The following is a 57,671-nucleotide window of genomic DNA, read 5'->3' as shown; positions in this document are numbered from 1 at the left end:
CAATTGAAAACATTGAAGAATTCATTCCTGTTCCAAGCTCCTCAGCCGGGCCGGAGGATAATCTGTTTATACTTGTAATTGATGGAGAAAGTATGATTGAGGCAGGTATTTTAGACAATGATATGGTTATTGTCAAACAGCAAAGTTCCGCAGATAATGGCGATATCGTTGTAGCAATGACCGAGGATAACGAAGCTACTGTTAAACGTTTTTTTAAAGAAAAGAATCGTTTTCGCCTGCAGCCGGAAAATGCAACAATGGAACCACTTTATTATGAAAATGTTTCTATCTTGGGTAAGGTTATCGGATTATACCGTAATATTCACTAAAAAAAGTGTATTCATACAAGCTGAGAACATTTTGTCTCGAAGTCGTATAATTCCTAAAAAAGGTTAACGGACACATTTTAAAATGTGCCCGTTAACCTTTTTTTCTAACATAAAATTAGTCTGATCCTAATATGCTTTAAATAAAGTACAAGTTCAAGGAGTGTATAAAATTGACTGAAACGATGAAAAAGAAACGTTGGCTTTATTTTCCGATTATTATAATCAGCTTTGTTCTGGGAATTATCTATTTAACGAAGGTTGCTGACTACTTAACACTGCCATTTTTATCAACTCTTTTACTTATTGTGACTTTTTTAGAAGTCTATCCAGGCAAGAACTATTTTTCCAAAACTAATCTAATAAAAATTATTTCTGCTCTTTTGCTTGTAGCACTTGCTTTATGGTATCAGATTACTGTTTTTATTCTCGGCTAAATCAAATCAACAAAACGTTTAATACGGTCTTTTTTTACATTTCAAAAATCTGATGCTTACCATTCCTTATGTTAATCAAAAATAAGTAATATACCAACTTTTTCGAATATAAAAAATAGAGCTGTTTTAAATATTTACATTTAGTATATAAAACAGTACGACTCTTTACATCGGGTAAAAAAATGATGCCGACTGTTTAACACCTGCCACCGTATTGTTATGACACCTTATGTTCCAAACGTAATCTGTCAGCCACCATTGCAATGAATTCACTATTTGTCGGCTTAGCTTTTGAAATATTGATGGTGTAGCCAAATAGAGCCGAAATGGAATCTATATTTCCTCTGCTCCAGGCAACTTCTATCGCATGGCGTATAGCTCTTTCCACCCGTGAAGCAGTTGTATTGAACTTTTTCGCAATATCAGGGTAAAGTACTTTTGTAATAGACCCTAAAAGCTCAATGTCATTATAAACCATCGTAATTGCCTCTCTTAAGTACATATATCCTTTAATATGTGCAGGTACACCAATTTCATGAATAATATTTGTTATATTCGCTTCCAAATCTTGTTTTTTCCTGTTTTCTGTATTCGTTTTATTTACATTTGACACTCTTGGAATGCTGCTGCCCTGAACCTGCAAGATTTGGTCAGCCAGATTCTGTATGTCAAATGGCTTCAGAATAAAATAAGAAGCTCCTAAATCTACAGCTTTCTTCATTACTTCTTCTTGGCCAAAAGCAGTCAGCATAATAATATGGGGTTTTTTATTTAAATCCATTTTTTTAATTTCATTTAATACGGCAATACCGTCCATATGGGGCATGATTATATCTAATACCAATACATCTGGATTCTTCTCTTCAATTAGCGGGATGCAATCCCTACCGTTTAAGGCTGTTCCAACTATTTCAATTTCTTCCTGTTCCCCAAAAAAATCCTCCATTAATTGAATTAACTCACGATTATCATCAACAAAACATACAGATATTTTACTCACTAAAAAATCCTCCTTTTGCTTTTTATGCACCTATTACATATTCTACAAAAAATATAAATATCCTCTTTAAAATCAAAAAACTTTTGATTTATTTCGATTTTCTTAAGTATTCTCTGTTTTTCTTTGTTTTTCACCAACTTTCGACACGATTTTTAATCTTTTTTGTATACGTTTTCATTATATCAGATAGTAATTGGATATAAAACACCTGTATCCATACACTGTACGCAACTTTAATCTTTATAATACTAACTCAACTTTCGCACCTGAGAATAAGCATTTATACCTTCCTATTCTATGATGAGCAGTTTATTTTTTAAGCCGCAAAAATTGAGATACTAATCAAAAAATACTTGTAATGGCAATCACCATTACAAGTATTTTTTAAGCTGCATTCTGATTAGACTCAGGTTTGATAATGCCGGCGTCCTCAAGCATCCATTCGATATGAACACCATAACCCGAGGTCGGGTCATTAACAAACACATGTGTTACTGCGCCAATAATTTTGCCATTTTGAATAATTGGACTGCCGCTCATCCCCTGTACAATCCCGCCTGTTAACTCTAACAATCGAGGATCAGTGATCTGAATAACCATTCCTTTTGTTGATGCTGATTTTTGAGGAACACTGCTGATAATTTCAATATCAAATTCTTCAATTTTTTCCCCATCAACTACTGTAAGAATTTTTGCAGGACCTTCTTTGACTTCATGAGATAACGCAACAGGAAATGCTTCTTCATATTTTTCATGATTTACTTCCTTCTCTAATATCCCAAATATGCCGTAATCCGTATTTTTTGTTATATTACCAATTCTTTTTTCCTGTGTTTGAAAGGAGGCTTGTTTTTCTCCCGGTAAACCATTATCGCCCTTTTCAATAGCTGTTACAGAAGAATGAATAATGGATCCTTGTTTAATATCAATCGGCTTCTTTGTATCCATATCTGAGATAACATGCCCTAAAGCACCATACCGGCCTGATTTCGGATCATAAAACGTCATTGTGCCAATCCCTGCAGCAGTATCTCTAATATATAACCCGATTTTATAAGCTTTTTCTTTTTTATCAAAAATCGGCTGTAAACTGGTTTCGATCATTTTATCTCCGCGTTTCAGTTTGATCTGCAGCTTTTTATTCTCTTTACCGCTATTATCAACAATCGGTTTAATATCTGTCATATGGTTAATCTTTTGGCCGTTTATTTCAACAATTGTGTCACCAACATTTATTTTAGCAGCTTCTCCCGGAGATTTTGCTCCTTCTGACACTTTTACCTGATGATGGCCTACAACCAGAACTCCTTTTGTCTCCAGTTGAACTCCAATCGATTGTCCCCCCGGCACTACTTTCACATCCTCCAGACGCTGATATTGCTCCTTATTGTTCTCTTTTGAGCTCTCCTTCTTATTTAAAAAGGGAATGATCGGGGAGTCTTGGAAAACTTCTTTATATCCTTGTAGGGATGTATCTGCGTGGATAAAGGAAGGAAAAAGAAAAAACAACATAAAAAAAAGTGATAACAGCGAGCATATTTTATATTTTAAATTGCTCTTGCTTGGTTTACTCATAAATCGTCTCCTCCTCATACAAAAAATATTATCTTTCTGTACATATACTTTTTGCAATTGGAGGGCAGTTTAAACTGGAACAACCTATGTGATATGTGTATCTTTTCCTATAAAAATATAGATAAACTAACGTATAGTGTTGTTGTTCTAAAGATGCAAAAGGACATGTTATTAACGAAATTTGTAAGTACAGGAAAAAGAAAAAACCGGTACGTTTATTGTCCGGTTTTTTTTCGTTTTTATCCCTTTAATTTGATTTTTTAAAACGGCCTGCCAATACTAACATTTCCTTCGCATGTTCTTTTGCAGTATCTGTTAATTTTGTTCCTGTAATCATGCGGCTTAATTCCTCAATAAGCTCTTTATCATTTAATTCAATAACAGAAGTAAAGGTACGATTCGACTTTTCTTTTTTCTGGATAAATTTATGTGTATCTGCCATCGCAGCAACCTGCGGAAGATGAGTAATACATAAAACCTGTGATTCAAGAGATATTTCATGAATTTTTTCAGCAATCGCCTGCGCAACTCTTCCGCTGACACCTGTATCCACTTCATCAAAAATAACACTCGTAATTCCCTGATGCTTTGAGAAGATTTTCTTTAAAGCAAGCATAATCCTGGATAACTCTCCACCTGAAGCAATTTTTGTTAGATCCTTTAATGGTTCTCCGACATTCGTTGAAATTCGGAACAATATTTTATCATATCCGTTCAATTTCAGTTTCCGCTGCGCAGAATCTTCAAAATCAATGGAGAAGGTTGTTTTTTCTAAATAAAGATCCTTTAACTCCATGTGAATATCATGCGTTAACTGTTCAGCAGCCTGCTTTCGTAAATGATGCAGCTGGTCTGCTTCTAATAATGCATCTTTTTCAAGCTCGTCAATTTCTGTCACCAGTGTATTTAAATGTGATTCCCTGTTTGTAATCTGCTCGATTTCTTCTTCTACACGGCCTAGATAGTCTAACATTTCTTCCACAGTCGGACCGTATTTCCTTTTTAGTCTGTTCAGTTCATCCATGCGCTGTTCAATCTCATTAAGCCGTTCTGGATTGTATTGCAGCTGATCGAGGTAATTACGGATATCATAAGTAATCTCTTCCAGCATATAATAATGGTTAGACATACTATCTAATTTTTCAGCAATAAAAGGGTCTAAATCCGCACTATCCTGTAGCGATATTTGCGCCTGGCTGATTAAATCTAATCCGTGCTGCTCACCATATAATGAAAAATAAGCATCGGAAAGTGATTTATGTATTTTTTCATAATTAGCAAGCTGGTTACGTTCTTCCTCCAGATCCGTATCTTCTTGAGGGACAAGCTGTGCTTCTGTTAATTCCTGCTGCTGAAATTGAAGCAGATCCAGACGCTGAGCCATCTCCTGCTCATTGTCATTCAAACTGCGGTACTTCTTCTTCAGATTTTCCAGACGGTAATAAATATCCTGATAATCCTTTTTCGCTTCTTTCATTGCATCTCCCAGATAAAGATCTAAAAAGTCAATGTGCTGCTCATTATCCATCAACGATTGTGTCTCATGCTGGCTATGGATATCAATCAATGTCTTTCCAAATTCTCTGAGAATGGCTAATGTCACTAATTTACTGTTTACACGGCAGATGCTTTTTCCTGAGGCCGTAATCGTCCGTTGGAGCACAATTTGTTCATCACTAATTTCAATCCCGTATGCTTTACCAACTTGATAAATAGGATGCTTTTTATGATCGATAAAAAATAATCCTTCAATCTCCGCTTTATTCGATTCATGTCTGACAAAGTCCACTGATCCCCGTGCTCCAGCTAATAATTGGATAGCATCAATAATAATTGATTTCCCAGCTCCCGTTTCCCCAGTCAATACAGTAAGTCCTTCCTGAAAGCTTAAGGATAATTCTTCAATAATCGCAAAGTTTTTTATAGATAATTCTGTTAACAAGCTCCTCACCCCAACTAAACAATTTTAAAGTGTGCGTTCAAAAAGTACGATAAAAAGGACCAAGAAGTTCAAGGCGGTGCATCTTTGAGGAACGCAGCGTATGCTTTAAGATACGCGAGTAGCGCTTTTGATGGGACGAGTAATCGCAAAAGCCCTTCGATGGGGCGAGTAATTGCAGTCCCAGTCCCACCGGAAAAGTAAGCCAATGTACTTTCGCAGGATGTGATGACTTCTACGTTGCCCACAGGACGTGGGCGCTCTTAGTAGAAGCTCCTTTTCCCAATGTGTCATTTTTGTTGGGCTTTTTAAACATCCTCTTAAAGCATCCCGATTAACCGATTTTTAATTTCTTCCGCATGTTCCGGAGTCCGGCAAATAATTAAGCAAGTATCGTCACCGCAAATCGTCCCCATAATCTCTTCCCAATCCAGGTTATCAATTAAAACACCGACTGCATGTGCATTGCCGGGAAGTGTTTTTAGAATAATAAAATGACTTGCATTCTCTATTTTGACAAATGTATCTACAATTAACCGCTGCAGCTTTTGCAGTGGATTAAAACGCTGATCTGCCGGCAGGCTGTACTTATACTGTCCTGTATTTGTCGGAACCTTTACCAATTGCAGCTCTTTAATATCACGTGATATCGTTGCCTGCGTTACGTTATAGCCGAGATTTTTCAAAGCATCAACAAGCTCATCCTGTGTTTCAATAATATTTTCAGTAATCAATTCACGAATTTTAATGTGACGTTGTATTTTACTCAAGTATAAATCCCTCCTTTTAATAAAGCTTACCTGAGATTTATTAAACCAGTGCCTGTTGTGCATCTTTAACAACTTGTTCTAAATTAATGTCTTTTGGCATTTCTTTATTCATCCATCTAAAATGTGCTAAAAATTCAATATTCCCCTCAGTCCCTTTAATAGGTGAATAAGTCAAATCCACTAAAGTAAATGAAACATCAGCCGCATAATTTACTGTTTTTTCTAGAACCTCCAAATGAATAGAAGGTTCTCTGACAATTCCTTTCGCACCAACCTGGTCTTTAAAAGCTTCAAATTGGGGTTTTATCAAGGCAATAATGTCATTTTTTTCATTTAGCAATGTGGCCAGGACCGGGAAAATATGCTTTAAAGAAATAAAAGATACATCAATAGAAGCTACCTCAGGAAAACCGGATGTTAATATATCTGGTGTAACATGCCTGAAATTTGTTCGTTCCATCTCGATAACACGAGGGTCATTGCGAAGCTTCCAGTCTAATTGATTATAACCGACATCAATGGCATAACATTTTTTTGCACCATTTTTCAATGCACAATCCGTAAAACCGCCTGTTGAGGAGCCAATATCCATAAATATTTTATCTGAAACATCCACAGAAAATGATTGAAGAGCTTTTTCAAGTTTATATCCGCCACGGCCAACATACTTTAAACGCTTGTCCTTAATCCGCAATGGCGTCTCAACTGGAAGCAGGCTGCCAGGCTTATCGATACGTTCCTCTCCAGAATAGACCAGTCCTGCCATAACAGCACGTTTTGCTTTCTCAATATCTTCTGCAAGTTCCCTTTCCACCAATAGCTCATCAATTCTTTTCTTTTTCTTCATAGACCTTTTCCTTTTCGTTTTTTTATCCATGTTCAAAGGTTCCACTGAAGCAGAAAGTCCTTTTCCAGGTGTATCATTTTTATTGGGATTTTTCGAATTTTCTATTTTAATGATCTCTTTGACTAAAGTAATCCGTTAATGCTTTTAAAAGTGAATCTTCTGCATCAGCTAACTTTAAGCTTTCATAAGCTTTTTGAACATATTTTTCTTTTTGTTCTATAGCGCCACCCAGCCCTAATAATTTAGGATACGTGCTTTTTTCATTTAATTCATCACTGCCTACCGGCTTACCAAGTTTTTCTTCCTCGCCGGAAACATCAAGAATATCATCCTGAACCTGAAAAATCAGTCCCAGATAATACGCATATTGCTTCAAATAATGTAGCTGTTCATCAGTAGCATTTGCTAAGTATGCTCCTGCAAAAATAGCAAAACGAATGAGTTCGCCCGTTTTTAAAGCATGGATTTCTTCCATTGCTTCTAAAGAAACAGATTGCTTTTCCGCCTCCATATCAAGAATTTGTCCGCCAACCATTCCTTTAGGTCCGCTGCAGACAGCTAATTCTTTGGCCAGGACAATTTTCTCTTCTGAAGTAAGTAATGGATCATCTAAAATCAGCTCAAAGCTGTAGGTTAACAACGCGTCGCCGGCGAGAATAGCTGTGGCTTCATCAAACTTTTTATGATTCGTTAACATACCGCGCCGGTAATCATCATTATCCATTGCCGGCAGGTCATCATGAATAAGTGAATAGGTATGTATCATCTCCAGGGCAATAGCTGATGACATCACTTTTTGAACATCCTGGCCGTATACCTCATAACTTGCCAATAATAAAATTGGACGTAATCTTTTCCCACCGGCATCTAAGGAATAAAGCATGGACTGTTTTAAATTAGCAGGTATCTCAAGCTTATCAAAGCGGCTTGTATATGCTTTTTGAAGTTCTTCACGGTAATATTCCAGATAAGCTTGCAATCGTTTATGCATAATCTTATTTTTCCTCCTCTACATCAAACGGTTCCAGTTCTCCTTGTTCGTTTAAAATATGAACCATTTTTTCCTGTACATTTGTTAATTTCTCATTACACAGCTTAGAAAGCTTCATTCCGTCATGATAATATTCGATTGCCTTTTCAAGGGGAACATCACCTTCTTCCAGCATGGTTACAATGTTTTCCAGTTTCTCCATAGCCTGCTCAAAGGTTAATTCATCATATTTCTTTTCTTCCGCCACTGTCATCGGCCTCCTTTATCTTTTGTACTTCCGCTTGAACATATCCATCTTTCAGCCTTACATCAATTTGGTCGCCCTGATTCACTTCCTTGATGGATTTGATTACATTACCTTCCTGGTTATAACTGATCCCGTAGCCTCGTGCCATAATTGCAAGCGGGTTTACCAGTGCTAATTTATTTATTGCAGTCTGCAGCTCACGTTCTGAGCTTGTAAACAGCTGTTTCATGGATCTGTTCAGCTGTGCTGTTAATTTATTATTATTATCAGCTTCGATTTTTATTTCTTGCTCCGGATGCTGCATACCCAATCTTTTTTTCAAGTGTGTGTAACGGAGCTGTTTCTCTTCCACCCGGTTTTTAAATGACCTGTTAAGAGTATCCAGCATACTATCAAGCTCTTGTTCCTTCTGTGCAATCAGCTGTTTAGGATATTTAAATGCATAGGTTTGGCTTAAACGTTCTAAACGCTTTGAATACATTTGTATATCTGTTCGCATTACCTGAGTCAGACGCTGTACAAAATACGATACTTTATCAAGCTGTTCTGTTTGCGATGGAACAGCCAATTCAGCTGCTCCTGTTGGTGTAGGAGCTCGTAAATCGGCTACAAAATCTGCAATTGTTGTATCCGTTTCATGCCCTACAGCAGATATAACCGGGATGCTCGAATCGTAAATCGCTCTTGCAACTGCTTCTTCATTAAAACTCCATAATTCTTCAATAGATCCACCGCCGCGGCCGACAATCAAGACATCATACTCATCTGGAAATGCGTTTGCATACTGAATAGCTCTTACAATTGAACTGACAGCCTGCGGCCCTTGTACAGATACAGGCAGAACTGTAATCTTCACGGAGGGTGATCTTCTTTCAATCGTTGTCACAATATCACGAACAGCCGCTCCTGTCGGCGAGGTAATAACACCGACATGATTCGGATAGGCAGGAATCTTCTTTTTCTGATCATCAAGAAATAAGCCTTCTATTTGCAATTTTTCTTTCAATTGCTCAAAGGCCTGGTATAGAGCACCGATGCCGTCTGGTTCCATTTCACGGATATAGAGCTGATATTGACCGCTTGCCTCATATACGCTTACCTCTCCACGAATAAGCACACTCATGCCATTTTCTGGACGAAATAATAGCTTGCTGTTATTTGAAGAAAACATAACTGCCTGAATACGGGCATTATCATCTTTAATGGTCATATACATATGCCCGCGGCTATGGTGTTTAAAGTTTGATATTTCCCCACGCAGCCATACCTGACGTAAATGTGGATCCGTATCTATTTTACGTTTCACATATCTGGTCAGGGCAGTAACCGTTAAATAGTTGTCTTTCACTTTTCAGACAATCCTTTTGCTGCTTTAATAGTATTTTTTAAAAGCATCGTAATGGTCATCGGACCGACACCGCGGGGAACAGGAGTAATATATGATGCTTTTTCCTTGGCACTTTCAAATTCTACATCGCCTGTCAGTTTTCCATTATCCATGCGGTTAATTCCAACATCAATAACAACTGCTCCTTCTTTCACATAACTTCCATCAACAGCATGCTCTCTGCCCATTGCAACGACCAGAATGTCTGCTTCAGACGCAATTTCACGGAGGTTCTTCGTACGGGAGTGGCAATATGTAACTGTAGCATTTCTTTCTAACAACAATAATCCCATCGGCTTCCCGACAATATTACTGCGTCCAATAATTACTGCACGCCTTCCTTCTATTTCAATATTTTTAGATTCAAGCATCGTCAGAATTCCAAAAGGTGTGCAGGGTAAAAAGGTTTCTTCTCCATTTACAAGCTTTCCAATATTAATCGGGTGAAAACCGTCCACATCTTTTAAAGGCGAGATAGCATGAATAACCTTTTGTTCATCAATATGGTCAGGCAATGGTAACTGGACAAGAATTCCGTGAACTTCTTTATCATTATTCTGTTTTTCAATAACCTGTAACAGCTCCTGCTCTGATACTGATCCTGGAAGCTCAATCAAGCTGGACGATATCCCCGTCACTTCACAGGCTTTTTCTTTCCCTTTTACGTAAGACTTTGACGCAGGGTTATCTCCTACTAAAATAACAGTCAAATGAGGATGGATACTCTCTTGCTTCAAAGCTTCTACTTCTTGTTTCATCTCTTCTTTCAGCTGGTCGGATAGCTCTTTTCCATTTAATATTTCTGCAGTCATATTTGCTCCCCCTTAAGAAATAACCTTTGATAATACTCCATTGATAAATTTACCGGATTGTTCATCTCCAAATGTATGTGCCAGCTCAATTGCTTCATTAATCGATACATTAGGCGGAATATCCTCCATGTATAATAATTCATAAACTGCCAGCCTTAAAATAGTACGCTCTACTGCTGCTATACGTTCGAGCGACCAATTTTCCAGGTTTCCTGCTATTTTTGAATCAATCGTTTCTTTATAAGTAATTACTCCTTCAATCAGCATAGTCAGGAATACATCTTTCCGTTCTTCTTCCTTCAGTGCTTCCATTGCCAAGCTTATTTCATCTTGATTCATATCTAATTGAAAAAGCGTCTGAAATGCCTTTTCTCTAGCTTTATGTCGGTTCATCACGCAGCTCCTCTACATTCTTTCATTTACTGTTAAAATCATAACACGTTTCCCTTATTTTTGGCTAGGATACAGTATACCCGCTTTTTTTGATAATAATTTAAATCTGATCAGAAAATAAAATAAAACGTGTATACTTCCCCCAACAAAAAGGAAACACAGAATACTAACCTGTGTTCCCCTTTGTTGACCAAATGTATATTTATACATCTTCTTTATTTCATACTTAGAATCGTATGATGAGGCAAGAGTCTAAGGATAATTGTTTTAAACTATACAATCTCCTGATTTTCCATTTGAATACCTGCTACATGAACATTTACTTCTTCAACCTGGATAGATGTCATGGTATAGACATTTTGCTTAATATTAGTCTGCAGCTTTGTTGCTACTTCCGGAATCGATTTTCCAAACTTAAGGATTACATAAATATCAATAATAGCTCCATTATCTGTTAGCTCAACACGTACACCTTTGCCATGTGACTTCTTCCCAAATTTTTCAGCAACACCCGTTGCAAAGTTACCATGCATCGATTTTACGCCATCTACTTCCGTTGCAGCTATTCCTGCAATAACTTCAAGCACTTGCGGTACAATTTGTACGCTGCCTAAGCTGTCATCCTCAAGAATATCTAATAATAATTGATCGCTCATTGCCTTCACTCCTTATTTGCTATCCTCATCTTCCCTTTCCTGGATGATCGGATATTCAGTTAAGAAATTCGTATTGAAGTCTCCCTCTTTAAACACAGGGTGGCTCATAATTTGATATTGGAACGGAATTGTCGTGTGTACTCCCTCAACAACAAATTCTTCTAACGCACGCTTCATACGTTCTACAGCTTCTGCTCTGGTAGGAGCATAAACGATAAGCTTAGCAATCATGGAGTCATAGTATGGCGGAATTCTATAGCCGCTATATGCGCCGGAATCAACCCGAACTCCCAGTCCGCCCGGCGGGAGATACATTTCGATTTCTCCTGCAGAGGGCATGAAATTCTTATAAGGATCTTCTGCATTGATACGGCATTCAATAGAGTGCCCTTCAAGAGTAACCTCTTCCTGGGTAAATGCCAGTTCCTGACCCTCTGCAATACGAATTTGTTCTTTAATTAAATCCACTCCAGTAACCATTTCCGTTACAGGGTGCTCTACCTGAATACGAGTATTCATTTCCATAAAGTAAAATTCTTCTGATTGTCTGTCAAAAATATACTCAATGGTTCCGGCCCCAACGTAATCCACAGCCTGAGCCGCTTTTACAGAAGCCTCTCCCATACGGCTGCGAAGTGTTTCATTAATTGCAGGTGACGGAGATTCTTCCACAAGCTTTTGCAGGCGGCGCTGAATAGAACAATCTCTTTCTCCGAGATGTACGATGTTCCCATGTGTATCAGCCAATACCTGAATTTCCACATGTCTGAAATCTTCTATATATTTTTCAATATAGACACCTGGATTACCAAAGGCTGTTTCAGCTTCTTTTTGTGTCAGCTCCATTCCCTTTATTAATTCTTCCTCTGAACGGGCTACACGAATTCCTTTACCGCCACCGCCGGCAGTTGCTTTAATAATAACAGGATAACCTATTTCATCGGCAATTTGTTTTGCATGGTCAATGCCGTCTACAATTCCCTCTGATCCAGGAACAACAGGAACATCAGCAGATTTCATCGTTTCTTTGGCAACATCCTTGATACCCATTTTTTGAATAGCTTCAGGTGTAGGACCGACAAACGTAACATTGCATTCTCTGCAAATCTCTGCAAAGTCAGCATTTTCTGCCAGGAATCCATATCCCGGATGTATTGCATCCGCCTCCGTTGACAATGCAACACTCATAATATTAGTTATGTTTAAATAGCTGTCCTTACTTAACTTCGGGCCGACACAATATGCTTCATCCGCTAACTCAACATGTAACGATTCCTGGTCTGCTTCAGAATAGATTGCAACCGTCTCAATGCCCATCTCCTTACAGGCGCGGATAATTCGGACAGCTATTTCTCCACGATTGGCAACTAATAGCTTTTTAATCAATTATTCCATCCCCTTACTTCTTCTTTACTCTAAATAACGGCTGGCCATATTCTACAAGCTCACCATTTTCAACTAAAACTTCCACGATTTCTCCATTAGTTTCAGCTTCAATTTCATTAAATAATTTCATCGCTTCCACAATACATACAACCGTGTTTGTATTCACCGCGCTGCCTTTTGTCACAAAAGGATCGCTGTCCGGCGAAGAAGAAGCATAAAATGTCCCAACCATCGGGGAAACAATTTCATAATCATAATCAGCCGAAGCCTGAGGTGTTTCTTCTGCTTTCGTTTCTGTTTGAGCACTTGCTTCAGGCTGCGGTTTTTGAACCGACGGAGCTTGAGGTTCAGCTGTAATTTGAGGCTGTGTTTGAACGGTAGTAGTTACAGAACCTGTATTTTTTTTCATAGCTATTACTGCACCGTTTGCCTCATAGGAAAATTCTGTTAACGATGATTTATCGACCATTTCAATAATTTCTCTAATCTCATCTACTTGTAACATATTGGCACTCCTCGCTTCGATTAAAATCTTTTTTTAGTATTTCATATTGGCTGTTTCATTACCTTCTAATATATTACGATAAAATGAATAAAAACTTCAAGTCTACCGCAAATACTATCTTGTTATTATAACAGTTATAGCCCGATAATGTTGGTTTGAACTATATTTTTAAAACTCAACTTTCGCACCTAAAAAAATAACTTGCTTATCATAGAGACAGGTGTTGATCATTCCTTCCATCTATCTCTTGACATAGCATAAACTCTATCTAGAAAGAAGGTAACATGTAAGGCTACCGCTGCGGCGGACCGTTTTGCTTTCCTAGGGGCACGCTCTTCAGCTAACTTTTGCCAAGAAGAGCACTTGGCAAAAGTGGATCTTCAGATGGTGCTAATCCCTCAGGAGTCAAAACGGTCCGCCTCCGCTGGAAGGGGGCTCTATACTGTTTAGTACAACTGAGTCAATAGAAATTAGACCGGTAAAGAACATATTTTTCATGGTCCATATAAAATGTCCTGTCACGATTATTTTCTGTGTATAAAAGTTATTCCTGATATTTACTATCCATGGCTGTAGCATCACTTCAATTGCCAAATCAACCATTTGAAACACATAAATGATCTTTTTACCAAGCAAAAAGCGATTATTTCATCCAACTCCATCAGAATATGATTTCTGCCATGCGCTGTAGAAACCTAACTGAGCGCAGACCAGCCGCGAAGACTCCTAAGTGGTTCGCAGGCTAAACCCGTGACTCCTGGGGCCTAAGATTACTCACCCCATCGAAAAGAGTTGTTGCAACGTCTGCACTAGTACGTCCTGGGACTGCGATTACTCGCCCCATCGGAAACATTTGTACGTCGGAAAGCGTAGTGGTTGGTTGAAGGCGCTATACACAATCTCCATTTCAATAGAAGGATGATTTAACAAAATGCAAGCAGGATAATAAAGAACATGTTCATCCTGGAATAGGAAGGTATAGATGCTTATTCTCAGGTACGAAAGTTGAGTTAAAAATAAGAAAAACCAGCAGTTCAGGGGCTGCTGGCTTCAGATTTTATTTACCTGTCGGCTGGAAATTAACTTCTGTTACAATATCTCTTCCAAATTCATCACGAACCATCTGCATAATATTTGCTGCTTCTGTATTAGATAATTCTTCTGTTTTCACATGTACATGTACTTTCTCACCATCGGAGCGGACAAGAATATCTTCATATTCTGTAGCAGCCAGAAGTTGTTGCTGAATAAGGTTTTCTTTAACCGATAATTCCTCTAAACTGTCAATTTCCTGCAGTGCTTCATCCTTTTCAGTTGGTGATGCATTTGCTGAAGCCACTACATCTGTTAACTGACTTTTTTTCCTGCTGCGTTCATCCTGGATTTCCATTCGGATGGTTGTAAATAATTCATCACTATCTACATTTTCTATATTCTCCACTTCGATGTCTTCTTCAGATTGCGTTGCCGGTACCGCATCTTCTGTGGCTGTTTCTTGTCCATCATTTACAAAAGCTAAATCATTCCCATTTGACGAAAAAATATAATACACACTTAAAACAACCATCAAGCTTAACATTGTCAGTAACCATACTGTTTGTTTTTTTAACATACATTCTACCTCCTTAATTTTTAGCCATTACTGAAATTTTATGTGAAGGGACATCTAACACTCTTGATACTGCTTCAATTACTTGACTTTTAATAGATTGACTTTCCATCCCTTGTCCAATAATAAATACGCCCCGCACTTCTGGCTGTTTTGTTTGTACAAGTAAAGGGGTTTCCTGATCTCCCTGCCGGTAGAGCACCACCTGATGATCATCTGTCTGATCCTGCACTACTCTGGAACCTCCATTGCGATCCGTTTCATCTGTTGTCTGCTGACCCGTTGTCCGATTTTTTTCATAAACCTGCTCACTGGTTGCCTCTAAATTAATCATTACTTCCGTTTCTGAAATACCATCCATTTGATTCAGCATACTGGCCAGCTGCTCACCCAGCTCATTTTCCAATTCTTTTACTTCTCCATTCATCGACTGAGTTGCTGCTTCTTCAGAAATCTCTATCTGCGTATCATCATAAGGAACCGGCTGCGCCTCTTGTTCTGGCTTCAGCAGGTTACTGATAACCATAATCAGAATTCCCACTAAACCTAAGATGACAATAAACCCGATTTTTTTAGAGGGCTGTTTTTGTTCTTTCCCGGAAACTTCCTCATTACTATTGGCCTGTTTTAAAAAAGAAGTTAGTTTATTTTTCAAAATCCCTCTCCTTCCCAATAGACCGTTATTTCTTTATCTTCAATCTCCCAAAGCTCTCTTAAACTGTTCTCAATCTCCTGAAACGATTCTTCTGCATGCTCTTCCTCCTCGTGGTCCCATTCAATAACAACATCCTCAACCGTATTCATCGCTCCTTCCCCTGGTTCTGATTCTGTTATATAGACAATGACCTCTGTCAGATCCTCATAAGTTAAGGAATCCGTTACAGCAAATTGGAAATCAATAGATGTAATCTCTACGGCAAATTCCTCTTTTAACGATTCCTCTGCTATTTTTTCCAATTCAATAGCCATTTGTTTTAAAATATATGCATCTTGTCCATTTTCTATTTCATTTTTTTCAAAATCTATTTGATTTTCTATCGATGACTGATTATTAAACTGACTCTCAATTCGGTTCATAGAGCTTGATATGGCCGCATTTATGTCCGTATTAAATAAATAAAAAACAGGCTGAAGAAGAATCAAAATTAATATTAAACTAATAGCCAGCCGGACATATTTTTGCAAATGGTTGGCAGGGATAAGCAAATCAATCACAGAAGCCAGAATAATAAATAAAATAATTTGTGTTACCCAATCTGTAAATATTCCGATTCTTATCACCCCTATCGTAGTAAAACGGTTAAATTACTTGCTGCCACAATAATGACAATACCCAGCAGGAACATAAGTGATACAGCCAATAAACAGGCTAAGATAAACAAAATATACGTGCTAACAGTATTCAGGCATTGGACAATAGGTCCGCCGCCGAGGGGCTGCAAAATAGCAGCTGCCAGTTTATAAATAATTGCGATTACTCCCACCTTCAAAGCTGGAAAAGCCACAATAAATAAAATAATAAAAAGACCGATCATGCCGACAGCATTTTTTAAAATAAGTGAAGCGCTGAGGATAGTATCAGCTGCATCTGTAAAGGTTCGTCCTAACACAGGTATAAAATTTCCTGTTACAAATTTTGCTGTCTTTATTGCTACCCCGTCCTGAATTGCTGTTGCAGTACCTTGGACAGAAATAACGCCCAGGAAGATCGTTAAAAAAATCCCCAGACTGCCAACCGCAACATTTCTAAAAAGATTTGCCAAATGAGTAACTTTATAGTGGCTATTTAAACTGCTTATAATAACCAGCATCGCTGAAAGAAACAATAAAGGTAAAATAAAGGTTGAGATAAATACACCGCTAAAGTGAATAAAAAAAATAATAACCGGATGAAAAAAAGAGACAGAAATTACGCTTCCAAAGCTCGCCATCATCCCCAGCACCAGAGGGAGGAGCGCAATCATAAAGCTTTGCATGGTATCAATAGCTTCTTTGGTATAGGAGGTCGCCAAATAAAAACTGTTCAATACAATAAATAACAGGACTAAAAATACAACAAAATAGGCAACCTTGCTGACAGTTGTCTGTTCAAATGCTGACTGAATAGATTGCAGTACAACCGCAAATAATGTCAGCATTAAAAGAGTGCCAAGGAGTTTTCCGTTAATAATCAGTTCATGCAGGAGATACCGTAAAAAATATAACAGGATGTCCTGTATTGATATGCTATCTCCATTTTTTATCCATTCATAGATGCTGATTTTTTGTAAATCAGGTAAGTTATCACCGTATTCCGTTATCAGCTCATCCCAATAGGATTGAATTTCATCTAATGAAATCTCATCTAATAATGTATTTTGAAGCGTTTCCTCTTCTTCTGCGGTAATGGGATCTTCAACCGGGTTATCCTCTGCTGCAGCAACAATTGGAATGCCTTGAACAGCTATAAAAAAAATGAATAACATACATATCGTCTGGAGTAATTTGGCAGGTCTTATACACAATATGGATACTCCCTTTCCTGGCCTCGTTTTCTTTCGCCGGTCAAACATTAGGGATGAAACCGATAATCGCTTCAATGACAGCAGTAATAATCGGGACGGCAAGTAATAAAATAAATATTTTCCCTGCTAATTCAATATACTTTGATACAGAATTCAGACCGGCGTCCTTCGTCAAATGTGCCCCGATTTCTGCAATATAGGATATACCGATGATTTTTAAAATAGTTGTTAAATAAAGTCCCTGAACGTTTGCCTGATCTCCCAGCTTCCGAATTGTTTCAAATATTAACTGAATTTGCTGGATTATGGAGAAAAAAATAACAATACCCGTAATAAGAATAATTAAAAAAGCAATGGAACCGTGTACTTCTTTTAGAAGGATATATAGTAAACTTGCTAAAACGCCTAGAATTGTAATTTGGAGAATATCCATGTCCAATCTCCTTAAAATAGAAATACAGACCTGATCTGCTGAAATAAATCTGACAGCCCGTTAACTACAATGAGCAGAACGAGTATAAAACCAATTAGCGTGGCAAACTGTGCAATTTCTTCTTTCCCCATTTGTTTTAAAATCGTATGGATAAGCGCAACAATAATGCCTATACCAGCAATCTGAAATAGAATTAATGCATCTACAAACATGTCCTTGCCCCTTCCTTCATGCCACAAATTTTCTTTAAAGTACGTGTTCAAAAAGCCCGGTAAATAGAACTTTTTGAAAAAATAAGAAAGTATATAAAAATGCTGAAGAATAGCCGTTCCAACGGTTTTCATGGGACAAGTAATCTTAGCCCCCCAGAAATACACTACGCTTTCCGTGGGCCCCGAGCTCATCTCCTTGATAAAGAAGACTTAGTGATTGGCAAGCCGACAGGCGCAGACATAGCTAAAGCTGCACTTATGCCCTTGGGTGAAAAAAGAAGTGCACTTTTTTCACCCAAGGGGGCATACACGATGTATGTCAGTTCGGTGCCTGAGACAGGACGTCGCGAACTTAACTGAACTTACTCTGCATATTCCCCCACGAGTCTCCGTGTATTTCTTCTTCGGTGGGACTACGATTACTCGTCCCACCGAAGAGCTTTTGCGATTACTCGCCCCATCAAAAACCGTCGTAGCGGACACCTCCTCGGCAAGAACACCAGTATTTTATAGTCCAAGTGATTTTCTTGTTTTTCTTAACATCTTCTTAAATAAACAAAAGTGCCAGAAAGATACCACATAAAAGGCCTAATACATTTGACAGCCTTCCATAGGTATTAAAACGTTCTGTGGCATTTTTCCATTGCTCTTCCAAATAGAGATTCGTTAATTTTAAATGCTTTTGCTGCTGCTCAATATCATGCTGGCCAAGTGTTCTGCCAAATTGAATCAATATCTCCATCTCACTTTTTTGCAGCGAGGATTGTCCGATTAATTTTTGGATACATTCTTCCCATATCTCATCGAAATCCTTTTCTTTATTTTTCAATGCGTCAGCCAGCTCTTGATAAAACATAGCTATTGGATTTGGTAATTTCTTCGCAATAATTTGAAATGCTTCCTGTAATGGAACCTGGCTGTATACCATTTCTGCCTCTAATATCTGAAGCGACTGTAAAAATAATTGAATATGCTTTGGACGCTGTTTTAACGCTCTTCCCCATTCCCATCCAAGAGCCGTAGACATACTAATTAAAAGTAGTACGCCAATCCATTTCAATTTCACCACCTCTTTGCCTGGTGCTGATCTGCTTACCATCTCTGTCAAAAGCATGAATAAGCCTACCAATCCTTTTTCCTTGTCCCAGAAGTAAAAATCGTTCAAAAATAGATTCCTGTAATATTTTTTTCATGGTTGGACGGCGGAATAAGTCAGCTATATCATTCGCATGTATCGTACAAATAACCTTCACTCCTGCCTGTGATGCCTCTATAATCGCTTCAACATCCTTTTCCGCACCTATTTCATCAACTACAAGAATATCGGGGGATAAGGTGCGAATAGCCATCATCATTCCTTCTGCTTTCGGACAAGCATCTAAAACATCTGTACGCATTCCTATATCATGTTGTGGAACCCCGCGGATAGATGCTGCTATTTCCGAACGTTCATCAATAATCGTTACTTTTTTTGAGCGGTTCGAATGAGAACCGCTGGCTATCTGCCTGCAGATATCTCGTATTATCGTTGTTTTTCCAGACTGCGGTGCACCGAGAATCATTGTATGATGATAAGCGCCGTCATAAATATAAGGCATCAGAGCATCTGCACATCCTTTTTTTTGCTTGGCAATACGGATATTAAAAAAAGATACCGGTTGAATCGCTTTTACTTTTTGATCCGAAGTTATAATTCCTCCTGCAATACCAACACGATGCCCGCCCTCTATCGTAATGAAGCCATTACGCAGCTCTTCCTCCATCCGATATAATGAATATTCACTCAGCTGATTTAAAATATATACAGCCTCTTTCTTTGTAGGTAATGGCTTGTCCAGCCAGCGAACAGACGAATCAAAAATAAACTCTATTTTTTGATGAACACGCACCCGGATTTCTTGGAGCTGTAGCCATTGATCACCTGCTAAGTCTTCTATCGCTGTTTGCAAATTTGGTGGAAAAAGCCGCAAAATCTCATGCATCATAAAACCCCGCTTTTTTGAAAAATACATAATCAGCTTGTTTTACTTAGAGATATATGATTTTAAAATGAAATTATGCCCCCCGGGGCTGGAACCAAATGATGCTCTTTGTAAAGAAAGCTTTATGTTACGGAGAAATGTTGAAGGAGAATACAACTGCTATTTTTTTCGCAAAAAAAAAGCAGCTTGCTTTATATAAGCAAACTGCTTGTACTATTTAAAATTTATGCTCTGGAAACATATTTTCCATCTGCTGTATTAATAACGAGAACGTCACCTTCATTAATAAAGAACGGGACTTGTACAGTATGTCCAGTTTCTAATGTAGCCGGTTTTGAACCGCCGCTTGCTGTATCACCTTTAATCCCCGGCTCTGTTTCTGTTACTTGAAGCTCAACGTTGTTTGGAAGATCAACACCGATAATTTCGCCTTGGTAGGTCACAACAGAAACTTCCATATTCTCTTTAATAAATTTCAATTGATCTTTAATTTGATTCTCAGGAATTTCAATTTGTTCATAAGTAGCTGTATCCATAAATGCATGAGAATCACCGGAAGCATATAAATACTGCATTTTGTTATTCTCAATATGTGCTTTGCCTACTTTTTCACCGCCACGGAATGTTTTTTCCTGAATATTTCCATTACGCAGATTACGAAGCTTAGAACGGACAAAAGCCGCACCTTTACCAGGCTTTACATGCTGGAATTCAAGAACCTGCCAAATATCATTGTCCACTTCAATTGTTAAGCCTGTTTTAAAATCATTTACTGAAATCATGTTTTTTCCTCCTATACCTTATAGCTGTATAAATTCTTTGGGAGCAAACGTCAGCCGCTCATTACCACTATCTGTAATAACAATATCATCCTCGATACGACAGCCGCCTAATCCCGGAACGTAAATTCCCGGTTCTACCGTAACTACCATACCCGTTTTTAAAACTGCTTCAGACCGGGATGATAATCCAGGGCCCTCATGTACTTCCATTCCTAAAGCGTGACCTGTTGAATGACCGAAACGTTCGCCAAATCCTTTTTCCGTAATATAATCCCGGGTTAAAGCATCTGCCTCTTTCCCGGTCATACCTGGTTTAGTTCCTTTTACTCCACGAAGGTTCGCCTCTAATACTATATCATAAATTTCGCGTAACTCTACAGAAATTTCTCCTACAGCTACCGTTCTTGTAATATCAGAGCAATACCCATCATATAATGCACCATAATCCAGTGTCACAAGCTCACCTTCCTGGATTTTTTTTGTTGATGCAACACCATGCGGCAGAGCAGAACGCAAGCCTGAAGCAACAATTGTATCGAAGCTTGAGGAGGTTGCTCCCTGTCTGCGCATAAAAAATTCCAGTTCATTCGAAATTTCAATTTCCGGCACACCAGGCTGGATAAATGATTGAATATGCGCAAATGCATCATCTGCAATTTTTGCAGCTTTTTTCATAACCGCTAATTCATCATCTGTTTTAATCATACGCAATGCTTCAATAATTCCTTCTACGGGAACTAATTCTTGAGAAAATTGATGTTGATATGTTTCAAATTGACTATAAGTCGTATAATTTTTCTCAAAAGCCAATTTCTTTACGCCCAGCTTGTCTATTTGATTCGCGATTTCTTGATTCATACCATGTTTATGTTCCACAATTTCAAATGCTTCTGCCTGTTCAGCAGCTTGCTCTGTATAACGAAAATCCGTAATAAATATTGCTTTATCTGCTGTAACCAATGCCGTTCCGGCTGTTCCAGTAAAATTAGTAATGTAACGTCTGTTATAAGGACTGTCAACAATTATTGCATCAACTTTATTCTCTTCTAATTTTTCACGTAAGCGATCAATTTTCGTCAAAAAACTTCATCCTCTCCAAAATCTCAAGTTTCATAAGTAATTTTATCATATATATATTACTTTGAATAACCTCTGATAGGAAAATTCTAGCTTTTTTCAATTATATCTTCAGTCTGCTTAGAATCCATATAATCATAAGAAATAGAATAACCGATAAATGTTCCGTATAGAATAAATAAACATATTGTGGTAACCCAGGTATTCATCGACCACTCCATCACAGCAGGAATATCATTAAATATCGGATGAAATAAAATAAACAGAATCACCCATAAAATAAAACCGTAAATTATCCCAACCCACATATATTTTATTTTTTTGAGAATCAAATAATAAAGACAAGCAATCAGCAAAGAGACCGCTCCCGCCAGAATGGTTGTAAATAAAATACCGAGCCATGTATCTGTCCACTCTGCAGATACCCAGGAAGTTAACAGATAATATTTCGGAGTAACCTCCAGAAAATTGAAATAATACATAGCACTTGCAAGTAAACTGAATAAAACTCCTCCAATAAACCCTGTGTACATTGATTTTTTTAATACTGATTCCTCATTGTCCTTTAGTTGTTGTTTCTTTGACATACGTCTCATCATCAAACACCTCCATTCTCTATTATGGCCAAATAATAAAACTAGTATGATTGGATAATCTTTTGAACATCTGTGGGAATATTTTTCATGAAACAGGGAATAAATAATTAATAGGCAAATAAATTTCGCGTGTTGCAGCAATTTCTATATTGCTCTAAGAACCTGAGTGAACTTTGAAAAAGGTCCTTAACAGGCATACTCTATCAAGATATGGTAAAATATAAGTAGAATACAATGTGTGAGAAAGGAGGATTTCAATTGAGAAATAAAGCAGTATCTATTTTTGTTTACTTGATAATTGCTTTTGCAGCATTTGGTTTAATTTCCCAGTTATTTGGAAATACAGCTGCGTTTTTATCAAGGCTATTAATTTCGATTGGAATAGGAGCAGCTATTTTTGGATTGGTTTATTTCTTTCTCATACGCAGGCAGCAGCCTTCCGGACGGCAGCAGGATAATATGAAAAAATACAAGCAGGCTGTTAAACAATCCAAATCAAAGTATGGTCGTCAAAACGCCGTGACAACTGCCAGCAATCAGAAACCAGGACAAAAGAAAAAGAGTACCAGGAGAACGAGCCATTTACGGGTTATTGAAGGTAATAAATCAAAGAAAAAGAATCGTGTTTCTTCTTAAACAGACTTGTTAAATTACAAACTTTTGCAGGAGCTTAGATACTAAGCTCCTTTTTACATATACATGGTTTCCTCTCTAAGTGAAGAAGACTGTCAATATCATATCTTTCCAAAAACGTATTTAATGCGTTTTTTGCAATTTATCCATTAGACTCGTTTGAATATTAAAGATAACCTAACCACTCCAGGTGCGTAAAAAGCTTTCACTGGATTCTTTCCCGATTTGCCGCAGCTTCTCTCTGCTTTCTTCTGTAATATTAAAATTCATAGAGCTCACTTCAGGAGTAGGTACAAAAATAATATGGTCCGCCTGTGATTTTGATATATAGCGATTATCATGTGCCTGCTTCATTGTTGCGAAAAGGCGGGGAAACATATTGAGAGCATTTCGAATTTCGCGGGGTTCCATGGATGTAGATGTGTCTGTCAGTTTCACGCCAATTACAGGACGAGCTTTCTTTTTCTCATCTTCAGCAAAAATCCATAATGGAAAATTACTAAGTAAACCACCATCGACTATAACGCTTTTTTCTTTATTTTTACCTTGGATTCTTTTTGGCATAAAAAAATAAGGAAATCCTGCACTCATACGAATAGCAGCAGCTACAGAAAAAGTTTCTGGCTGTAGTCCGTAAACTCTTTCTAAATCATCTGGAATAACTATCAGCTTCCCCAGAGATAAATCACTGACAACCACTTTTAACACACCTGGCTTTAAATCACCGAATTGATATATATTCTGTCTGGCTAACGCTTCTCCCAGCCACGCTTCCAGCTTCTCCCCTTTGTATAGCCCTAATTGATAATAAAGAAACAACCACTTTGTCACTGGCAATACCTTTGATAACCATGGCGGATCAGCTAATTTCTCAACATCCAATGTTTTCATTAACTCTTTAATATCTTTATAGTGATACCCTGCAGCCAGGAACCCTGCTATAATAGCACCTGCAGAAGTCCCTGCTGCACGTTCTACCTGCAGATTTTTCTCTTCCCAGGATTCTAACACGCCAACATATGCAAACCCCTTCACTCCCCCGCCAGAAAATACAGCATCAATTTTCATGACATCGCTCCATCCCTTATAGGTGCTTATTGATTTATACGTTTATTGGCTTGTTTATTATGCTTCTTCCACTTCAGGGATGGATTTAATTAGAAATTTAAATGCATCAAAAAAACCAGTCATTTCTTAGAACAACTGGCTATGCTTTATTTGTTTCACTTATTTTCTGCAAATCGTTACGCCGCTGCTCATCTTCTTTAAAATAAGCAACAACATCTGCTATCCTGTCAATAGAATTCCAGCTTAGATGATGCTCAATTCCTTCCACATCATCATATATGCGCTCTTTTTCTACTCCTATTAACTCGAGGAACTCCTCTAACAGTTCGTGTCTGAAAACCAGCCGTTCTCCGATTTTCTTCCCCTTCGCCGTTAACACGAATCCCCGGTACTTTTCATAGTCTAAATATTTGTCCTTGTCCAATTTTTGTACCATTTTTGTAACAGAGGAAGGATGCACCTCTAAAGCTTCCGCAATAGATGAAACTCTGGCGTATCCTTTTGCTTCAATTAAATTATAAATAATTTCAATATAGTCTTCCATACTTGGTGTAGGCATAAAAAGCTCCTCTCTTTGCATTATCCCCAGAAAATCTGGTATTCGTTAAAGGAAGTATTGAAAGCATATTTCTCTTTCTTCAAATCCGATAAAGTTCTTCTTAAATAAATATCTTCTTTAAGCCCAGGGACTGGGCTTACCTATTCTGTAGAATAGCTTTTACGGTTAACCGGTCTATTAAAACCGTTGTGTTTATGCAGATAACTATGGTGCCTTTAATAAGAAAGTTAATTTTTTTTATCAAAGGAAACTTTTTTTCTAACTTAATCATAGCTGATTTTCCCATAAAACTCAAGTTATAATCTTTTTCCTGTAATTGTCCCCTCTCTTTTCCATTTTTACAGTATGGAATAGGAGAATGTCAAATCATTATCTACATCTTAAGACGGAGCATATTTCCTTCGTCAGATTGTTGTTGTTATTTTTGACAATTGCTAAGATTATGTCATAAGGAGGAGGAATAAAGTGGAGAAAATTATTGAGATTAGTAATTTAGCCAAGTCCTACCGTAAAAGGAAATCAAGAGAAATTATTCAAGCTGTAAAGGATGTTGATTTTAATGTTTATAAAGGAGAGATACTTGGATTGTTAGGACCAAACGGAGCAGGCAAAACAACCACTATTAAATTAATATGTGGTCTGCTGTACCCGGACAGTGGAGAGATAAAGATAAAAGGGATACCTAATACTGACAACCGTTTAGAATCGTTACAGCATATCAGTGCAGTTCTGGAAGGAAATCGTAATTTATATTGGCGGCTAACAGTCAGAGAAAATCTGGAATATTTTGCAGGAAACAGAGGCAGATCAAGAAAGGAAGTTAAAGAGGAAATTGATGAATTACTCCATATGTTCCAATTAAAAGACAAAGAAAATGAATTAGTAAACAGACTCTCACGCGGTATGCAGCAAAAATTAGCCATTGCCGTAGCTATGCTTGCTAATACGGAAGTATTACTTTTAGACGAACCGACACTTGGCCTGGATGTGCAAACAGGGCTGGAGGTCAGGGAGATACTGAAATCGATTGTTAAAAATTATCAGCGTACGATCATAATCAGCTCTCATGACATGGATGTTATCCACGATATTTGTGATCGTACCGTGATTATTAATCAGGGGACAGTCGTTATCGATCAGCGGGTTGATGAGCTGATAAAATTATTTGAAGTCCTTTCCTACCGTTTAACCTTAAATGAACCGCTTTCCCTTGACCAGCAAAAAGCAATTTCGACACGTTTTCCGACAAATGAATATGTGGAGGATCAAGTATACAGCTATCTCACTGTACAGCTAGAGAAAAGCGAGGATATTTATCAGATTTTTCAGGTATTACAATTAAATCGCACACCAATTGATTCGATTGACCGGAAAGCAATTCGATTTGATGAAGTATTTCTAAAAATTATACAAGGAGACCACCAATATGCAATGGATTAACTTATTTCGTGCCAATCTGCGAAAGGAATACCTGGAAATGAAGCGTTATCTGCCAAATACAATTGCCCTTGTCTTAACGTTTTACTTTATCTTTTTAGGATTATTCGGGGTCATTCATTTTTTTGGAGATCCATCGACACAGGATGCTAATATCCAATTTGTTATTGTTAATTATATTTTTTGGTTTTTGGCGCTTAGTGTCATTCAAATGTTTGGTTTTGAAATTGTCAATGAAGCCATACGTGGAACGCTTGAACAATTATCTATGTCCCCGATGGGAATCTGGCGAATTTTAAGCACCAGACTGATTGCCAGTACCATTATTTACGGAATTATTATATTTGTTTTATTAATTATTACGATGCTGACTGCAGGACAATGGCTTAATATTGATATTTTATCTATTTTTCCTATCTTTGTTTTAACTGTTTTCGGGATGTATGGTGTCGGTTTAATGGTTGGTGGATTGGCAATTGTTTACAAACAGATCCAGGCATTCCTGCAGATTCTGCAATTCCTGCTGGCAGGACTTACTTTTATTCCGCTTGCAGCATCTCCACTTATGTATTTCCTGCCATTTGTCATTGGTGTTGATTTAGTCAGAGACATTATGATTGACGGACAGACATTAATAAATATCGGATGGCTCCCTCTAACAATTTTATTTATAAATGCTTTTGTCTATTTTGTCGCCGGTCTGTTGTTCTTTAATTACTGTGAACGCATGGCTATGAAAAAAGGATTGCTTGGTCAATATTAGCACAAAAAAAGGAGAGCAGTTCAATCAGAACCGCTCTCCTTCTCACTTTACAATCCACATTTCAATTGTGCACCGCAGCTGGTACAAGTATTACAGCCGCCAATGTCTTCCACGCTTCCCTCCCGGCAGACCGGGCATGTATCGCCTACTTCTGAACCGATAGTTACATTTGTTTTATCTAATTCCTGAATCGTGTCCATAAGAACAATTTTCTTATCTTTTTCTTCATCCGGGAATAATTCTGTTTGTTCTCCAACCTGATTATCTTCCGCTTTCAGGGTCAGCACCTGTGAATCTCTGCTTCCGTCAACATAGACTGTACCGCCTTTAGCGCCGCCATTATAAAGACGTCGATAAACACTCTCTACCTGATCAACGGTATAGCCCTTCGGCGCATTTACCGTTTTGGATATAGAGCTGTCCACCCAGCGCTGTATCACACATTGTGCATCAGCATGTGCTTCAGGGCTTAAATCCATTGCAGTTACAAACCAATCCGGCAAAGGCTTGTCCGCTGCTTCCGGATGCGCTTGTAAATATTCCTCTACAATATCTGCTTTTACTTCAATAAACTTCCCTAATCTGCCGCTTCTAAAGTAAGAGAATGAGAAGTATGGCTCCAGCCCTGTACTTACTCCGACCATTGTACCTGTACTTCCTGTTGGAGCTACAGTCAGCAGGTGCGAGTTTCGGATACCATGTTCCAGAATGCCCTCCTGAATATCCTCTGGCATTTTTTGCATATAACCCGTTTGGATAAAACGTTCACGTAAAGCTTTTGTTTCTTCCTCCGTTTCTCCGACTAAGAAGGGGAAGCTTCCTTTTTCTTTTGCCAGCTCAATAGAAGTCCGGTACGCTGTTGTTGCAATGATTTCAAATACCTGGCCGGCAAGCTTATTTCCTTCTTCCGAACCGTAAGCTGTCTCACAGTAAATTAATAAATCATGCAGTCCCATAACCCCTAAACCGACACGTCTTTCCCCTAATGCTTGTTTTTTATTTTCGGCCAGAAAATATGGTGTTGCATCAATAACATTGTCCTGCATTCGAACCCCAGTCTCAACTGTATCCTTTAATTTTTCTACATTTACCGTTTTTGTTCTCTTATCTGCCATTTCTGCTAAATTGACAGCAGCTAAATTACAGACAGAAAACGGTGCCAGCGGCTGCTCACCACAAGGGTTGGTTGCGACGACCTGTTGACCGTACGCTTTTGCATTTGTCATATCATTAGCATTATCAATAAAGAAAATGCCCGGCTCTGCTGAGTACGTTGCACAAATATTGATTAGGTTCCACAGCTCTTTTGCTTTCACTTTTCGATACACACGAACGCCATAGCCCATTTCTTCCCATTTACGGACATCTCCAACCTCGTGCCACTGTTCGTTATAAGCTTTCATTTCTTCTGTTGTATAATTCTCTACATCCGGAAATCGCAGTTCATAATAATCGTCCTCTTCAACAGCTTCCATAAATTCTTTGGTAATGCAAACAGAAATATTAGCACCTGTCAGGAAATCTGGGTTATGAACCGAATAAGTTCCTCCATCACGCAGCTGGTCATTGGCCTTTTTCATTGCTGCATCCGTAAATCCTCCTTGACCAGGTATTGCTTTATAATTGACAATCCCTTGATATAAATCAAATTCGGTTTCAGTCAGCGGCGTAAATTTTAATTTTTCTTTTGCCAGCTGCTTAATTTGTTCGTCGTCCGTATTTTCTATTAAATAACGTAATATACGCGGATTTTGCATCTTAGAAATAATAAATTCAATAATATCCGGGTGAGAATCAACAAGCATAATCATTTGCGCACCTCGTCTGGAGCCGCCTTGTTCCACCAGATTTGTCAATTTAGCAATATCATCCAGCCAGGAAACACTGCCGGATGATTTTCCGTTAACGCCTCTAGCCAATGTGTTACGCGGTCTTAACGTGGAGCCATTTGTACCGACACCGCCGCCGCGTGACATTATCTCCATCACCTGCTTACGATGATCCGAAATTCCTTCGCGGGAATCTTTTACAAAAGGCATAACGTAGCAATTAAAATATGTTACATCTGTTTCAGCTCCTGCGCCATAAAGCACGCGCCCTGCAGGAATAAAGTTCATGGAAGCTAATTGCTTGTAAAATGCTTCAAAGGATGCAGCCTTTCTTTCTTCCGTTTCTTCAACCTCTGAAAGCCCAGTTGCATTTCTTTTGGCAATTTGTTCATAATAAATTTCCAAAGGCTTCTCGATAACATCAAGAGAACGCGTAATAATACCGCTTTCCCGCTCTTCTTCCTTATCTAATACACCAATATAATCTGATTCGACAGCCACTTTCGCCTTGTTTTCTTTCCAATTAATATCTATAATAAACCCTAGGCCCCGTGCCGGGAATTTAGGATCTGCTTTTACAGTCAGAACGACAAAATCGCCGTTTTTTAACGTTTTTTTCTCCGTATCTTTAAAAGCATATCGATCCAGCATTACCAGCCTGGACACACCTTGATGTGTAATATGCATTTCCTCTGTAATTGAGTGTACTGCTTCGAATTTTTTTATATCTTCATTAAGCGCATCTATATTAATCTGTCTTAATGATTCCAAATGGATAGTCAATGTTATCGCTCCTTGTCATCTTACGATTAATTAATTATTAGTTTATCATATCCACTGCCCAAAATACAATATATAGTATCCATTTCATTATTTCGACACAATATATAGTTAATTATCAGAATAGCAAGTAATTCCCATTAAAATATTGGCTATTTTTTTATTCCCTTAAAATGGATGGGGAAACCTCTCCTTTATTAAAAATAACATCTGAAATTTGAAAGAAGACTATTTTTTTATAATAAATAGGGGTTTCACAAATAAAAACTTTGAAAAATAAAATCCCTGCCCATATAATGAATATGTAGAATATAAAGATAGACGGGGGAAACAAAATGACATTTTTACTTATTGCTTTAGTTGTTCTGCTTGCGGTTTCTATTTTTCGCTTTTATAGACAACGCACTTATCTAAATGGATTGACAGAAGAACAATTTCGAGAAGGATATCGTAAAGCACAGTTAATTGATGTTCGTGAACCGCAGGAATTTGAAAGAGGTCATATCCTTGGGGCGCGTAATATTCCGGTAACACAGATGAAGCAAAGACTTGTTGAAATGCGAAAGGACAAGCCTGTGTACCTGTATTGTCAAAATAGCAGTCGTTCCGCAAGAGCTGCGCAGCTGTTGCACAAAAAAGGATTTAAGGATATTTATCAGCTGAAAGGCGGATTTAAAAAATGGACTGGTAAGATTAAAACAAAAAAATAATCTTTTCTGGTTATCGCCATTGAAATGCATATTTAACGTTAAAAGCTGATTCAGAGCAAAAATTACTCTGAATCAGCTTTTATTATCTGTTATTTATGATATTTCCCCTTCTTCATATCGAAGTATCGGCTTACGAGCAGCTGTAGCTTCATCCATCCGTTTTACAATTGTATTGTGCGGAGCTTCCTGAACAATTTCCGGATTTTCTTCTACTTCCTTTGCAATATGAATCATGGTATCAATAAAGGAATCCAATGTTTCTTTAGACTCTGTTTCAGTCGGTTCGATCATCATTCCCTCTTCCACATTTAGCGGGAAATAAATTGTCGGCGGATGAAAATCAAAATCTAACAGTCTTTTTGCCATATCTAATGTCCGGACACCCAGTTTTTTCTGAATACTCCCTGATAGTACAAATTCATGCTTACAATGCTGCGGATACGGCATTTGAAATGCTTTTTCCAGTTTGCGCATCATATAATTCGCATTTAACACAGCATATTCACTGACTTTTTTCAGGCCTTCTGCACCCATCGTCCGAATATACGTATACGCACGTAAATTAATACCGAAATTCCCATAGAACGGTTTGACACGGCCAATGGATTTTGGTATGTCATAATCCAAGCTGAAAGTACCGTTGTCTTTAATAATCAATGGTTTTGGCAGATAAGCGGCAAGCTCCTCACTGACCCCAACAGGTCCTGAACCCGGTCCTCCGCCGCCATGTGGTCCTGTAAATGTTTTATGAAGGTTTAAATGAACCGCATCAAATCCCATATCTCCAGGTCTTACATAGCCCATAATCGCATTTAAATTGGCCCCGTCATAATAGAGCTTTCCACCGGCTTCATGAACAATGGACGCCATCTCTAAGATATCTTTTTCAAATAAACCTAATGTATTAGGATTGGTAAGCATTAATGCAGCTGTATCTTCCCCGACAACACGCCGCAAATCATCGAGATCCACGAGACCCTCTTCATTTGATTTAACTGTCACAGCTTCAAATCCAGCCACTGCTGCGGATGCCGGATTTGTTCCATGGGCCGAGTCCGGCACAATTACTTTTGTCCGGTGATGGTCTCCATTTGCTTCATGAAATGCCCGGATCATCATTAATGCTGTCCATTCTCCCTGTGCGCCGGCAGCTGACTGCAGAGAGACCTCATGCATGCCTGTAATTTCTTTTAAAGATTCCTGTAAATCGTAAAGCATTTCTAAAGCACCCTGTACTGTCCCCGGGTCCTGATATGGATGAATATGACTGAACCCTTCTAGACGAGCAATATCTTCATTGATTTTCGGGTTATACTTCATCGTACACGATCCAAGCGGATAAAATCCGGAATCCACACCATAATTGCGGGATGCAAGTCCAGTATAATGACGGATAATATCTAATTCACTTACTTCTGGAAGCTTTGGCGGCTCTTTACGAATATAAACATCTCCTAACTCCGCTTCCAGATCAAAGGATTCAATTTCTAACTCCGGCAAGCTGTAGCTTGTTCTACCTTCTTTACTGCGTTCAAATAATAATGGAAAATTTTTATCAGACATGCATATCCCCCAATTCTTTCACAAGTTGATCAATTTCTTGTTTTGTACGAATTTCTGTCACAGCCACGAGCATCAGACCTTGATATACCGGGTCAATCTTCCCTAAGTCGAAGCCGCCAAGAATACCTTTTTCAAGCAAAGCAGCATTCACTTTTGTAATATCCTGGTCCAGCTGAATAACAAATTCATTGAAGAAAGAACCTTCATAAACAACTGGTATACCGTTTTTTATAAATTTCTTTTTCGCATAACGGGCCTTCTGCATATTCATTTCAGCCATTTTCCGTATACCGTGCTTACCGATAGAACTCATTGCAACAGAACTCGCTAAAGCATTCAGTGCTTGATTGGAGCATATATTTGATGTCGCTTTATCACGGCGGATATGCTGCTCACGTGCCTGCAGTGTCAACACATAGCCTCTTACATCATTTTCATCATTTGTCTGGCCTACTAAACGCCCGGGAACTTTTCGCATTAATTTCTTTGTTGTTGCAAAGTAGCCGCAATGCGGTCCGCCGAATTGCGCTGGAATTCCAAACACTTGCGTATCACCGGTTACAATATCTGCTCCAAATTCTCCAGGAGGAGTCAGGTACCCTAAAGCAAGCGGGTTACTGGAAACAATAAGCATTGTTTTCTTTTGGTTTTCTAACAGCTTTTGAATAGCATCCATCGGCTCAATCTGTCCAAAAAAGTTGGGATATTGAACAACAACACCTGCTATCTCATCATCAAGCTTTTCCTCTAAATGAATGAGATCTGTTTTTCCGTTATTTAATTTTATCGGGATAATTTCAATTTCCTGTCCTTTGGCATATGTTTGAATAACCTGCTGATATTCAGGATGTACAGCATCTGAAACCAATACTTTCTTTCTCTTCGTCTGGGCTGCACTTAAATTAACTGCCTCTGCTAAAGCTGTTCCCCCGTCATACATAGAGGAATTCGCAACTGGTAAGCCTGTCAGCTCAGATATCATTGTCTGAAATTCAAAGATAGCCTGCAATTCTCCTTGAGAGATTTCTGGCTGATAAGGCGTATATGCTGTGTAGAATTCAGATTTAGAAATCACATGATCGACTATGGACGGAATATAATGATCGTATACACCGGCTCCAAGAAATGATACAACTTCCTTGGTACATATATTTTTATTTGCCAATGCTGTCAGTTCTTTCGTTAATGCATATTCATTAATGGGCTGCTTTAAATCCAGTTCTTTTTGTAAACGGACACCTGCTGGAATATCAGCAAACAGCTCATCTGTATCCTCTATCCCTATTGCCTTCATCATTTCTTGTTTATCTTCACTTGTCATCGGTAAGTAACGGAACTCCATCTTTTCTCCCCCTTATTTATTACGCTGGTAAACGATTATCTACGGTAAAATGGTGTTTTGACCACCTTTGCTTTTAAACGGCGCTTCCTCACCTGAACCTCCAGCCCCGTCCCAATTTCCGCAAATTCAGTTTTGATCAATGCTAAGCCGAGATTTTTATTTAAGGTCGGTGATTGTGTACCTGATGTAACAAAACCAATTTCTGTATCGTCCTGATATACAGAATAGCCATGTCGCGGAATACCTTTATCAACCATTTCGATTCCCATAAGCTTTCTCTCCAAACCCGCCTCTGCTTGTTTTTTCAGAGCTTCTTTACCAGTGAAATCAGCCTCTTTGTTCAGCTTAACAGCAAATCCTAATCCCGCTTCCAACGGCGAAATATCAGCTGACAGCTCCTGACCATATAAAGCAAGGCCTGCTTCAAATCGCAACGTGTCCCGTGCCCCTAATCCGATGGGTTTGATTCCTTCCTCTTTTCCTATTTCAAGGAGGAGTTTCCACAGATCTTTTCCATTTCGTGAATCAAGATATATTTCAAAGCCATCCTCGCCTGTATAGCCCGTTCTGGAGATTAAAGCTTCTCCAGCTATCCCTTCAATAGCAACACCTTTTTTAAATCGGAAAAAGGATATGTCGCTCAGCGGTTCTTTTACAACCTTCTGTAAAACTTGCTCTGCTTTTGGTCCCTGCAAAGCTAATTGTGCATAATTTTCCGAAATATTATCCAAAGTAACATCAGGGTTAGAATTATTTTGTTTCAGTAACCACTCAAAATCTTTCTCTGTATTGGCGGCATTCACAACAAGCAGGTATTCATTTTCATCAAGCATATAAACAATTAAATCATCTACCGTCCCACCATCCTCATAGCACATAATCGTATATTGCGCTTTATTTGGGACAAGCTTTGTAATATCGTTTGACAGCGCAGCCTGTAAAAAGTGAGCACTTTCCGGGCCGCTTACTAAAATTTCTCCCATATGGGATACATCAAACAGACCGGCTTTTGTCCGGACAGCTTCATGCTCCTCTTTTATACTTGAAAATTGAACCGGGAGATCCCATCCCCCGAAATCAATCGTCTTGGCAACTTTCTCATAAGCCGGGAAGATTGGAGTACGCTTTAATTCACTCATCTAATTCTCTCCTTTTTTAAGATTGGTTAAAGTGCTGATGAAATAAAAAAATACATTTTTGCATAAAAATAGAGACTCCTCCTAAAAGAAGTCTCTGTCCTCAAACCAGAAAGTTGCATATTCACACTTAACATAAAATTCATTTTTGCAATGAATGAATTAGACTGTCAGCACCACCTTACTCTCCTCAACCATGCTTATTGGCACAGGATAACAAAATGCTTTTACAGACTGGTAAAATGTGAATACTTGCTTCGTGGGTGGCTGATAAGCTTTTAGAGAAAAAACATCTCTCCCTGTTACTTATAAACACTCTCCAGAGTTGCGTCCTACAAGAGTCTTTTTGCCTGAGAGATTCGCTCTTAACTTGCTCCTTCGGCGTTACATTAATTGTAAGCTCTCCCCTTGTGTTCATCCGCTGATTTAATATATTGATGTTGGTTATACTATGTATATGTTAGCAGGAAAATCTATTTGACCAAAGTATATCATATCTCTTCGAAAAAGTAATTGAAAAAACCATATTTTATTGAGAGGGAGTGAATCAAATATATGGATTCTATTCAAATTCGGCAAGATAATCAATTTATAAATGACTTAGAATCAGCTTTTCGTGATGAAAACGATTTAACAAATTGGGAGCTTTTTCGTATGGCGTACCAGGCTGTAAATGTAACGAAAAGACCGTCATTCAAAGGGTTACAAGCACTGGAATATTTACCTCATCTGGATATTCTGGATCACCAGCTGCAAACAGCTGAGCAGGTTCTGGAATCCATGCATGGGCGTGCTATTTTAGCAGACGAAGTAGGACTCGGAAAAACCATTGAAGCAGGTCTGATTCTAAAAGAGTATATGGTGAGAGGTCTAGTAAAAAAAGCATTAATTCTTGTTCCTGCTTCTCTCGTTAATCAATGGGAAAAAGAATTAAACGATAAATTTCTAATTCCGGCCATTGCCTACCGGAAAAATTACAGCTGGGAGGACAATCCAATTGTCATATCCTCTATTGATTCAGCAAAGCGGTCCCCTCATCGGGAAGCTATCTTAAACCTGGATTATGATTTTATTCTGGTAGACGAAGCGCATAAATTAAAAAATGAACAGACGAAAAACTATCAATTTGTACATGAATTAAAGAAAAAATATTGTCTCTTATTAACTGCCACTCCAGTGCAGAATAAACTATTAGAATTATTTAACCTTGTCAGTCTCTTAAAGCCGGGACATTTAGGAAATTATAAAACCTTCACTGAGAAATACGGGAAAGACCGAAAAAAAATGGAACAGGATCCTTATCTGAAGAAACTTGTTCAGCAGGTGATGGTACGTAATACAAGAAAAGATACAACCTTAAATAATTCAAAGAGAAAAATACACACTATTTGGACGTCTCTTCCAGAGAACTATGAGAAGGTTTATCAACAACTTATGGAATTGTCCTTTGGAATGGCATCATTTGCTAAAATCACTTACTTACGTGAATTCTGTTCCTCGAGAGAAGCTTGTTTTACTTCCCTGATGAAATTAGGAGCTCATGAAAATCATACAGCTATTCAAGATGTGATAGAAAATATTGAACAGCTCGATCAGCATCCAAAAGCAGAGAAGCTGGTTGAACAGATTAAATCACTGAATGGTGAAAAAGTTATTGTTTTTACAGAATATCGTGCTACTCAATATTATCTGCAATGGTATCTCCAGCAGCATGGTATCTCATCCGTTCCTTTCCGTGGAGGCTTTAAAAGAGGAAAAAAAGATTGGATGAAGCAATTATTTAAAGACCATGCGCAGGTTCTTATTGCTACAGAAGCTGGCGGTGAAGGAATTAACCTGCAATTTTGCCATCATTTGATTAACTATGATTTACCCTGGAATCCGATGCGGCTGGAGCAGCGGATTGGCCGTATTCACCGTTTTGGCCAAGAATCGGATGTGCATATTTATAATATTGTTACGAAACAGACCATTGAAGAGCATATCCTGTCCATGCTTTACGAAAAAATTCATTTGTTTGAGAATGTTATTGGTAATTTAGATGCCATTTTAGCAGAGTTAAAAGTAGATAGTATGGAAAAGGAAATAGAATCCATCTATCAGGAATCCACTTCAGCCGGAGAGGTACGTATTAAGCTCGATAACCTTACATCCGTGATTGAGCAGGCAAACTTCGAAATTCAGAATAATGAGGAGCAATATAAAGATGGAACAGCAAATTGATTTATCAGATTTTCTCGTCAATTACTTTGAAACAAAGCAGTGTACCATACTTTCTAAGAATGAGGGGCAAATCCACATCCAGCTGAACGAAGAGATGGACAGAGAATTAATGAACCGTCCCTTCTACTGGCATTATATAAAAAAAATGGGACGGGAAGGAGAACCTCAAAAGCTTCGTCTGATTACAGACAAAGAAAAATCAAATGAGCCTGGGGAATGGATTCACTTTGGCAGTCCCAGACTTCATCAAATTATGAATAAACTAATAGAAAAGGAACGCTATACAAGATTATTCGAAAAGATTCAGGTATCAGAAAACACACCGCTATATCCTTGGCTTGTGATTAATATAAAAATCAGCTATCAGGGGGCCCGTCACAAGGATGAGGTGTTTTCTGTCGGTCTGCAGCTGCTTCATGGTCATATGGCTTTAAATATGATGGATTCTCTGGAGGAAATAGCGCTTGAAAGATCAATATCAGATTATTGCTATACGCTGTCTCCAATGATAAATCCCAAAAGCGGCTTTATCCGTATTCAGAATCTCCTGCTGCAGCACGTACAAAACCAGGATAATTCCTGGGCTGCTGAGTCTATAAAACAACTGGAAACAGATAAAGCGACATTAAAGCATTTCTACGAGAACGAACTTGATCATCCAAAGTATTTAGAAGAATTAGAGGCACTGGAAAAGCGATTTAAACCAAAAGTTATTTTTCAAGTTATTAATGGAGGGATTTTTTATTTAACGAAAGCAATGATGGACTAAGATAAGTGCATACCATTCTAGTCGAAAGAGAAAATTAAAAAAGATTCTTTCTATATTTACTGAAAATAGAAAGAATCTTTTTGTCTTAACCTACGATTTCTGAAATAATGGTTGCAATGGAGAAGAACCCAAAAACAACGGCAGTTAGAGCAGAGAATAACAGCGCCAGTATATTTTTAAATTTTAACTGACGAATCACGGATACGACTGCTAATAGTGCAACTAGTAAAAATAAAATTCCTAAAACAATATGACCCATCCGAAATTTTCCTCCTTTTCAGCGTAACTATACTTGTGTAAAAAGCCAGTATTTTATACTATGTAATTATCGTTAAACTATTTATATTTTATAGTATTTCCAAGTGTTTGTCGAGTTATTATAAAGCGAAACTTCTTTCAGTGTGAGTTTTCACTCTTCTCCTACTGATAAATAAGGAACATAAGCTGACGTCTTCGTATCCTGAGACTGCGGTTACTCGCCCCCATCGAAGAGCTTTTGCGAGAATATTTGTGCGACCAGCATTGTATTGACCTGAACAATTCAGGAAGTTAGCGGCCGTTATCTCCTGCCCAAATAGATTTATTTTTCTCTTTTTGAAGGCGGAAGTTTCACAGACGGTTACACCATGATAAAAGAATGGAGAGATGGATATGGAAATTATCGCAATGCCGGTAGGTTTAGTCCAGGCAAATTGCTATATCGTTTACAAAAAAGAAGAAAAAGATGCTTTAATTATTGATCCTGGTGGAGAACCGGAGAAAATAATTGAAGCTTTTGAAAAGAATAAGCTGAATGTGAAAGCAATCTTACTGACTCATGCTCATTTCGATCATATTGGCGGTTTGAACAGTGTCCAAAAGTATACCAATGCACCAGTGTATCTTCATAAAGCAGAGTGGTCCTGGCTTGGTGAACCAAGATTGAATGGGTCAGCTAAATTAATGGGACAGCCTATTACTGCTCAAGTGGCTGATAAAGAACTGACGGAGGGAACCTTAGAAGTCGGCGGTTTCACTATTAAAACATTACATACACCGGGCCATTCGCCTGGAAGCATCAGTTTTGTTTTTTCTAACGAGAATTTTGCTGTTTGTGGTGATGTATTATTCCAGCAGGGAATCGGCAGAACTGATTTAGTAGACGGAAATATAAACACCCTGGAAAACTCGATAAAAGAGAAGTTGTATCTTTTGCCGGATGATTTAACCATTCTTCCAGGCCACGGGCCGGCAACAACAATAGGCTATGAAAAGAAGAACAATCCTTTTTTCCCAGCTTAGAAAATCATAATTGGTTCGAAATAGATAAAACAGCGAAAAAGACCATCTGCATAAAATACAGAAGGTCTTTTTCGCTGTTTTTAATGTCCAAATCCAGGTACAAGGATAAACTCAGAATACCAAGTATATCCAACAATAAATACCGTACAATATGCACCAAATAAGTACATGTACATACGTTCAGACAGCTTTAAATAACTCAGTGTAAGGAAAAACGCCGTTTGAACAAGGAATAATAGTGCAGTATTCAGCATGTCACCTACATAAAACATAACTGTAAAAATACCTGTCCAAAAGGCAAGAACACGAAACATGCGGTCCATGTCTTCCCCCTCCTTTATAGGTAACGTTCTCATAGTTATTATATACGAGCCGGATAGGATTGTAAACGATTCTTATATAGTTTGCCTCTGTATAAGGTATTTTATTTAAAAGTAATGATAAATCCTCTCAATTACTGTTAAGGAGCATATTGGGCAAATTGATAAATATGCTCGCTTCCAGTTTGTTTTATTGCATAGATGATATATATACTTTCATTCGTTTCAGCCTGAAAAGTTACTTTAACTTCTCCATGCGGGAATTTATAACTCGTTTCATATGGTAAAGAAATCTCCTGTATATCTATTTCCCCACTGACTTTTTTGTAAGCCATTTGAAAAAGTGTCTCCACTTCTATATCAGATAACTGATTGTCAGCTACTACTTTTGCTGTCTGATATTGGTAAAGAAGAAAATGTAAACAAAGAAATACAATAAGAATAACCCAGACGGCATGGAATAATAAAAATCCTTGCTGATTATGGATAAGTGTATAGTATCTTTTCATAAAATTCCCCTGATTCCATAGTAATTGTTAAAAAAATAGCGTTTGATTGTTCTTCAAAAACAACATTAGAAACCTGGTGAAGATATATTTCATGACCTTGCCCGTTTATCTGTCTGCGAATGGAGTTGTTATACTGGCTGAAACGGGCTGTTTTCTCGATGTTATCACTTTGATCAATAAACCGGATATACAATTGATTGTCAGCTATATGAGCGGAGGTAGAAGAGATAATATCATTGCGTAATTGCGTAAACAACTGCTGTATCGATAAGGACTCTGTATAGGTTTGCTTTATTTGAAGTGTAGATAAAGCATAGTATACAAAAGGAAGTGTTAATACTAAGATAGTCATTGCAATTAACATCGAAATAAGAGTGAAGCCATGGGCGCTACTCCAAAATTGCATAAAGGCATTTTTCCTCTGTCTGTTGTTTTGCATTAGTCCATTCTGCACATCCTTTCAAGTATTCCCCCTCCAACGCAAAAGAGAACTCTGCAGGTGTACGGTAAGGAATGATTGTATATTTACCCGGATAAGTTCCCATTCCAACCAGGGCTCCTTGCAATTCATCATGTAATTTACTTGTAATTTTTAACCTTTCTATATTATTGTACTGTTCTTTAGCGAGTAAGGAGAGCAGCGGCAATAGAATAGTGAGCATAGAAAATAAAAGTAATGATGCTATCAAGGTTTCAAATAATGTAAATCCTTTATCTTTCTTCAACATAAAATCTGCCTTTCCCAAACGGAAATACAATCCGGTAGCGTTCTTCCCCAAAGCTGATTAGAATGGATTGCGGGTTCTTAATAACACCGCCGACGGAGAATTCAATATCCTTCGGGAAAGGTGTGTCCAAAGAAAACAGTGGTGGATACTCCCGTCTGATTTCAGTAGAATAGTTAAACAATATGCTATAGTTATCAGGGTAAAACCTTAAAATATATGATTTGCCGCTTTCCTGTGTACTCCTCTTATTCTGAATATAAAGCACGTCCATTTCTAATGTATCGAGAAAATGCCGGCTCTCCAATTTGTCAATCTGTTCTATCTGGTGTTTAGGAATGAGTAAAAGGATGACTGACAAGATGGATAATGCAAATAATGTTTCAATAAGCGTAAAACCACGCTCAGTTTGAAGCATTTACCACACCATTAGAAATGGAAAGCTTATTTCCATTTGAGCAGGTCCTCTGGTCCTCAGTTATATAATCAGCACTCTCCAGCTGATCAAGACTTGATGGCATATTACCAGTATCAATTTGATAAGCATCTACCTGGGCCTGCACCACAGAAATTAATGCAGCACAACCTTTTGAATGGACATCCCCTGTCTTCTTCCCCAGATTCGGTATAATTAAAATCATGATTATAGAGATTACCATCAAGACAATTAACATTTCTATCAGTGTGAAACCCTTTTCACTTTTTAACATAAAAAAGCTCCTTCACATTGTATTCATTAGTTCAAACATAGGCGACATCAGACTAATATAAATAAATATAATAAATGCGCCGATAATCGAGAAAAAAACAGGCTGAATATAAACAATTCTTTTTTGAAGCCGTTGATACATTGTATCAATTGAGATTTCAGCATAAATAGCTAAGTCCTTTGCCAGGTTTGCTGCATCCATATTAGAAGATAATATATCTGTCAAATGTTTGTCTAAAAAATCCATCGTGGTCAAGAGCCCTTGGACGGATCTCCCCCTAAAATACTCTAATTGCATTTGCTTCGCATAATAAGAAATAATGGGCAGCTTTGTCTGTCTGGACATATAATGCAATAACTCCTTCATTGGCATCCCTGTCTGTAAGAGAGAACTGTATAACGCAGCAAAATGAAAAGATGTTTGTCTCTTTATATAAGAACGATATAGAGGAATTCTGCTGTATAAAGTCATTTTAGTTTCTAAAGAGATATTATTTCTTAAAAATATCCAGATAACTGCACCAAAGCTGAAAGCGATAATGAGAACAATTATGGAATAACCAAGCCAGGAAGATAGAAAAATAACGGCTTGCAGCAGCATAGGGAGCTCGCCAAACATGAGCTGCTGAAAGGAAGGTATAACACGCGCATAAATAAAAAATAATAAACCGCTAAAAATAAATAGCAAAATAAGCGGATAACGGACAGTCTGCTGAAATTTACGCATGTAGTGGACATGCTGCTGAAATAATTGATGACACTGCTCAATCCGTTCGGATATATTCGATTTTTCCCGTACAACAAAGAGATAGGAAATAATAGAATGATGAAAACCAGCCTCGTCCATTGCTTCATCCAAATGCTGGCCCGCTTCAAGACACTTTAAAATCTGACTGGAGGTATATTCTAACTCAGCATAATATTTCATTGCGTCTAAGGATTGAATGAGTGTGAGACCTTTTGAAAGCATACGCTGTAAGACATGAAGAAATTGCAGCTGCGTGGCAATGGTTATTTTTTGATTATTGAGGGAAAATCGTTTGTGTAAAGCCATAAGCAAATGCCTTTCTTTGTAATTTTTTAAACTGGTGTTCTTCAGGTAAAGCCAGCAATGTACCTTCGATAGCTTCTGTCAGGTAATCTCCCTCCATTAATTCTCCAATAGCACTCCGCTGCTGCTTATTCTTTCTCATAATTGGAATTAGCCGAAGAGCTCCGACGCCAATAAGGATTTGATGCAGATCGGCAGTTTTTATTCCCATTTCCTTCAAACGAAAAATGGTGCCGACAGCATTTTTAGCATGCAGAGTACTTAATACAAGGTGACCAGTTAGAGCAGCTTCCACTGCAAACTTTGCGGTTTCTTTATCCCGTATCTCTCCAACCATCAGAATGTCGGGGTCATGGCGTAGAGCAGCCTTTAACCCTGTGTGATAGGAGATGCCGGCATGTTCGTTAATTTGCACTTGCAATATTTGATTTATTTTTCTCTCGATTGGATCTTCCAAGGAAATAATTTGACAGGGCTTTTCCTTCATTTCCATTTCTAATAAAGAATATAAAGTAGATGATTTCCCGCTCCCGGTTGCCCCAGTTATCAGGATAAGTCCGGAATCATGATCCATCCATCTTCGCATTTGCTGTACTTGATTTGGAAAAAGAAATAAATGGTCAAGCGGCAAGGTGTCGTTTTGAGGAAGAATACGGATAGCAATACTCTCTTGCTGATAATGAGGGAGAGTCGAAATACGAAGTGCATAGTCCTTTGATTCAAAACTCCAAAGCAATGTTCCCGCTTGGGGTTTTCTGTGTTCGCCAATATCCATATTGGCACTGAACTTAAAAAATGTTCTTAAAAGCTGGTATTGTTTCGTTAGAATGTTTCGGGTAAAGGTGCGTTTTCCGTGGATACGAAAGTAAATTTCAGTTTGCTGCTCGTATGGATAGAAGTGAATATCAGAAGCTTGTTGACTGACTGCAGCCTGAAAGAGGTCGTCAGATAATTTTGTGACATGATTCATTAGCTCACCCCCCTTACAAATATTTCTGACATAATCTATAAATTCTACATTTATTCTGATTCTCCTTCTTTTTTATTCAAAAGAATAGAATTTATTTTATTGTTAAAGCTATAAGTAAAACTAACTTGAAAAGGAGCATTAAATTAAATCCATGAAAAGTAACGACTATATTCGTTTTTTAACAGAAGAAATGATGAAATATATAAATTTACCTACAGAAGAAAAAAAAGAACGGAAGCAAAAAAAGAAATCTTCTAATCAACTTTATAGCAATAAATGGCTTGGCATAATACCTTTTTCAATTCAATCCTGGTACTATAAAAGAAAAAATGACCGGGACTGAGCTGTGGTTCCTCCCCCTGCCGAAAACATTCACATTACTCAATATTCAACCGCCAAGGATTTTATGCTTTTCTGCCAGTGCAAAAAAACGGCACAGGCTTTTTCACCTGTACCGTTTTTTTATTCTTCTTCGTCTCCAAAGTCAACAAATCGGAATAAATCTCCGTAAATGATGGAATCAGAGTAAGAAAGCTCTGTATCTACTTTTTCTTGAATGGAATCACAAGCACTTTCTACTTTTTCTAATTCTTCACTTGCTTCTTCTTCTGAGTCTGTTTCTTCTTCTACAGCCTGATCCATTAATTCTCCAGTTTCACGATCGTAGCAGGAACCGGCGGTTTTAACAAAATCATCACTGACAAAGTCGCCATTTCGTAATGCGATATAGCCTTTTCTATCATCACTGAATAAGTCATTACCAAAATAAATATCCTCACCAGGATCAATTCCCAGCATGTTTAGCATTGTTGGTTTCAAATCGATTTGACCGGCAACCTCTTCCATTACTTTTCCATTTCCATCTCCAGGAATGTGAATAAATAATGGTACACGTTGTAATTGCACCTGATCGTAAGCTGTGATTTCGTCCTGATCTAAATACTGAGCCATCGCTTTATTATGGTTGGCACTTATTCCAATATGGTCACCCATAATGACAATAATGGAGTCTTCATAAAGACCAGACTCTTTTAGCTCATCAAAGAATTCTTCGATAGCTTCATCCATGTAGCGGACAGTCGGAATATAACTGTTCAGCGTATTGGAATTTGAATCAAATTTATCAATTGTTGCATCTTCCTCATCCAATTCAAACGGGAAATGGTTTGTTAATAAAATCATTTTTGAATAGAACGGCTCATCCAAATCTTCTAATATAGGGATGGACTGTTCAAAGAACGGTTTATCCTTTAGACCCCACCCTACAGAGTCTTCCGGTGTTACATCATATGATTCTTCTCCAAAGAAGTTATCAATATTCAAGCTGTTATACATTGCATCCCGGTTCCAAAAGCTTTTATTGTTCGCATGCAATACGTTAGAAGTATAACCAGCTTCTTTAATCATTTCATCAAAAGAATGGTATTCATTATTACCGTGTGTAAAGAATACCGCACCACGGGATAATGGATATAAGGAATTTTCTACTAAGAACTCTGAATCAGATGTGTTTCCCTGACCTGTCTGTTCATAGAAATTATCAAAGTAATACGTATCTTCATCCTGGGCTAACTCATTAAGAAACGGTGTAACCTCTTCTCCATTTACTTCACTGTTCATTACAAAGTGCTGCAAGGATTCTGCGTTAAGAAAAATGATATTTTTATCTTTCGCAATACCCTTCATTTCTTCACTGGTCTCATGATCCACATTTTCTTTAATATACTCCTGAATTTCAGGAATTTCGTTTCCGTCCGCAAAAACACGTTGTGATTCGTTCTTGGAGTGAATGACAACATCGTAGACGTGATAGTTAAACAGACCAATATTTTTCACTAAATATTCACGGTCAAATCCGCGGGTAAAAAGCTGCGGTCTTTCCATTTCAGCTAAGAAAAAGTTACCCGCAAGTAATACTAATGAAAATGCCAGAGCGCCGACCTTACCGCTTCTAGGATACTGTACAGCAAGACTTCCTTCATATTTCTTACTTAGATACCAGATAATCGCGGCATCTGCAAATATAAATAGATCCCATGGCTTAATTAAAGTAAGAATACTGGATCCTAAATCTGTCATATTACTTCCCATAAATAATTGCGGGATTGTTATAAAGTCCGTAAATTGGCGGTAGAATACAAGATTCGCCCAGATAAGCAAGGATGCTGCCAATGTAGCGTACCGAATATACTTCATTTGTCTGGAAGACTTATTAAACCAGACTCCTAATGCCAGAATTAAAAACGCTGACACAAAAGGATTAATAAACAAAATTAATTCCTGCATGGAATTATCAAGTTCAATATTAAATACAAATCGGTAGACAATATAGGTTTTTAGTCCAAGAAGGAATGCTGCAATAATATAGAGCGGTATCCTTGGCTTTTTAAATCGTTTCATTTATATCCTCTCCTAAATAATAAAAACAGGAATGCTGATTTACCTTTTAACATACTACTTCCCATTTTATTAACTAATGTAAACCTGCAATTAAAAAATTGTACATCTTGTATAACTGTTTTACAAGAAAAAAGGTTTCACATTTAATCATTTTATTTAATTACCCGTTCATAAATTACTATTTTAGTAGATATTCAAAAAAAATCAAGTCTGAAAATCAATTAACTGTAATTCTCATATACTAAATATGCTCCTCCAATAATACCCGCATCATTACCAAGCTGGCAAGTTTTAATAGTACAAACTTCACTTACTCTAGGCAGCGCATGCTTTCTGAAAGCTTTTGTCAAAGCATCAATCAAATAATCTCCTGCATTAGAAACGCCACCGCCTATTAAAATATTGGAAGGATTTATAATCATTGACATATTTGCCATTGCTTTTCCTAAAACGTCCGTTGTATATTCAATAATTTCTGTAGAGGCCTGATCTCCCTGCTTGGCTAATTCAAAAACATTCTGGGCAGAAATACGCCCTTCTGTCTGAAATAATTTCGTCAGAAGTGATTCTGGATTAGTGTGTATCTTCTCCATTGCCTGTCTGACAATTCCTGTTGCAGAAGCAATGGTTTCTAAACAGCCTTTTTTACCGCAGTTACATGGATAACCATTTTCCATCACTTCAATGTGGCCTACTTCGCCGGCCATGCCATTAACACCATTTAAAATAGAGCCGTTTGCGATAATCCCGCCGCCGACACCTGTTCCTAATGTAATTGCTATTAAATTCCTGGATTGATTTCCTGCACCAACCCAATTTTCTCCTAATACAGCAATATTAGCATCATTTTCAGCATATACAGGCACCCCCGCCAATTTTTCAAGTTCTTCCGCTAAATGGATATCTTTCCATCCAATATTGACCGCTTCTGTAATAATACCTGCATGGGCATCTACAAATCCCGGTGCCCCGACACCTATTCCTTTAATGGAAGAAGCATCTAATGATGATACCTGTAATTTCGATTCAATACTTTCCCAAATATCAGAGATAATATTCGCACCTTCGTTTGTTAAATCTGTTGGTATTTCCCACTTTTCTAGAATTTTTCCCTCTTTTGTAATGAATCCTATTTTTACTGAAGTTCCCCCAATATCTACTCCTGTTAATAATTCATTCATTTATTTTCGTCCCCTTTTTATATTCTCTGCTTTCTTTTTTTATGAGCAATACTGCTTGCTGGAATTGCTGACTGCTGATAAATTTCCACTCATATAATTCATTTATTTCCATCATCATCAATTCTAAATCGCCTAACCGGTCTGTCGTATAGATGAAAGTTCCAAACTTCATCAGCAGTTTCCTTACATCATGTATATTCTGCATGTTATCACCAAGAGTATTATATCAAATGGGCAATCAAATGGGAAATGAGAATAAGATCCAGATCAAATTAACGATCTGGATCTTTTGGTCGTAATATAGATGGTCTCAGATGCCTTTCCGGTAATGGAAAGCGGATAAATGTATCACGCATATTCTTAGCTGAAAATGGCACTAACGGCCAAAAATAAGGTGTATCCAGCGTTCTCATCTTTATTAAAAATAACAGCCAGACAGTTACACCAATAACATAACCGCTCACGCCAAATAAAGCTGTCGAAAATAATAAAAATAAGCGGACAAGACGATTTGCCATACTTAATTCATAGCTTGGTGTTGCATAAGAACCGATCGCTGCAGTAGCAATGTATAAAACAACCTCATGCGAAAACCAGCCGACCTCTACAGAAACTTCACCAATCATAATTGCTGCAACCAGGCCAAGGGCTGTTCCAAGTGCAGATGGTGTGTGGATAGATGCCATTCTTAAAACATCGAGCCCTAATTCAGCAATTAGAAATTGAACCAATAACGGGATGACCCCTGAATCCTCCGGTCCTATAAACGAATACGCTGGCGGCAGAAGTTCAGGCTGTACAGAAAATAAATAATAGAGCGGTAAAAGCACAAGAGAAAGAAATATGGCAATAAATCGAACAATTCGTAAATATGCTCCAACACTTGGTTTTTGCCGATATTCTTCTGCATGCTGCAAATGCTGCCAGAAAGTTGTTTGTGTAATCATCGCACTTGGCGATCCATCAATAATCAAGACTACATGCCCCTCAAAAAGATGAGATGCAACCGTATCTGGCCTTTCAGTATACCGGACTGCCGGATACGGGTTCCAATAACGGTGACTGAAAAATTCTTCAATCGTCTTTTCTGCCATAGGAAGCCCGTCTGTATCTATACCATCAATCAATTCTTTCAGCTTCTCCACTTGTTTAGAATCTGCTATATCTTCTATATAACTGATAACAACATCCGTTTTAGAGCGCCTGCCAACCTGCGTGAACTCCATCCTGAGAGAACGATCCCTAACCCGGCGTCTTGTCAGCGCAGTATTAAATACAAGCGTTTCCACAAACCCATCACGCGGTCCCCGGACCACTCTTTCTAAATCAGGCTCTTCAGGTGACCGTGCCGGATATGTCCTTGCATCAATTACAATTGCTTTATCTAAGTCTTCTACGAATAAAACCGTTGCTCCCGAAAGAATAAAATCAACCAGTTTATTCATATCTTCTAATGCTTCTATTTCTATAAAAGGAATATCTCTTTTCATTAATTTCTGTAATGTATCTGTATCCAGCTCATCTGGACGCAGCCTTTGCAGGGACTGCATGATAAACAGCATCATATCATCTTTGACAAATCCATCAACCATAAACATAGCCATATCTTTACCAGCATAATTCAAATCCAGGTAAATCAGGTCAAAGCTTTTATCAACTGCTAAATAAGACTTTAGATAAGAAACGTTTGTTTTGAGGCTTGTATCTACTTTTTTCATTTTATCAGTCACTTTTATCACCTTAATACAGTAGGATGTAGATAGTTTATATCACCAGATAAAAACTATACATTCCATTCTTTAAGGTATACAAAAACCAGGCCGCATTTCTGTTTTCCTCAGCCTGGTTTTCATCTTAATAAGATTGTAATTTATTTTTTATATTCGATAATTCTTCATTACCCGGGAATTGCTCTAATCCTTCATTAATAATGTCTTCAATTTCTTGAGTGCTTGCTCCTTGCTGTGAGTATAAAATTGCCAGATTATGATACATTTCCGGTATTCTTTCGTCATATTGAATAGCCGCTTCTAAATCCTCTATCGCTTTTGCAAATTCTAACTCTTGAATATAAGCGTAAGAACGGTGGAAAAGAAGATACGGTATCAGCTCTGAATCCGCTGTTTCATCAAGTGCTTCCGTTGTTACTGAAATAATCTCACTAAAATTCTCATCCTCTATGAGTGTTTCTGCTTCAATTAATTTCATTTCTGGAGATGATGAATTAAATGACCATCCATAAATGAATAATCCGATACTGAGAATGATAAAACCGATAAGTCCCAGCAACTGATTCTTTTGATTTTTTTTATTTGGCACATAAACAGCTGCAGCAATTAAAAATCCGCCGGCTAATCCGCCAAGATGTGCTCCCATATCGATTTCTGGAACAGTGAATCCGAGCAGAAGATTTACTCCTAAAATAAGAATAATATTCATACCCATTGTTTGAAAGAATATTTGCTTATAGATAAGCCCGAATAAAAGAAGCGCACCAAACAATGCAAATATAGCACCTGATGCCCCTACTGATACATTAATGGAGGTAGCAAAGCTTGCTATGGAACCTGCCAGCCCGCCAAGAAAATAGATAAAAAGAAAACGGGTTCTCCCGAATATCCGTTCAATCGCAGTTCCCAGATAATACAGAGCAAGCATATTCATAATCAGATGGAGAAAGTTAAGATGTAAAAACATCGAGCTGAAAAATCTCCACCACTCTCCCTCCATGACAAGAAGGTTAAAGTTTGCTCCCATATCAATTAAGTGCTGTGTATTTTCTATATTCCCTCTTGTGATTTGAAGAATAAAAATAACTATATTTAAAGCGATTAATATGTAAGTAAACAGCGGAGTGGAAAATGAAAATATTTTCTTACGGTTCTCTTGCTCTTCTTGGATTTTTTGGAACAGCGTATTTTTCATATGATTTGCTGCTGCCTCTTTTTCCGTATCATCTAAATTTCTTTTGTCTTCACCGCTCAATGAAATATTTAAATCCTGACTTAAGAGATTGATTTCACTTTCTTCATCTTCTCTATCCAGATAATATATGTGCATTCTTGGCGATTTTTTATTTCCTTCCCCAAACGGTTTTTTCAATTCTTCCCATTCATCAACCGGATGTTCTTCAGCTATGTATATTAAATATAGTTCAGCATTAACACTTGCGATAGCTTGCCTTATCCGCTGCATTTGCTGATAAGCAGTCTGCGAATCCTGCCGTAATTGGTTAGACCAATCAAAAGTTTGCGGTTTTACACGAATAATATCGGATTTTCCGCCTGCTTTCCGTTCCATCCAGACTTCATCCGTTTTATAGTCTCCTGCAATAATCTGGAACCCTTGCTCTGTCAATTTCCTCACCAGCTCATACGCTCTATATTGCATATGTACGTCCATAAATCAACCTCCCCTCTTTGAAGCATACCAAATGTTTCTAATTATGCGCAACTATGATCAAACAGAACAGCCGCCAGCAGGATGTTTTTATTTGCCCATTGTCCATAATTGCAACTGGCCATCTCATAAAAATTGATGAAGCTGGTACTGGGCTGCGATTACTCGCCCTATTAAGTTCGTCGCTTTATGTTTTCTTTTTATATTTGCCGGCAAAGAGGGAATATTTTATTATAAGCAGAGTTTTCTAATATTTATAGTGCATTTAAACCATTTCCTTTTTCTTTTTCCATAAAATAACGTTTGCGATAATTGGAACTAAATATTTTCTTCCCTGCTTCCAGTTTAAAAAACCGTTTAAAATCCGGTACTTCCATTTCATAAGTATAAAAATAATGGATATAACCATCGCTGCTGTAAAGAACATGCGCATCATCTTTCTTACCTCCCTTTTAATAATTGATGTGATTAGAGACTCTTCTACATCAATTATTTTCAACGAAGGGAGAAATCTTATACATTAAAGATTAGTTATTCTGTCTGGCCGTATCTATGGTACGTTCTTCTGTAATAATCTGTTCTACAGACAGATCATAGCTTTCCCGGGGAATTTGCTGGATTAATTGCCGTTCACTGCAAAGCGAGATTGTCGCTCCTGAATAATCAGCAAGCATTCTGTCATAATATCCGCCGCCATAGCCAATACGATAACCATCCGTGTCAAAAACCACTCCTGGCACAATCAATAAATCGATATCTGAATGTAGAATCCGTTTTGTTTTTTCGGGGATCGGTTCTTTTATACCTGCGTAACCTGTCTGGATTTGATTTTGATGATTCCAAGCATAGTAGTACATTTCTCTCGTTTTTACCACACATTTCGGTGAGGCTATTATCTTTCCTTCTCTCCAGGCCTTTTCAATGATTGTATATGTATCCCATTCTATTTCTGTGGAAATAGTAATTCCTATCGTTCTGGCATTTTTAAATGCTGGAGTTGTAAATAATTGCTTCTGCTGTCCTGTTTCCACTTTTTTCCGATCCAGCTTCGACAAAAGACTCAGTTCTTTCAGCATTTTTTGCCGTAATATCTTTTTTTCTGACATATCATATTTCACCTCTGTCTGCAAAAAAACTCTTATCCAACTAACATCAGATAAGAGTTTTCATGATTGCTTATTTTGTTTCACGGTGTAGGGTATGTTTTTTAAGACGTGGTGAGTATTTCATAAGCTCAATACGCTCAGGATTTGTACGTTTGTTTTTTGTAGAAATATAATTACGATCTCCTGTTTCCGTGCAAGCTAACGTTATATTTACGCGCATATCTATCCCTCCAAACTTTTCAACTTGCCTTTTTACATAACTGTACAGACTTTAATTATATTATCAAAGTTTCATCTATTTATCAAGAAGGATTATACCAAAAACATGATAAAACTTTTCGCCCCATGTTTTATCAGGGTTAAAGCAACTCCCTGTCATGATTTATCGTGCTTTTAGCATAGTCACTTCTTTTAATTTATGGTATAACTATAAATGATACATAAAGTGCGTGTTCAAAAAGTTTCTAAATTAGAAGCAAGAAGATCAAGGCGACGTGGTTTTTACGAACGGACTTCCACAGGATGTGGTGACTTCTGTGTTGTCCACAGGACGTGGACGATTTTAACAGAAGTTCTTCTATATTTTTTAATACGTGAGTATCGTAAAAAACGCGTCAACGCAGAGATTCGCAGCTTATCATTTGGGGACTTTTTGAACATCCTCATAAAGGGAGGGAAATAAAAATGCTATTTGCCATTTTGGCAGTTGTTGTCATTGGGATTGTTCTATTTATTCTATCATTCTTTATTAACGACCGTCTGGAAGAAGTCGAAAGCCAGCTAGAACAATTGTCCATTACTACGATGCAAGATACATACCAGTTAAAGAAGAAGGTTTCTGTTTTAGAAGAAGAATTATTGCCTCAAAACATATCTGATGAAGCAGCACCGTCTGATCTTAAAAATAATAATTAGAGGAGTATTATCATGAAACAACATGTTAGAGCGTTTGCTGTCGGTTTGTTGACAAGCGGTGTCCTGCTTCTCGCTATATATATATTTGGTAATCAATCCTCGGGCAGCCTCGAGGATATGGAACCGGATGAATTGATTTCTGCACTGGAAAATCAAGGGTATGCTGTATTAACACAAGACGAATATATTGCATATAGCGTGAATAGAGAAGCAGCTGACGAGGTTGATTCTGATGGAAATGCAGAAGATGACTCTGAAGCCGATAATGAATCAGATTCAAACAATGATTCTGATGAAAATGAAGACAACAATGATGAAAATAGTAATGACGAAGAAGGCAACGAAAATGCAGACGAGGAAGACAATAATGATGAAGGTAATGAAGATGAAGAATCCTCCGAAGACTCAGATGTAATTGACGTTGAAATCACATTAGAAAATGGTGCGCCCCCTTCTAACATCAGTGATGCTTTAGAAGATGCCGGGATTATTGATGATGCAAGAGATTTTAATGATTTCTTGGAAGACAATGATTTAAGCGGCAGCGTAAAGCCTGGAACTTATGAAGTGGACAGCGAAATGTCTTTCGATGAAATTGGTGACATTATTACTACCTATTCAGAATAAATATGATTTGATTAAAAAATGAGCTGTTCTATCCGGAACAGCTCATTTTTTTATTCAATCACTTGATTCTTGAAAGTTTTCCTTTTTTCATTTTGAATCGAAAGGTTGCGATAAAGGAACAATAATCTATTACAAGTTCAAGTTATGCATTCATCTATTTGGAAAATTTAGATTTTTTGTTTCGTACAACCCTACAAATTTACCGTTTTTTGTTAAGGTAGCTAATAATCCTCCTGGAATCGGTCTTACATTAATAGTCCGTAATTTCGCCTTTTTTACCGGCGTTTTATAAGAAAAATAGCCTGTTACCAATGGAGTTACATCATTAGCACCTTCATAGTAAACAACTCCGTATGCCGAATAATCTAATTTCCCACAATTCCCTTTTGATTCAAGGTAAAAGTCTATAGTATTAGCACTTTTAGTATACGTTAAATAATCAGTCCATGCCCTTACTTCACATGTACTACCTGCTTTCGGAAATTTTTGCCATGAATGCATAGCAGCTTCTGCCTTATCCACATTAAACCCTAAAAAGAAAAAAATTAAAAAAGAAAAAATTAAAAAGAAATACTTTTTTTTCATAGTAACCCTCCTCATAATTTATTAATGAAAATTTTACTATATTTTAGTTAATTTGTCAAATATATCAAAATATTTTTAATAAAGGTATTTAATAGCTAAAGAAAAGATCTATCCACTTAAAAATTTACAGTGTGTAGGTATATAATAATTTATCCGGGAATCTTGGATGTTCATCATTGATAAGAAAATATAATATGCTTAGTCCTGCCCCAAAAAACTGGATGTGATTCTATAAAACACAAGGGATTGATTAAAACGAAGGAAGACGAAAGAGAAGTATTCTGTTCAATTTTATTTGAACAACCATTCCTTAGTTGGATACTAGCTGAGAGCATTTTGTAAACAAGGAATAGAAGGCCTGAAACCAACGTCAAAGGACCAAACTTCCTTGTCCAAGAAAATCAATAAACAAAAGAAAAAGCAAAGAAGTTGACACGCGAAGAATAATTAAAATGCAAGAATGAATTATTGCTACTAGGAAATGCCTACCTAAAAAAATTGAAAGTTTTTCAGAAAATCCGAATGCCTTCCACAAAAAGAACAAACAAAAGCGGTATTCGAAATTAAAGAAGAAGGCTTCTTATTATTAGATATTCTCTGTATAGTAGGTATTCCTGAAGCCATCTACTACTGTCTCATGAAGCATTTTTGCAGAGAATATTTGGGTACAGTATTAAAAGACGCATTCATTCCTGTTTAAAAAGTTTCATAGCGTATCACGTATAAACCAATCTGTTCATCTAACGCTTTAATGGACAATTTCTTTAGTATTTAAAAGCATAAAATGTATTATAAAGAAGAATAAAAATAGATTTGAAGAATATTTCTATTGGTATAATCGTGAACGAACAAAAGAAAAATTGGCTGGATTAAGCCCAGTCAAATATCGAACTCAATCCAGCCAAACAGCTGTATAGTAAAATTCTAACTTTCAGAGGGAACCACCCTACTAAATATAGAAAGTTACTTTTAATTATTTAAAAATATTTATTCTTCATCCGCCTTTTCATCATGCTCTTCTTTAATATCAAAGTAAGCATCTAAAATCCTCGAAGCAATTTTACCGTTGATTCCGTCCCCTGCATTTATTCCTACACTTGGTACAACAACTGCAAAGGCAACTTCCGGGTCATCAAAGGGCGCATAGCCGACCATTGTCAGGTTATTGAGATCAGCCAGTTTCTGCCCATCTTCATAAACAGAAGTCTGAGCTGTACCTGTTTTCCCAGCTGGATTATACGATTTTTTACCAAAATAACGCTCTCCTGTTCCTCCGCTTTCTTGAAATACACGGCGGAAGCCCTCTTGTACACGGCTGATTTCATCATTTGTCATATTAATCCGGTTCATTACCGTTGTATTTTTTGTATAATACAATGGTCCAAGCTCATCTAAAGAGGCAATGGGATCACGGGCTTCTTTTAAAAAGTGCGGCTGGACACGGTAACCGTCGTTGGCAATGGTGGATACATATTGTGCGAGCTGCAGGGTGGTATACGTATCATACTGACCGATTGCGAAGTCAAGAATATTACCTGGATTTTCCGGTGTCTGCCCTCTTACTCCGGTACTTTCATCTGGAAAATCTATTCCTGTCGATGCCCCTAAGCCGAATTGATTGAAGTAATTTTGTAAGGTCTGCAAGGTCTCAGCCTTATTTATATTTAGACTGGCATGACTAGGTAATGGATGCCGGTAATCACCGCCCAATCGCAAGGCAACATAGAACATATAAACGTTGGAAGACCGTTTTAATGCATTCAGGTCATCTACACTTCCCATAGGTGAAACAGATTTTTTTGTTAAGCCTCCTGCCAATGTTATTGGGGCATCATAGAAAGTTGTTCCAGGTGAAATAACATCCGCATCATATCCGGCAAGAATAGTTGCCCCTTTAATACTTGAACCAGGTTCTGTTGCATTGGATAAAGCCATAAAGGAAGCATTATTATATTCGTTTTTTTCCTTATCATAATTCACACCGGAAACAGCAAGAAGTTCCCCGGTTTTCGGATTCATAACAACGGCATAAGCGTTTGTTAGATACCGGTTGTCATAAGGATTCTTTGCTTTTACTGCTTTCAGCTCCTCTAAGACAATTTTGTCAACTTCCTGCTGGAATTCTAAGTCTGTTGTTAAAACTAAATCTTTGCCCCGTTCTCCTTCAACAATGGTCTCGGAGCCGATAATTGTCCCATTCTGACGTGTCGTATACTGAATCTGCTCTTTACGGCCGCGCAGAAAGTCTTCATATTGCTCTTCCAGTCCACTTCTGCCGACCCGGTCATTTCGGCTGTAACCCTTTGTCAAATAAGCGCTCAAGTCCTCTGCGGGAATTCCCTGCTCCTGAGTGGAAATTCTCCCTAAAATAGTCGATAACGTATCTCCATTCGGATAAACACGATTCCAATCTGTTGTGGCATTGATTCCGGGAAGCTCATCCAGATGCTCAGCTACAGCAGCATATTCCTCTGCTGTTACGCCCTCATTTTTCACTACCTGCGGGGTCAGTGCATATGCTTTATCCAGTTCTTTTTTTGTAGCGATAATTTCTAATTCTTCATCGGAAAAATCTGCAATTTCTTCATCGGTAATTAAATCCAATGTGGCAGCGTATTCCTCGGAAGCATCCATCTCCTCTGTATCAACTTCTTCTAATCGTTCTTCTATTTCCTCTTGATGAAGTAATAAATAATACTCTCTTTTATCTCTGTCAGTTATTCGATCGATTTTTTTCTTATCACTCATATCGATGAAATTAACTAAGGTTTCAGCCACCTTCAAGCGATCCTTTGCCTGAACACCTTTGGGGGGCGTATAAGTAATGGAATACATGGCTTCATTATCTACTATGATATTCCCATTCCTGTCATATATTTTTCCACGGGGCACCGGTACACTTGTCGTGTCTAAATTCGTTCTTTCAATTTCTTCCTGATAAGATTCCCCGTTTAAAATTTGAACAACACCTAACTGAAGTATGAGTGCAGAAAATAATAAGAAGATGGCAAAGAAAAGGATATTCATACGAACCGGAAGCTGGGCCCGTTTTTTCTTTTTCTTCTTGTCTACCACTTTGCTCCCCCTTTACATATATTTTGGCCTTATATGGCATTAATTCTATGATTTGTTTAAAAAGCAAAAAAAATTTAAATTATAGACGTATCTTTTTAAACATTTCAGTTATCAATACTACTGTTTGATTCTACCACACTTAACGACTTTTTTCGTCCGTGAAATCTTCTTTTAATGCTATTTTTTGTTTTTTTGTTGGCCCGATAAAAATATTTCGGATACAAAAATAAATAATCGCATGCCCTGCACCAAAAATAATCAGTAATATTGGAATAATCATATCATGCGGAAATAGAAACATCCCGAATATAAATACCATAATCGAAACGATTCTGCCTAAGTTTAAATAAATTTCCCGGACAACAATGTACTCCACCCGTCTTTCTTCTACCATACGGGCTCTGCCAATCACATCATAGGTAAGTGATTCATACGGTACAGTTAAAATGGGAAATGCAATTCCAATAATTACTGCATATATAATTAACCAGAAAAGGCTCATTTCAAAAATAATAATAAAGATAGAGGTGAACAGCAGAATGCCGCCAAACAAAATTGCTTTTTTTCTTAAAGACGGCTTAATCCATTTTAAGGCGACAAAATAAAAGACGATCGATAAGCCTGAAAGAAATAAATTAAAAACTCCTAACACAAGCTCACTGTTTGTAACAAGGAAAATCCAAATGGTAATATAAAAACCATATATCCCTTCCCTTAGCCCCTGGAAAAAATGAGCATGTAAAATACGCTTCCAATTTTTATTTCTCTTTCTTTCATTTATAACAGCAGCTAAAGCAAAGCTCCCTCTGCTCCCCTTACGTATGATGAAAAAGCTGGCTACAATTGCCGCAATGAATAAGCTTAAGGAAATAATAAAAATAGCAGTATAACCAACATCACCAGCCATTTTTGAAATCATCCACCCAGCAAGTAATGGCCCAATCATCCCTGCAAATGACGTTAGTGTGCCTGAAATACCATTAAACCAATCTCTCGTATCTGGTTCTGTAATTTCAAAAGTCAGCAGGTAATAAGCCAGCCAGAAAAAACCATAACCTATTCCCAATAAACAGCCGAGAATAAAATTATAATATGCTGCAAGCTCACCAATCCAAAGAACAAATAAGAAAAAGAAACATAAGAAAAGTATCCCGATTCTTAATATAATGATACGATCTATTTTTTTCGATAATTTCCCTGCATAAATAAACGACAATGCTTGAAATACATAGCTCGCTAAATGATAGTTAGCAATCACAAAAAAGTCGCCGGATTGCTTCCATAAGTACACATTTACAAAAGTATTTGATAAAAAGATCCCGGCTGCATATAAAACTCCAATCAACAGTAGCATCCACAAGTCCCTGTATTCATCTTTTTGGTTTTTGTATCTTCTATATTGCTGATGTAATTGCATAAGAAAACGACTCCTTCTCCTTTTATTTTTAGCGAAGGAATCGTATCTATACAAAAAGCTTGCAGAAGTTTAAATTTCTGCAAGCTTTTTGTAATTATTTATTATTTCGCAGCTTCGTAATTG

64 protein-coding genes and 1 riboswitch (1 of these 65 running past the window's edge) are annotated in these 57,671 nt (G+C 37.6%); of the genes, 13 read left to right on the top strand and 51 right to left on the bottom strand.

Annotated features, from left to right (window positions below):
- Window positions 1-329 carry the 3' portion of a transcriptional repressor LexA gene (lexA, locus tag OSO01_RS10620; protein ID WP_147210412.1) on the top strand. 292 nt of this gene lie to the left of the window's left edge, so the window shows 329 of its 621 coding nt (coding positions 293-621); the start codon falls outside the window, past its left edge; it ends in the stop codon at window positions 327-329.
- A gap of 170 nt (window positions 330-499) precedes the next feature.
- Complete coding sequence (locus tag OSO01_RS10615; RefSeq protein ID WP_147210411.1) at window positions 500-763, top strand: hypothetical protein; 264 nt, start codon at window positions 500-502, stop codon at window positions 761-763.
- A 217-nt stretch (window positions 764-980) separates the two neighbouring features.
- Here the strand turns inward: OSO01_RS10615 and spo0A are convergent, their stop codons facing one another.
- The 25 genes from spo0A to OSO01_RS10490 all read right to left on the bottom strand — a co-directional run bounded on the left by spo0A (window position 981) and on the right by OSO01_RS10490 (window position 22,469).
- A complete protein-coding gene (gene spo0A, locus OSO01_RS10610; RefSeq protein ID WP_077601363.1) occupies window positions 981-1,763 on the bottom strand; it encodes a sporulation transcription factor Spo0A in 783 nt (260 codons plus the stop codon).
- Window positions 1,764-2,147: 384 nt separating this feature from the next.
- Complete coding sequence (spoIVB, locus tag OSO01_RS10605) at window positions 2,148-3,338, bottom strand: SpoIVB peptidase (protein ID WP_186813630.1); 1,191 nt, start codon at window positions 3,336-3,338, stop codon at window positions 2,148-2,150.
- 247 nt (window positions 3,339-3,585) lie between these two features.
- Window positions 3,586-5,280 carry a DNA repair protein RecN gene (gene recN, locus OSO01_RS10600; protein WP_147210409.1) on the bottom strand — a complete coding sequence of 565 codons (1,695 nt, stop codon included), beginning with the start codon at window positions 5,278-5,280 and terminating at the stop codon, window positions 3,586-3,588.
- Window positions 5,281-5,597: 317 nt separating this feature from the next.
- On the bottom strand, window positions 5,598-6,047 hold the full coding sequence (gene ahrC / locus OSO01_RS10595; RefSeq protein WP_077601359.1) for a transcriptional regulator AhrC/ArgR: 450 nt from the start codon (window positions 6,045-6,047) through the stop codon (window positions 5,598-5,600).
- A gap of 40 nt (window positions 6,048-6,087) precedes the next feature.
- Window positions 6,088-6,894 (bottom strand): TlyA family RNA methyltransferase, encoded by an 807-nt coding sequence (locus tag OSO01_RS10590; protein ID WP_147210408.1) that lies wholly within the window; start codon window positions 6,892-6,894, stop codon window positions 6,088-6,090.
- Window positions 6,895-7,000: 106 nt separating this feature from the next.
- The gene (locus OSO01_RS10585) at window positions 7,001-7,885 is read right to left on the bottom strand and encodes a polyprenyl synthetase family protein (RefSeq protein ID WP_147210407.1); all 885 of its coding nucleotides are present in this window, start codon (window positions 7,883-7,885) and stop codon (window positions 7,001-7,003) included.
- 4 nt (window positions 7,886-7,889) lie between these two features.
- Window positions 7,890-8,132 (bottom strand): exodeoxyribonuclease VII small subunit, encoded by a 243-nt coding sequence (locus OSO01_RS10580; protein WP_371863293.1) that lies wholly within the window; start codon window positions 8,130-8,132, stop codon window positions 7,890-7,892.
- The gene (gene xseA, locus OSO01_RS10575; protein WP_147210405.1) at window positions 8,110-9,480 is read right to left on the bottom strand and encodes an exodeoxyribonuclease VII large subunit; all 1,371 of its coding nucleotides are present in this window, start codon (window positions 9,478-9,480) and stop codon (window positions 8,110-8,112) included. The genes OSO01_RS10580 and xseA overlap by 23 nt, the downstream gene beginning before the upstream one ends.
- Complete coding sequence (gene folD, locus OSO01_RS10570; RefSeq protein WP_147210404.1) at window positions 9,477-10,331, bottom strand: bifunctional methylenetetrahydrofolate dehydrogenase/methenyltetrahydrofolate cyclohydrolase FolD; 855 nt, start codon at window positions 10,329-10,331, stop codon at window positions 9,477-9,479. Before folD ends, xseA begins: the two co-directional genes overlap by 4 nt.
- Before the next feature lie 12 nt (window positions 10,332-10,343).
- Entirely contained in the window at window positions 10,344-10,724 is a 381-nt protein-coding gene (nusB, locus tag OSO01_RS10565) for a transcription antitermination factor NusB (protein ID WP_147210403.1), read from the bottom strand.
- 272 nt (window positions 10,725-10,996) lie between these two features.
- Window positions 10,997-11,380, bottom strand: coding sequence for an Asp23/Gls24 family envelope stress response protein (locus OSO01_RS10560; protein WP_147210402.1), 384 nt, complete (start codon window positions 11,378-11,380; stop codon window positions 10,997-10,999).
- A 12-nt stretch (window positions 11,381-11,392) separates the two neighbouring features.
- A complete protein-coding gene (accC, locus tag OSO01_RS10555) occupies window positions 11,393-12,766 on the bottom strand; it encodes an acetyl-CoA carboxylase biotin carboxylase subunit (protein ID WP_147210401.1) in 1,374 nt (457 codons plus the stop codon).
- A 13-nt stretch (window positions 12,767-12,779) separates the two neighbouring features.
- A complete protein-coding gene (gene accB, locus OSO01_RS10550; protein WP_147210400.1) occupies window positions 12,780-13,271 on the bottom strand; it encodes an acetyl-CoA carboxylase biotin carboxyl carrier protein in 492 nt (163 codons plus the stop codon).
- Between the two features lie 405 nt (window positions 13,272-13,676).
- Window positions 13,677-13,907, bottom strand: coding sequence for a hypothetical protein (locus tag OSO01_RS10545; RefSeq protein WP_186813629.1), 231 nt, complete (start codon window positions 13,905-13,907; stop codon window positions 13,677-13,679).
- A gap of 421 nt (window positions 13,908-14,328) precedes the next feature.
- A complete protein-coding gene (locus tag OSO01_RS10540; RefSeq protein WP_147210398.1) occupies window positions 14,329-14,883 on the bottom strand; it encodes a SpoIIIAH-like family protein in 555 nt (184 codons plus the stop codon).
- A 13-nt stretch (window positions 14,884-14,896) separates the two neighbouring features.
- Window positions 14,897-15,535: a stage III sporulation protein AG gene (gene spoIIIAG / locus OSO01_RS10535; RefSeq protein ID WP_147210397.1), complete on the bottom strand. Its 639-nt coding sequence runs from the start codon at window positions 15,533-15,535 to the stop codon at window positions 14,897-14,899.
- Window positions 15,532-16,161 (bottom strand): stage III sporulation protein AF, encoded by a 630-nt coding sequence (gene spoIIIAF, locus OSO01_RS10530; protein ID WP_246145123.1) that lies wholly within the window; start codon window positions 16,159-16,161, stop codon window positions 15,532-15,534. The genes spoIIIAG and spoIIIAF overlap by 4 nt, the downstream gene beginning before the upstream one ends.
- Window positions 16,162-16,163: 2 nt before the next feature.
- Window positions 16,164-17,378, bottom strand: coding sequence for a stage III sporulation protein AE (gene spoIIIAE / locus OSO01_RS10525; protein ID WP_246145132.1), 1,215 nt, complete (start codon window positions 17,376-17,378; stop codon window positions 16,164-16,166).
- Between the two features lie 46 nt (window positions 17,379-17,424).
- The gene (gene spoIIIAD / locus OSO01_RS10520) at window positions 17,425-17,817 is read right to left on the bottom strand and encodes a stage III sporulation protein AD (RefSeq protein WP_147210395.1); all 393 of its coding nucleotides are present in this window, start codon (window positions 17,815-17,817) and stop codon (window positions 17,425-17,427) included.
- 11 nt (window positions 17,818-17,828) lie between these two features.
- Entirely contained in the window at window positions 17,829-18,029 is a 201-nt protein-coding gene (spoIIIAC, locus tag OSO01_RS10515) for a stage III sporulation protein AC (protein ID WP_042534715.1), read from the bottom strand.
- A gap of 547 nt (window positions 18,030-18,576) precedes the next feature.
- Window positions 18,577-19,095, bottom strand: coding sequence for a stage III sporulation protein SpoIIIAB (gene spoIIIAB / locus OSO01_RS10510; RefSeq protein WP_246145122.1), 519 nt, complete (start codon window positions 19,093-19,095; stop codon window positions 18,577-18,579).
- The gene (gene spoIIIAA, locus OSO01_RS10505) at window positions 19,058-20,014 is read right to left on the bottom strand and encodes a stage III sporulation protein AA (protein WP_246145121.1); all 957 of its coding nucleotides are present in this window, start codon (window positions 20,012-20,014) and stop codon (window positions 19,058-19,060) included. The genes spoIIIAB and spoIIIAA overlap by 38 nt, the downstream gene beginning before the upstream one ends.
- Window positions 20,015-20,235: 221 nt before the next feature.
- A complete protein-coding gene (efp, locus tag OSO01_RS10500; protein ID WP_147210393.1) occupies window positions 20,236-20,793 on the bottom strand; it encodes an elongation factor P in 558 nt (185 codons plus the stop codon).
- A gap of 18 nt (window positions 20,794-20,811) precedes the next feature.
- Window positions 20,812-21,873: a M24 family metallopeptidase gene (locus OSO01_RS10495; RefSeq protein WP_147210392.1), complete on the bottom strand. Its 1,062-nt coding sequence runs from the start codon at window positions 21,871-21,873 to the stop codon at window positions 20,812-20,814.
- 86 nt (window positions 21,874-21,959) lie between these two features.
- Complete coding sequence (locus OSO01_RS10490; RefSeq protein WP_246145120.1) at window positions 21,960-22,469, bottom strand: YqhR family membrane protein; 510 nt, start codon at window positions 22,467-22,469, stop codon at window positions 21,960-21,962.
- 255 nt (window positions 22,470-22,724) lie between these two features.
- On the opposite strand from OSO01_RS10490, the gene OSO01_RS10485 reads away from it, so the two are divergent.
- Window positions 22,725-23,102 (top strand): SA1362 family protein, encoded by a 378-nt coding sequence (locus OSO01_RS10485; protein WP_147210391.1) that lies wholly within the window; start codon window positions 22,725-22,727, stop codon window positions 23,100-23,102.
- A gap of 174 nt (window positions 23,103-23,276) precedes the next feature.
- Here OSO01_RS10485 and OSO01_RS10480 read toward each other — a convergent pair whose 3' ends face one another.
- Window positions 23,277-24,167, bottom strand: coding sequence for a patatin-like phospholipase family protein (locus OSO01_RS10480; RefSeq protein ID WP_147210390.1), 891 nt, complete (start codon window positions 24,165-24,167; stop codon window positions 23,277-23,279).
- Window positions 24,168-24,306: 139 nt separating this feature from the next.
- The gene (gene mntR, locus OSO01_RS10475; RefSeq protein WP_147210389.1) at window positions 24,307-24,726 is read right to left on the bottom strand and encodes a transcriptional regulator MntR; all 420 of its coding nucleotides are present in this window, start codon (window positions 24,724-24,726) and stop codon (window positions 24,307-24,309) included.
- A 465-nt stretch (window positions 24,727-25,191) separates the two neighbouring features.
- On the opposite strand from mntR, the gene OSO01_RS10470 reads away from it, so the two are divergent.
- Together OSO01_RS10470 and OSO01_RS10465 are read left to right on the top strand one after the other, a co-directional pair.
- Complete coding sequence (locus tag OSO01_RS10470) at window positions 25,192-26,166, top strand: ABC transporter ATP-binding protein (protein ID WP_147210388.1); 975 nt, start codon at window positions 25,192-25,194, stop codon at window positions 26,164-26,166.
- Window positions 26,153-26,926: an ABC transporter permease gene (locus tag OSO01_RS10465; protein WP_147210387.1), complete on the top strand. Its 774-nt coding sequence runs from the start codon at window positions 26,153-26,155 to the stop codon at window positions 26,924-26,926. Before OSO01_RS10470 ends, OSO01_RS10465 begins: the two co-directional genes overlap by 14 nt.
- Before the next feature lie 47 nt (window positions 26,927-26,973).
- Here OSO01_RS10465 and OSO01_RS10460 read toward each other — a convergent pair whose 3' ends face one another.
- Window positions 26,974-29,538, bottom strand: a complete 2,565-nt coding sequence (locus OSO01_RS10460; protein ID WP_147210386.1) for a vitamin B12-dependent ribonucleotide reductase — start codon at window positions 29,536-29,538, stop codon at window positions 26,974-26,976.
- Between the two features lie 332 nt (window positions 29,539-29,870).
- Between OSO01_RS10460 and OSO01_RS10455 the strand changes: the two genes are divergently transcribed.
- Complete coding sequence (locus tag OSO01_RS10455) at window positions 29,871-30,245, top strand: rhodanese-like domain-containing protein (RefSeq protein ID WP_147210385.1); 375 nt, start codon at window positions 29,871-29,873, stop codon at window positions 30,243-30,245.
- Window positions 30,246-30,338: 93 nt separating this feature from the next.
- Here the strand turns inward: OSO01_RS10455 and gcvPB are convergent, their stop codons facing one another.
- From gcvPB to gcvT, 3 genes are read right to left on the bottom strand one after another with little or no spacing between them, the layout of a single operon-like run.
- On the bottom strand, window positions 30,339-31,808 hold the full coding sequence (gene gcvPB, locus OSO01_RS10450) for an aminomethyl-transferring glycine dehydrogenase subunit GcvPB (RefSeq protein WP_147210384.1): 1,470 nt from the start codon (window positions 31,806-31,808) through the stop codon (window positions 30,339-30,341).
- Window positions 31,801-33,150 carry an aminomethyl-transferring glycine dehydrogenase subunit GcvPA gene (gcvPA, locus tag OSO01_RS10445; protein ID WP_147210383.1) on the bottom strand — a complete coding sequence of 450 codons (1,350 nt, stop codon included), beginning with the start codon at window positions 33,148-33,150 and terminating at the stop codon, window positions 31,801-31,803. The genes gcvPB and gcvPA overlap by 8 nt, the downstream gene beginning before the upstream one ends.
- Window positions 33,151-33,185: 35 nt before the next feature.
- Window positions 33,186-34,289, bottom strand: coding sequence for a glycine cleavage system aminomethyltransferase GcvT (gene gcvT, locus OSO01_RS10440; RefSeq protein WP_147210382.1), 1,104 nt, complete (start codon window positions 34,287-34,289; stop codon window positions 33,186-33,188).
- 325 nt (window positions 34,290-34,614) lie between these two features.
- Window positions 34,615-34,704: riboswitch (glycine riboswitch) on the bottom strand.
- A 137-nt stretch (window positions 34,705-34,841) separates the two neighbouring features.
- Here gcvT and OSO01_RS10435 point away from each other — a divergent pair.
- Window positions 34,842-36,509: a DEAD/DEAH box helicase gene (locus OSO01_RS10435; protein ID WP_147210381.1), complete on the top strand. Its 1,668-nt coding sequence runs from the start codon at window positions 34,842-34,844 to the stop codon at window positions 36,507-36,509.
- A complete protein-coding gene (locus OSO01_RS10430; protein WP_147210380.1) occupies window positions 36,493-37,278 on the top strand; it encodes a YqhG family protein in 786 nt (261 codons plus the stop codon). The genes OSO01_RS10435 and OSO01_RS10430 overlap by 17 nt, the downstream gene beginning before the upstream one ends.
- A gap of 85 nt (window positions 37,279-37,363) precedes the next feature.
- Here the strand turns inward: OSO01_RS10430 and OSO01_RS10425 are convergent, their stop codons facing one another.
- Window positions 37,364-37,537, bottom strand: a complete 174-nt coding sequence (locus OSO01_RS10425) for a DUF2759 family protein (protein WP_147210379.1) — start codon at window positions 37,535-37,537, stop codon at window positions 37,364-37,366.
- Between the two features lie 392 nt (window positions 37,538-37,929).
- Here OSO01_RS10425 and OSO01_RS10420 point away from each other — a divergent pair, with 392 nt between their 5' ends.
- Window positions 37,930-38,559 carry an MBL fold metallo-hydrolase gene (locus OSO01_RS10420; protein WP_147210378.1) on the top strand — a complete coding sequence of 210 codons (630 nt, stop codon included), beginning with the start codon at window positions 37,930-37,932 and terminating at the stop codon, window positions 38,557-38,559.
- A gap of 80 nt (window positions 38,560-38,639) precedes the next feature.
- Here OSO01_RS10420 and OSO01_RS10415 read toward each other — a convergent pair whose 3' ends face one another.
- From OSO01_RS10415 to comGA, 8 genes are all read right to left on the bottom strand, one after another.
- The gene (locus tag OSO01_RS10415; RefSeq protein ID WP_040985302.1) at window positions 38,640-38,882 is read right to left on the bottom strand and encodes a DUF2626 domain-containing protein; all 243 of its coding nucleotides are present in this window, start codon (window positions 38,880-38,882) and stop codon (window positions 38,640-38,642) included.
- Window positions 38,883-39,019: 137 nt separating this feature from the next.
- Window positions 39,020-39,388, bottom strand: a complete 369-nt coding sequence (locus OSO01_RS10410; RefSeq protein WP_147210377.1) for a hypothetical protein — start codon at window positions 39,386-39,388, stop codon at window positions 39,020-39,022.
- Window positions 39,360-39,794, bottom strand: coding sequence for a competence type IV pilus minor pilin ComGF (comGF, locus tag OSO01_RS10405; protein ID WP_186813628.1), 435 nt, complete (start codon window positions 39,792-39,794; stop codon window positions 39,360-39,362). Before comGF ends, OSO01_RS10410 begins: the two co-directional genes overlap by 29 nt.
- Window positions 39,778-40,116, bottom strand: coding sequence for a hypothetical protein (locus OSO01_RS10400; RefSeq protein ID WP_147210376.1), 339 nt, complete (start codon window positions 40,114-40,116; stop codon window positions 39,778-39,780). The genes comGF and OSO01_RS10400 overlap by 17 nt, the downstream gene beginning before the upstream one ends.
- Window positions 40,100-40,531, bottom strand: coding sequence for a competence type IV pilus minor pilin ComGD (gene comGD, locus OSO01_RS10395; RefSeq protein WP_147210375.1), 432 nt, complete (start codon window positions 40,529-40,531; stop codon window positions 40,100-40,102). The genes OSO01_RS10400 and comGD overlap by 17 nt, the downstream gene beginning before the upstream one ends.
- On the bottom strand, window positions 40,518-40,823 hold the full coding sequence (comGC, locus tag OSO01_RS10390; protein WP_147210374.1) for a competence type IV pilus major pilin ComGC: 306 nt from the start codon (window positions 40,821-40,823) through the stop codon (window positions 40,518-40,520). The genes comGD and comGC overlap by 14 nt, the downstream gene beginning before the upstream one ends.
- A gap of 12 nt (window positions 40,824-40,835) precedes the next feature.
- Entirely contained in the window at window positions 40,836-41,876 is a 1,041-nt protein-coding gene (locus OSO01_RS10385; protein WP_147210373.1) for a type II secretion system F family protein, read from the bottom strand.
- Entirely contained in the window at window positions 41,845-42,843 is a 999-nt protein-coding gene (gene comGA, locus OSO01_RS10380; RefSeq protein WP_147210372.1) for a competence type IV pilus ATPase ComGA, read from the bottom strand. The genes OSO01_RS10385 and comGA overlap by 32 nt, the downstream gene beginning before the upstream one ends.
- A gap of 151 nt (window positions 42,844-42,994) precedes the next feature.
- Between comGA and OSO01_RS24090 the strand changes: the two genes are divergently transcribed.
- Window positions 42,995-43,186 (top strand): YqzE family protein, encoded by a 192-nt coding sequence (locus tag OSO01_RS24090; RefSeq protein WP_147210371.1) that lies wholly within the window; start codon window positions 42,995-42,997, stop codon window positions 43,184-43,186.
- 119 nt (window positions 43,187-43,305) lie between these two features.
- Here OSO01_RS24090 and OSO01_RS10370 read toward each other — a convergent pair whose 3' ends face one another.
- The 8 genes from OSO01_RS10370 to rpmG all read right to left on the bottom strand — a co-directional run bounded on the left by OSO01_RS10370 (window position 43,306) and on the right by rpmG (window position 51,149).
- Window positions 43,306-45,243 (bottom strand): LTA synthase family protein, encoded by a 1,938-nt coding sequence (locus tag OSO01_RS10370; protein WP_147210370.1) that lies wholly within the window; start codon window positions 45,241-45,243, stop codon window positions 43,306-43,308.
- Window positions 45,244-45,464: 221 nt separating this feature from the next.
- Window positions 45,465-46,424, bottom strand: coding sequence for an ROK family glucokinase (locus OSO01_RS10365; RefSeq protein ID WP_147210369.1), 960 nt, complete (start codon window positions 46,422-46,424; stop codon window positions 45,465-45,467).
- Entirely contained in the window at window positions 46,417-46,629 is a 213-nt protein-coding gene (locus tag OSO01_RS10360) for a YqgQ family protein (RefSeq protein WP_147210368.1), read from the bottom strand. Before OSO01_RS10360 ends, OSO01_RS10365 begins: the two co-directional genes overlap by 8 nt.
- A 67-nt stretch (window positions 46,630-46,696) precedes the next feature.
- Window positions 46,697-48,142: a spore germination protein gene (locus tag OSO01_RS10355; protein ID WP_147210537.1), complete on the bottom strand. Its 1,446-nt coding sequence runs from the start codon at window positions 48,140-48,142 to the stop codon at window positions 46,697-46,699.
- A gap of 136 nt (window positions 48,143-48,278) precedes the next feature.
- Window positions 48,279-49,826: a rhomboid family intramembrane serine protease gene (locus OSO01_RS10350; protein WP_147210367.1), complete on the bottom strand. Its 1,548-nt coding sequence runs from the start codon at window positions 49,824-49,826 to the stop codon at window positions 48,279-48,281.
- A 262-nt stretch (window positions 49,827-50,088) separates the two neighbouring features.
- The gene (gene yqgO / locus OSO01_RS23365) at window positions 50,089-50,259 is read right to left on the bottom strand and encodes a protein YqgO (protein ID WP_186813627.1); all 171 of its coding nucleotides are present in this window, start codon (window positions 50,257-50,259) and stop codon (window positions 50,089-50,091) included.
- A 91-nt stretch (window positions 50,260-50,350) separates the two neighbouring features.
- The gene (locus OSO01_RS10345; RefSeq protein WP_147210366.1) at window positions 50,351-50,929 is read right to left on the bottom strand and encodes a 5-formyltetrahydrofolate cyclo-ligase; all 579 of its coding nucleotides are present in this window, start codon (window positions 50,927-50,929) and stop codon (window positions 50,351-50,353) included.
- A gap of 70 nt (window positions 50,930-50,999) precedes the next feature.
- Window positions 51,000-51,149, bottom strand: coding sequence for a 50S ribosomal protein L33 (gene rpmG / locus OSO01_RS10340; protein ID WP_017797039.1), 150 nt, complete (start codon window positions 51,147-51,149; stop codon window positions 51,000-51,002).
- Between the two features lie 464 nt (window positions 51,150-51,613).
- Here rpmG and OSO01_RS10335 point away from each other — a divergent pair, with 464 nt between their 5' ends.
- Together OSO01_RS10335 and OSO01_RS23700 are read left to right on the top strand one after the other, a co-directional pair.
- Complete coding sequence (locus tag OSO01_RS10335) at window positions 51,614-51,844, top strand: hypothetical protein (RefSeq protein WP_147210365.1); 231 nt, start codon at window positions 51,614-51,616, stop codon at window positions 51,842-51,844.
- A gap of 12 nt (window positions 51,845-51,856) precedes the next feature.
- The gene (locus OSO01_RS23700) at window positions 51,857-52,471 is read left to right on the top strand and encodes an endolytic transglycosylase MltG (protein WP_147210364.1); all 615 of its coding nucleotides are present in this window, start codon (window positions 51,857-51,859) and stop codon (window positions 52,469-52,471) included.
- A 150-nt stretch (window positions 52,472-52,621) separates the two neighbouring features.
- Here OSO01_RS23700 and yqgA read toward each other — a convergent pair whose 3' ends face one another.
- Window positions 52,622-53,056, bottom strand: a complete 435-nt coding sequence (gene yqgA / locus OSO01_RS10325; protein WP_147210363.1) for a cell wall-binding protein YqgA — start codon at window positions 53,054-53,056, stop codon at window positions 52,622-52,624.
- A 758-nt stretch (window positions 53,057-53,814) separates the two neighbouring features.
- Between yqgA and OSO01_RS24085 the strand changes: the two genes are divergently transcribed.
- On the top strand, window positions 53,815-53,973 hold the full coding sequence (locus OSO01_RS24085) for an IS3 family transposase (protein ID WP_147210536.1): 159 nt from the start codon (window positions 53,815-53,817) through the stop codon (window positions 53,971-53,973).
- 70 nt (window positions 53,974-54,043) lie between these two features.
- Here the strand turns inward: OSO01_RS24085 and OSO01_RS10315 are convergent, their stop codons facing one another.
- Window positions 54,044-56,131: a peptidoglycan D,D-transpeptidase FtsI family protein gene (locus OSO01_RS10315; protein ID WP_307725844.1), complete on the bottom strand. Its 2,088-nt coding sequence runs from the start codon at window positions 56,129-56,131 to the stop codon at window positions 54,044-54,046.
- Window positions 56,132-56,270: 139 nt separating this feature from the next.
- Window positions 56,271-57,548 carry an MFS transporter gene (locus OSO01_RS10310; protein WP_147210362.1) on the bottom strand — a complete coding sequence of 426 codons (1,278 nt, stop codon included), beginning with the start codon at window positions 57,546-57,548 and terminating at the stop codon, window positions 56,271-56,273.
- Window positions 57,549-57,671: the final 123 nt, after the last annotated feature.

It is taken from the genome of Oceanobacillus sojae (assembly GCF_007991515.1).
Taxonomy (GTDB): Bacteria; Bacillota; Bacilli; order Bacillales; family Amphibacillaceae; genus Oceanobacillus; species Oceanobacillus sojae.
Note: the sequence above shows the minus strand (reverse complement) of the source record. Positions and strands in the feature narration are given on the sequence as shown.

Bases quoted from the DNA above. Each gene is read 5' to 3' on its own strand.
- OSO01_RS10540 (WP_147210398.1), bottom strand. From the start codon at position 14,883: ATGTTAAAAAAACAAACAGTATGGTTACTGACAATGTTAAGCTTGATG.
- comGD (WP_147210375.1), bottom strand. From the start codon at position 40,531: ATGCTTCAAACTGAGCGTGGTTTTACGCTTATTGAAACATTATTTGCA.
- OSO01_RS10490 (WP_246145120.1), bottom strand. From the start codon at position 22,469: ATGATGAGACGTATGTCAAAGAAACAACAACTAAAGGACAATGAGGAA.
- comGC (WP_147210374.1), bottom strand. From the start codon at position 40,823: ATGTTAAAAAGTGAAAAGGGTTTCACACTGATAGAAATGTTAATTGTC.
- nusB (WP_147210403.1), bottom strand. From the start codon at position 10,724: ATGAACCGACATAAAGCTAGAGAAAAGGCATTTCAGACGCTTTTTCAA.
- OSO01_RS10480 (WP_147210390.1), bottom strand. From the start codon at position 24,167: ATGAAAATTGATGCTGTATTTTCTGGCGGGGGAGTGAAGGGGTTTGCA.
- gcvPB (WP_147210384.1), bottom strand. From the start codon at position 31,808: ATGTCTGATAAAAATTTTCCATTATTATTTGAACGCAGTAAAGAAGGT.
- OSO01_RS10350 (WP_147210367.1), bottom strand. From the start codon at position 49,826: ATGGACGTACATATGCAATATAGAGCGTATGAGCTGGTGAGGAAATTG.
- OSO01_RS10420 (WP_147210378.1), top strand. From the start codon at position 37,930: ATGGAAATTATCGCAATGCCGGTAGGTTTAGTCCAGGCAAATTGCTAT.
- OSO01_RS10360 (WP_147210368.1), bottom strand. From the start codon at position 46,629: ATGCAGAATATACATGATGTAAGGAAACTGCTGATGAAGTTTGGAACT.
- OSO01_RS10310 (WP_147210362.1), bottom strand. From the start codon at position 57,548: ATGCAATTACATCAGCAATATAGAAGATACAAAAACCAAAAAGATGAA.
- OSO01_RS10335 (WP_147210365.1), top strand. From the start codon at position 51,614: ATGCTATTTGCCATTTTGGCAGTTGTTGTCATTGGGATTGTTCTATTT.
- efp (WP_147210393.1), bottom strand. From the start codon at position 20,793: ATGATTTCAGTAAATGATTTTAAAACAGGCTTAACAATTGAAGTGGAC.
- spoIIIAD (WP_147210395.1), bottom strand. From the start codon at position 17,817: ATGGATATTCTCCAAATTACAATTCTAGGCGTTTTAGCAAGTTTACTA.
- OSO01_RS10425 (WP_147210379.1), bottom strand. From the start codon at position 37,537: ATGGGTCATATTGTTTTAGGAATTTTATTTTTACTAGTTGCACTATTA.
- OSO01_RS10355 (WP_147210537.1), bottom strand. From the start codon at position 48,142: ATGAAAAAAGTAGATACAAGCCTCAAAACAAACGTTTCTTATCTAAAG.
- OSO01_RS10455 (WP_147210385.1), top strand. From the start codon at position 29,871: ATGACATTTTTACTTATTGCTTTAGTTGTTCTGCTTGCGGTTTCTATT.
- spoIVB (WP_186813630.1), bottom strand. From the start codon at position 3,338: ATGAGTAAACCAAGCAAGAGCAATTTAAAATATAAAATATGCTCGCTG.
- spoIIIAA (WP_246145121.1), bottom strand. From the start codon at position 20,014: ATGATGCATGAGATTTTGCGGCTTTTTCCACCAAATTTGCAAACAGCG.
- OSO01_RS10430 (WP_147210380.1), top strand. From the start codon at position 36,493: ATGGAACAGCAAATTGATTTATCAGATTTTCTCGTCAATTACTTTGAA.
- OSO01_RS10465 (WP_147210387.1), top strand. From the start codon at position 26,153: ATGCAATGGATTAACTTATTTCGTGCCAATCTGCGAAAGGAATACCTG.
- spoIIIAC (WP_042534715.1), bottom strand. From the start codon at position 18,029: ATGTTTGTAGATGCATTAATTCTATTTCAGATTGCTGGTATAGGCATT.
- OSO01_RS10365 (WP_147210369.1), bottom strand. From the start codon at position 46,424: ATGAATGAATTATTAACAGGAGTAGATATTGGGGGAACTTCAGTAAAA.
- OSO01_RS10415 (WP_040985302.1), bottom strand. From the start codon at position 38,882: ATGGACCGCATGTTTCGTGTTCTTGCCTTTTGGACAGGTATTTTTACA.
- folD (WP_147210404.1), bottom strand. From the start codon at position 10,331: ATGACTGCAGAAATATTAAATGGAAAAGAGCTATCCGACCAGCTGAAA.
- comGF (WP_186813628.1), bottom strand. From the start codon at position 39,794: ATGCAATTTTGGAGTAGCGCCCATGGCTTCACTCTTATTTCGATGTTA.
- OSO01_RS10585 (WP_147210407.1), bottom strand. From the start codon at position 7,885: ATGCATAAACGATTGCAAGCTTATCTGGAATATTACCGTGAAGAACTT.
- gcvT (WP_147210382.1), bottom strand. From the start codon at position 34,289: ATGAGTGAATTAAAGCGTACTCCAATCTTCCCGGCTTATGAGAAAGTT.
- gcvPA (WP_147210383.1), bottom strand. From the start codon at position 33,150: ATGGAGTTCCGTTACTTACCGATGACAAGTGAAGATAAACAAGAAATG.
- yqgO (WP_186813627.1), bottom strand. From the start codon at position 50,259: ATGATGCGCATGTTCTTTACAGCAGCGATGGTTATATCCATTATTTTT.
- OSO01_RS10370 (WP_147210370.1), bottom strand. From the start codon at position 45,243: ATGAAACGATTTAAAAAGCCAAGGATACCGCTCTATATTATTGCAGCA.
- OSO01_RS10590 (WP_147210408.1), bottom strand. From the start codon at position 6,894: ATGAAGAAAAAGAAAAGAATTGATGAGCTATTGGTGGAAAGGGAACTT.
- OSO01_RS10410 (WP_147210377.1), bottom strand. From the start codon at position 39,388: ATGAAAAGATACTATACACTTATCCATAATCAGCAAGGATTTTTATTA.
- yqgA (WP_147210363.1), bottom strand. From the start codon at position 53,056: ATGAAAAAAAAGTATTTCTTTTTAATTTTTTCTTTTTTAATTTTTTTC.
- accB (WP_147210400.1), bottom strand. From the start codon at position 13,271: ATGTTACAAGTAGATGAGATTAGAGAAATTATTGAAATGGTCGATAAA.
- OSO01_RS10435 (WP_147210381.1), top strand. From the start codon at position 34,842: ATGGATTCTATTCAAATTCGGCAAGATAATCAATTTATAAATGACTTA.
- OSO01_RS10400 (WP_147210376.1), bottom strand. From the start codon at position 40,116: ATGTTGAAGAAAGATAAAGGATTTACATTATTTGAAACCTTGATAGCA.
- rpmG (WP_017797039.1), bottom strand. From the start codon at position 51,149: ATGCGCGTAAATATAACGTTAGCTTGCACGGAAACAGGAGATCGTAAT.
- OSO01_RS10385 (WP_147210373.1), bottom strand. From the start codon at position 41,876: ATGGCTTTACACAAACGATTTTCCCTCAATAATCAAAAAATAACCATT.
- OSO01_RS23700 (WP_147210364.1), top strand. From the start codon at position 51,857: ATGAAACAACATGTTAGAGCGTTTGCTGTCGGTTTGTTGACAAGCGGT.
- OSO01_RS10560 (WP_147210402.1), bottom strand. From the start codon at position 11,380: ATGAGCGATCAATTATTATTAGATATTCTTGAGGATGACAGCTTAGGC.
- mntR (WP_147210389.1), bottom strand. From the start codon at position 24,726: ATGCCTACACCAAGTATGGAAGACTATATTGAAATTATTTATAATTTA.
- OSO01_RS10345 (WP_147210366.1), bottom strand. From the start codon at position 50,929: ATGTCAGAAAAAAAGATATTACGGCAAAAAATGCTGAAAGAACTGAGT.
- comGA (WP_147210372.1), bottom strand. From the start codon at position 42,843: ATGAATCATGTCACAAAATTATCTGACGACCTCTTTCAGGCTGCAGTC.
- OSO01_RS24090 (WP_147210371.1), top strand. From the start codon at position 42,995: ATGAAAAGTAACGACTATATTCGTTTTTTAACAGAAGAAATGATGAAA.